Here is a 57,021-nt window from a genome sequence, read left to right on the forward strand (position 1 = left end):
AAGGCCGGCAAGGGCTTCGGCGACCTGTCGACCGTCGAGCTGAACGAGGCGTTCGCCGCGCAGGTGCTCGGCTGCCTGGCCGAGCTGCCCGAGCTCGACCCCGCCCTGGTCAACCCCGACGGCGGCGCGATCGCGATCGGCCACCCGCTCGGCGCCTCCGGGGCCCGCGTCACCGGCGCCGTGGCCCACCGGCTGGCCGCGGCCGGCTCGGGTGTCGGGCTCGCCTCCCTCTGCATCGGCGTCGGCCAGGGGCTGGCCGTCGTACTCGAAAGGTAGCGTCCATGTCCGAACCCCTCACGCAGGCCGACATCGACCGCGAGATCGCCGCGCTGAGCGAGTCCCGCGGCGAGCGGCCCGCCGACCACCCCGCGCGCGACTACGCCCCCTACCGCAGCACCCTGCTGCGCCATCCCAAGCAGCCGCTGGTCGCGCTGAAGGACCCGGAGGCGAGCGAGCTGTCCGGCCCGGTGTTCGGCGTCACGGACGTGACCGCCCTCGACTCCGACCTGACCCGGCAGCACCTCGGCGAGCCGCTGGGCGAGCGGATCACCGTGACCGGCCGGGTGCTCGACCGCCAGGGCCGGCCCGTGCGCGGCCAGCTCGTGGAGATCTGGCAGGCCAACTCCGCCGGGCGTTACCTGCACCAGCGCGACGACCACCCCGCGCCGCTCGACCCCAACTTCTCCGGCGTCGGCCGCTGCCTGACCGACGACGACGGCCGCTACCACTTCACCACGATCAAGCCCGGCCCCTACCCCTGGCGCAACCACCTCAACGCCTGGCGCCCCGCGCACATCCACTTCTCGCTGTTCGGCACGGCCTTCGCCCAGCGGCTGGTGACCCAGATGTACTTCCCCGGCGACCCGCTGTTCCCCTACGACCCGATCCTGCAGTCGGTCACCGACGACGGCGCCCGGCAGCGGCTGGTCTCCACCTACGCGCACGACCTGTCCAAGCCCGAGTGGTCGCTCGGCTACCGATGGGACATCGTGCTCGACGGGCCCGCCGCGACCTGGATGGAGGAAGGCCGATGAACCCCACCCCCTCGCAGACGGTCGGCCCGTTCTACGGCTACGCGCTGCCCTTCCCCGGCGGCGGCGACCTGGCCACCGGCGGCATCACCGTGCACGGCCGCGTCTACGACGGCGCCGGCGACCCGATCCCCGACGCGCTGCTGGAGTTCTGGCAGGCCGACCCCACGGGCGACCTGTCCGGCGCGCCCGGCTCGCTGCGCCGCGACCCGGTCAACGGCGCGGTCATCGGCCGGCACGGCGTCGACTTCACCGGCTTCGGCCGCGTCCCCACCGACGCCGACGGCCACTGGACCCTGCGCACGGTCGAGCCGGGCAACGGGTACATCAGCGTGTGCGTGTTCGCCCGCGGCCTGCTCCACCACCTGTTCACCCGCATCTACCTGCGGCCCGACGCCTTCCTCGACTCGCTGCCGCCCGAGCGGGCGCGCACGCTGGTCGCGGTCGAGGAGCGGGAGGGCGTCCACCGCTTCGACATCCACCTCCAGGGCGAGAAGGAGACGGTCTTCCTTGACTTCGGCTGAGCCCGCCGGCGGGAACCCGGGCGCGTCCTCCGTGGGCGGTCCGGGCGACTTCGGGCTGCTCGCGCCCATGCGCGGCGGGGCCGAGGCGACCGGCGACGTGGCCGTCCTGCAGGCCATGCTCGATGCGGAGGCCGCGCTCACCCGGGTGCTGGCCGCGCTCGGGCGCGCGCCGCGGGAGGCGGCCGACGCCGTGACCGCCGCGGCCCGCGCCGAGCTGTTCGACCCGGCCGGACTGGCCGCGCGGGCCCGTTCGGGCGGCAATCCGGTCATCCCGCTGGTGGAGGACCTGCGCGCCGCCGCCGGGCCGTACGCGGAGCACGTGCACGCGGGCGCGACCAGCCAGGACATCCTCGACACCGCGCTCATGCTGGTCGCCCACCGGGCGCTCGGGCCGGTCCTGGACGACCTCGACCGGGTGGCCGCCGGGCTCGCCACGCTGGCGTGGGACCATCGCGACACCGTCATGGCCGCCCGCACGCTCACCCAGCAGGCCGTGCCCACCACGTTCGGGCTCAAGGCGGCGGGCTGGCGGAAGCTGGCCATCGACGCCCGCGACCGCCTCCGGGCCGCCCGCGAGGCCCTGCCCGCCCAGCTCGGCGGCCCCGCCGGCACCCTCGACCGGTTCACCGCCCCCGGCCTGGACGACGGAGGCACGGGGGCGCTGGAGGTGGCCGGCCGGTTCGCCGCCGAGCTGGGGCTGGCCGCGCCCACGCTGCCCTGGCACGTGCTGCGCACCCCCGTCGCCGACCTGGCCGGGGCGCTGGCGTTCACCGCGGGCGCGCTGGGCAAGCCGGCCGCCGACGTGCTGGTGATGTCGCGGACCGAGATCGGCGAGGTGTCCGAGGGCGTCGGCGGCGGCTCGTCGTCCATGCCGCACAAGCACAACCCCGTGCGGGCCACGATGATCGCCGCGGCGGCCCGCCAGGTGCCCGCCCTGGCCGCCGTCCTGTACGCCTCGCTCGCCGCCGAGGACGAGCGTCCGCCCGGCGCCTGGCACGCCGAATGGCAGCCGCTGCGCGAGGCGCTGCGCCTGGTCGCCGGCGCCGCCCGCGACGCCGCGGAACTGGTCGCCGGCCTGCGGGTGCACCCCGGGCGCATGCGCGCCGCCCTGACCGTCGCCGGACCGCCCGGCGCCGCCGCCGCCCTGGTCAAGCGGGCGCTGGAGGAGAAGTGACGTTGTTGCAGCACCGGGTGGACGGCCCGGAACACGCGGAGCCGATCGTCCTCGGCCCGTCGGTCGGCACCTCGGCCCGGGTGTGGGAGCCGCAGGTCGCCGCGCTGGCCCGCAGATTCCGCGTGGTCCGCTTCGACCTGCCGGGACACGGCGGCTCCCCGTCCCTCGGCGTGTCCACCATCGACGGCCTGGCCGGGCTCGTCCTGGACCTGGCCGACGACCTGGGCCTGGACGCCTTCCACTACGCCGGCATCTCCATCGGCGGCGCGATCGGCGCCACCCTGGCCCTGCGCCACCCCGGACGCCTGCGGTCCCTGGCGATGATCTGCTCCTCGGCCCGCTTCGGCGAGCCGGACGGCTGGCGCGAGCGGGCCGCGCTGGTCCGCGAGCGCGGCACCGCGCCGCTGCTGGAGTCCACGGCCGAGCGCTGGTTCGCCGGGCCGGGCGACCCGGCGCTGCTCGACGACCTCGCCGCCGCCGACCCGGCCGGCTACGCGGCCTGCTGCGACGCCCTGGCCGGCTACGACCTGCGCGCCGAGCTGCCCGGCATCGCCGTCCCCACGCTGGTCCTGGGCGGCCGCGACGACCCGGCCACGCCGCCCGCGCACGCCAGGGAGCTGGCCGACGGCATCCCCGGCGCGACGCTCGTGGAGGTGCCGGGAGCGGCCCACCTGGCCGGCGTCGACCAGCCGGAACGGGTCACCGCCGCGCTGCTCGCCCACCTGCCCGCCGCCCCCGGCATGCGGGTGCGCCGGGAAGTGCTCGGGGACGCCCACGTCGACCGGGCCGTCGCCCGCACCACCGCCTTCACCAGGGACTTCCAGGACCTCATCACGCGCTACGCCTGGGGGGAGATCTGGACCAGGCCCGGCCTCGACCGGCGCACCAGGAGCTGCGTCACCCTCACCGCGCTGGTCGCGCACGGGCACCTCGACGAGCTGGCCATGCACGTCCGCGCCGCCGTGCGCAACGGGCTGACGGCCGACGAGATCGGCGAGGTGCTGCTGCAGAGCGCGATCTACTGCGGGGTGCCGGCCGCCAACGCGGCGTTCGCCGTCGCCCAGCGCGTCCTTACCGAGATATCAGGGGAGTCCGCATGACCATCACCCGTGACCTGCTGATCGGCGGCAAGAACGTCCCCGCCCTGAGCGGCCGTACGACGTCCGACCTGGCCCCCTACACCGGCGAGGTGTACGCGACCGTGGCCGCCGCGGGCGTCGAGGACGTCACCTCGGCGGTGGACGCGGCGCAGGCCGCCTTCGACGGCTGGGCCGCCACCAGCCCGTTCGCCCGCCGGGCGATCTTCCTCAAGGCCGCCGACCTGCTCCAGGAGCGCGGCGAGCAGGCCGTGGCACTGATGGCCGCCGAGGTCGGCGGCACCCGCCCATGGGCGCTGTTCAACGTCGGGCTGGCCGCGAACATGCTGCGCGAGGCCGCCGCCGCGATCACCGCGCCGCGCGGCGAGGTGCTCACCGCGCAGGAGGAGGGCGTGCTCGGCCTGGCCGTGCGCGAGCCGCTCGGCGTGGTCGCCGCCTTCTCGCCGTGGAACGCGCCGATCATCCTCGGCGTGCGCTCGGTGGCCGCCGCCCTGGCCGCGGGCAACACCGTCGTCATGAAGCCCAGCGAGGACGCCCCCATCGCGTGCGGCCTGTTCGTCGCCGACCTGCTGCACGAGGCCGGGCTGCCCGCGGGCGTGCTCAACGTGGTCACCAACGACCCGGCCGACGCCGCCGTGGTCGCCGAGGCGCTCATCGCCGACCCCCGCGTCCGCGCGGTCAACTTCACCGGCTCCACCGAGGTCGGCCGGATCATCGGCACCCACGCGGCCCGCCATCTCAAGCCCGCCCTGCTGGAGCTGGGCGGCAAGAACGCCATCATCGTCCTGGACGACGCCGACCTCGGCCACGCCGTCGATGCCGCCGCGTTCGGCGTCTACATGAACGCGGGCCAGATCTGCATGTCGGGCGACCGCGTGCTGGTGCACGAGTCGCTGGCCGAGGAGTTCGGCCGCCGGTTCGCCGACAAGGTGCGCGCGCTGCCCGCGGGCGACCCGTCCCGGCCGGAGACCGTGATCGGGCCGCTGGTCAGCGCGGACGCCGCCCGCCGGGTGGCCGCGCTGGTCGCCGACGCGGTCGCCAAGGGCGCGACGGTGCTGGCCGGCGGCGGCGAGCCCGAGGGCGCGGTGCACCCGGCCACGGTGCTGGCCGATGTGCCGAAGCATGCTGATCTGTACTACGGCGAGGCGTTCGGCCCGGTGTGCGTGGTCGGCACCTTCGCCACCGACGACGAGGCCGTGGCCCTGGCCAACGACACCGAGCACGGCCTGACCGCCGGGATCATCACCGAGAACGGCACCCACGGCCTGCGCGTGGCCCGCCGCCTGCGGACCGGCATCGTGCACGTCAACGACCAGTCCGTGGGCGACGAGCCGCAGGCGCCGTTCGGCGGGGCCGGCTCCTCCGGCTACGGCCGGTTCGGCGGCCGGTGGGGGCTGGAGGCGTTCAGCAACACCCGCTGGATCACCCTGGCGACCGAACAGGCCCACTACCCGTTCTGATACCTGTTCTGACCAACCGGCCCGCCCCTGGGAGCGGCGGGCCGGTCGGTCGGCCGGCCCGCCGCCGGGTCAGTGGGCGTACGCCTGGAACTCCGCCGCCCGCACCTGCTCGCGCGCCGGGCTCGCCGTGGCGCAGTCGGTCGCGGAGCCGGGGTCGGCGTCCTGCTCGCCCGCGTAGCGCGGGTTGCCGGTGCACTGGCTGCTGACCACCCGCAGCATCAGGTGGGTGGCGCTGGTCGGCGGCACCCGGAAGGAGCGCACCAGCAGGTCCGCGCCGCGCGGCCGGGGCAGCGTGGCGTCGAACGCGTCCGCCGGGCTGGTGTAGACCTTCCTGAAGCTCGCCGGGTCGGCGCAGTTCGCGGCGCAGGCCAGCACCTCGAACGCGCGCAGCGCCGAGAACCTGTTCTGCCCGCCCGGGTCGGCGGCGTCGCCGACGTCGGGCCGGAGCATCGCGCTCACCTGGACCCTGCGCACGGTGACCGGACGGTCGCCCGCCAGGTCCACGACGACCGACCGGCCGGCCGGGGCGCCGGTGCGCGAGGCCCAGTTCGTGGCCTCGGTGTCGTCGATCAGCCGGGCCTGGTTGACGCCGTCGCCGGCGGCCGTCGCGCCCGCCGCGGCCGAGGCGAGGTTGCGCGGCAGCGGCAGCGGGAGCGGCAGCCTGGCCCCGGCCACCACCGGGAACGTCAGCCGCGCGTGCCCGAACCCGGCGCCCGCCACCACGAACCGGTACGTGCCCGGCGTCATCTCGACGGTGTCGCCCAGCGGCGTGGCCGGATCGGTGTCGGCGACCGGCACCGCGCGGCCCTCGTAGTCGCCCACGTAGAGCCGCAGGGCCGCGCCCTTGGCCTCGCCGAGCGGCTTGAGCTGGAGGGAGCCGTTGCGGCCCGCCGGGTCGACGAAGCTCGGCGTCGGGTCGGGGTCGTTCGGGCCGTTGCTGGCCGCGCCCTTGCCCAGGCCGTGCTCGGCGAACGCCCGCCACAGGATGTCCTGGTTCGCGCCGTCGAAGCGGATGGCGTCGGCGGCCAGGATCGCGTCCCGGTGGTCGACGTAGCTGACCGCGCCGGAGGCCATCAGCAGCAGGGCGTCGTACGAGAGCTGCGCCCACCGCCGGTTGCCCGGGCACCGGTCCACCGGCACCTTGCCGTCGGCGCAGTCGCGCTGCCTGGCCGGCGTGCCCTTGCCGTACCGCTTGACGAACGCCTGGCGGACGCCGAACTGGGTGGCGGTCCAGATCTCGCCGTCGGCGTGCACCTGCGTGCCGACCAGGTCGTAGGCGAGGTCGCTGTAGTTCAGCGGCGACCTGGACATGTCGTAGTTGCGGATGCCGCGCGTCCGGTCGCCCGTGACGTACGGGCCGATCACGTACGGGGTCGCGCCGGAGGAGCGGAAGCCGTACTCGTCGAGGTACTCCATGGCGAACAGGTCGGAGGTGCTCTCGTTCATGGCGCCCGCCTGCCCGCCGCTCCAGCCGGCGGTCGGGCCGGCGATCATGCGGCCGGAGATGGCGTGGCTGTACTCGTGGCCGATGACCGACATGTCGTAGTCGCCGTCCACGCAGGGGGAGTAGAACGAGCCGGCGATCGGCTGCCACAGGTACATGTTGGTGATCGGGGCGACGCCGTCGGGGCCGGTGATCTGGTTGGCGTTGTCGCGTACCGACGCCACGCGCGCGCCGGCCTGGGCGTTGCCCAGCTCGGGGTCGTTGCCGAGCCCGCCGCGGTCGCCGTTGTCCACCTGCATGTTCCAGGCGGACTCGGTGAAGCCGAGCCGGTAGGACCAGTCGTGCATGCGGTTGTGCATGGCGTTGAGGTTGGCGATGGCGGCCTCCAGGTCCGCCTCGCCCGGCTGGTCGAACGTCGCCGGGTCGCACTTGGCCTGGTTCCAGGTGTTGCGCCAGGGGTAGACGTAGACGCGGTCGGGGGAGGGGGCGTTCGCGCGGGTGCCGACGGTGAACGGGTCGCCGTTCGCGCGGTTCTCGTACGTCCGGGCGGCGTTGCCCGCGCTGGTGTGGGTCGGTGCGCCGGTGGCGTGGTCCACGTCCCAGGCGCGGCCGGTCGCCGGGTCGCCGCCGGTGGCCAGGTCGCAGCCGGGCCCGGCCGCGTGGCACCAGGTCTGCCGGGTGTCGGTGGCGGAGTAGTCGCCGGGCGGGTTGACCGGGAAGGCCGCCCAGCGCGGGTTCTCCGGGTCGAAGTGGTCGACCAGGTTCTCGCGGGTGAGGATGCCGCCGCTGACCGCGTCCACGTGGGTGGTGTACGCCGCCGCCGCGCCCTTCCCGCCGCCGATCAGGACCACCTGGTACGCGCTGTGCACGCCGTCGGGCGCGGGCACGGCCACCTTCGTGACCTGCTTCGTCGTCGCCGTGGCCAGGTCCACGCCGCCGTCGCGGGCCGCGATCTCCAGGGCCCGCGCTTCGCTGATCACGGCGGCCGGGGGCGCGGCCTGCCCGCGGGCGAGCGAGGAGGTCACGTGGCGCACCTTCCCCCGCACGACGCCGACCGCGACGAGCCCGTCCACCCCGGCCGGCAGCCCGCCGAACCGCTGGCGCAGGAGCACGGCGTGACCGGCGCCGAGGGGGTTGACCGCGACCTTCTCCAGCCCGGCGACCTCCTCCGCCGACAGGCCGAACAGGGGCTCGTTGGCGGCCAGGTAGGCGCGGGCGGCCCGTTCCGGGTCCTCGCCCAGGCCCTTGGCGAGCGGCGCGGCGCCGGTGACGACGGCGGGGGTGCCGAGGGCGTTCCAGCGGATCTCCGCGCCGGCGGCCCGCGCGCCGAGCCCGGCGGGCGGCGGGACGCGGCCCTGCCGGTTGTCCAGGTCCGGTCTGCCGTGCTGCTCGGCCTGGAAGTCGTGGACGATCGGGGACTGCCCGCCGGGTTCGCCCCGGGCGGCGCCGGTCAGGGGCAGGGCAGAGGCGGTGACCGCGAGGGCGATCACGGCGCTGCGTAACCAGGGTCTGGTGGACACGGTTCCTCCTGGGCACAGAAGACGCGCGGTTGACGCCCGTCCCGCCAGAGGTAACACCGTCCCGGAGTCCTGACAAGATCGGATAAAGCCTCCAAGACTGTCCAGTTCTTGACACCGTCGCGTATTCAACCTGTAGGTTGATAAACCAATGGGTTGAACAAGGAGGAAGAGATGCTTCTCCGAGAAAAGGTCGCGGTGGTCTACGGCGGCGGCGGCTCGATCGGCGGCGCGGTGGCCCGCGCCTTCGCCCGCGAGGGCGCCCGCGTCTTCCTGGCTGGCCGCACCCGGGCCCCGCTCGACAAGGTCGCCGACGACATCCGCGCGGCCGGCGGCACGGCGCAGACCGCCCTCGTGGACGCGCTGGACGAGCAGGCCGTCGACGCGTTCACCGGCACGGTGGCCGCCCGCGAGGGCCGCATCGACGTCTCGTTCAACGCCGTCTCCGTCCAGGACGTGCAGCGCCCGCTGGCCGAGATCTCCGTCGAGGACTTCCTGCGGCCGATCCAGGTCGCCGCGCGCACCCAGTTCCTCACCATCAGGGCCGCCGTGCGGCACATGGCCGGTTCCGGCGTCGTCCTGCTGTTCGGCGGCGGCGGGCCGCAGACGCAGCCGGGGCTGGGCGGGTTCAAGGTGTCGCTGGACACCATGGAGGGCATCCGCCGCCAGTGGGCGTGCGAGGCCGGGGCGCAGGGCGTGCGCGTGGTCACCCTGATCACCGGCGGGGTGCCGGAGAGCATCCCCGACTCCTTCCCCGGCAAGGCCGCGCTGGAGGCGGAGCTGCGCGAGCCCACCCTGCTCGGCCGGCTCGCCACCCTCGCCGACGTGGGCGACGTGGCGGCGTTCGTCGCCTCCGACCGGGCCCGGACCATGACGTCGGCGACCGTGAACGTCTCCTGCGGCGCGATCGTGGACCATTAGGGTCGGGACCGCCCAGGAAGGAACGTACGCACCGATGCCCGACGACCAGCTCAGCCTCACCTTCGCCGCCCTGGCCGACCCCACCCGGCGGGCCATCCTCGCCCGCCTGGCCGACGGCGAGGCGACGGTCAACGAGCTGGCCGAGCCCTTCGAGATGAGCCTGCAGGCCGTGTCCAAGCACCTGAAGGTGCTGGAGCGGGCCGGGCTGATCAGCCGCGGACGCGACGCGCAGTGGCGGCCCTGCCGCCTGGAGACCGCGCCGCTGGAGGGCGCCTCCGCGTGGATCGACCGCTACCGCGAACGCTGGACCGGCAGCTTCGACCGGCTCGACGAGGAGATCAGGAAGCTCCGGCACAGCGAGGAAGGACGTGACCATGGGTGAGACCGAATTCGTCATCGAACCCGGCCGCCAGGACATCATCATGATCCGCGCCTTCGACGCCCCCAGGGACGTCGTCTTCCGGGTCGTGACCGACCCGGCGCTGATCCCGCGCTGGTGGGGCCCCCACTGGCTGGACACCCGGGTGGACGCCATGGAGGTCGCGCCGGGCGGCCGGTGGCGCTTCGTCAACACCGACGCCCGCGGCCGGGAGTACGCCTTCGGCGGCGTCTACCACGCGGTCGTGCCGCCGGAGCGGTACGTGCGCACGTGGGAGTTCGAGGGCACGCCGGGCGAGGTGGCCCTGGAGACCGTCCGCCTGGAGGAGGCCGGCGGCCGTACCCGGTACGTGGCCCGGTCGGTGCACCCGTCCGTCGAGGCGCGCGACGCCATCGTCCGCGCCGACGGACCCAAGGGCGGCGCCCAGTCCATGGACCGCCTCGCCGAGCTGCTGAAACCTCGCTGAGCCGCTACTTCGGGCAGGCCAGGCGGCAGCCGCCGAAGCGGGCCTCGTCCGGCTCCGGGAAGCGGGACTTCGGCGCCCCGCGCAGGGCCTCGGCCATCGAGGCGCGCCAGATCGGGCCCGGGACGGTGGCGCCGTCCACGGTGTCGTAGCGGCGTCCCCCGACGGTCAGGCCGGTGAGCGTGGGCCGATCGGGCCCGGCGGTGGGCGGGCGCCGCTGGGACCCGTCGGGGAACGTGCGGGGCTCGGACTCGTCGGGGAACCCGAGGCTGACGGCGGCGGCCAGGTCGGGGGTGTAGCCGGCGTACCAGGCCGTCCTGTAGTCGGGGATCCTGCTGGCCAGGCCCGCCGCGTCGCGGCCGAGCCCGCCGGTCCGCAGCAGGCCGGTCACCGCGTCGGCGACCGCGGGGTCGAGCGCCTGCTCGCATCCGGGGGCGAGGGCGTGCAGCACCTTGCCGGAGCCGTCGCGGACCTCCTTGACCGCCCTCGGCGCGCACCGCAGGCCGTGGGCGGCGAGCGTGGCGTAGGTGCCGGCGACGGTGACGGTGTCCACCTCGTTGGCGCCGAGCGTGAACGCCTGGTACTCCCGCAGCGGCAGGCCGGAGGGGCCGGTGAGGCCGAGCCGCACCGCCGTGCGCACGGTCGCGCAGAGGCCGATCCGCTCCTCCAGCCGCATGAAGAAGGTGTTCAGGGTGGCGCGGGCGCCCGAGCGAAGAGTGGTGAACGCGCCGCCGCTCCCGCCGACGGAGTCGGTGACGGTGTGGGTGGGATCGCCCACGGCCTGGCCCTTGCAGTCGGTGAAGGAGCCGGGGCCCGCGGCCTGGTAGGACAGTGAGCCGGGGAAGCCGTCGTCGTGGCGGAAGCCGCCGGACAGCGCCGCCGCCAGCGTGTACGCCATCGCCGTGGAGCCCTGCGACAGGGCGTGCGCGCCGTCGCCGCGGCTGGCGGCCAGCGCCCTGATCTCGCCGCTGCCCGGCGCCACCATGGCCTCGACGGCGACGGGCCCGTCACCCGGGCGGACCCGCGCCTCGACGGCCCGCTGCGCCGCCTGCTGCGCCCGCGGATCGAGCGTGGTCGCCACGACCAGGCCGCCCCGGGTGAGCAGTCGCGGATCGATCGCGGTCAGCTCGTCGTGCACCCGGCGGCAGAAGGCGGGGTGGCGGCTGGCCGCGCAGTCGGGGGCGAGCTTCTCGACGACCTGGCCGCCGCCGTCGATGATCACGCTGTCGCGCACCACCGGCGGAGCGACGGCCAAGCGCTGCCTGGCCGGCGCCGGACCGGCCGTCGCGGCCAGCACCAGGACGGCGCCCCAGACGGCCGCCGCCACCCCGGCGACGACGCCGAGGACGAGGAGAAGTCGCTTCATCGGCGTCCTTCCGGAAGGGGGGTGCGGCCGGCCCGTCCATCGTGGCCGACCGCACCGCCCCCGTGCACCGGAGCTAGACGATCACACCCGTTGCCACAGGGCGGGCACGTTCGGCGGCTCCCAGCCGGGCAGCGCCGTGTGCGGCTGGAGGCAGCGGTAGGTGACGTTGTTGTAGACCACCTGGTCACCCGACTTGTACGCGGTGCCCGCCGTCCAGTTGCCGGTCGGGCCCTGGGTCGGGGTCACCGTGGGGGTCACCGTTGGGGTCGGGGTGGGCGTGGGGGTCGGCGTCGGGGTGGCGGTGGGGGTCGGCGTCGGGCCGCCGGGACCCACCTGGAGGTCGACGCAGTTGTAGAAGGCGTTCTCCGTGTCGGCGATGTTCCAGATGGCCAGCAGCTTGATGCGCCCGGTCCGGCCGCCCAGGCTCACCGAGTGGGTCACCGTGGAGCCCGGTTGCCTGCCGTGGTCGTCGAAGACCGCGATCCGGGTGCCGCCGACGTAGTACTCCCACGTGCTGGTGGCGTGCCGGGCCTCGATGAGCCACTTGAAGTTGACCGTGTCGCCGACGGACGCGGCGGGCCAGGCCTTGCTGTCGTCGTCCAGCGGGGCCCACCGGGGGTCGCCGCCGCTGCAGTTGCGCAGGCCCTTGGGGCCCTCGACGCTCTGCGGCTCCCAGATGATCTGGCCGCAGTTCTTGACCTTGCCGGCCGCGCAGTTGGCCTGGCGGCTGGGCGGGTCGGAGATGTAACCGTGCGCCGAGGCCGGCGGGGAGAGGGCGACGACGGTGGCGACGGAGACCGCCGCCATGGCTAAGAAGGTCCATACTCTGCGCATGTCACCGTTCCTTCATGCTGGGGGATGCTCCCAAATATAAAGGAAAGTTTCCTAACGGTAAATGGCACAGTCAGCGCTTTTCCGCCCGCCAGTCAGGCTCTCGTCACCTTCCGCCGGTGGCGAGGGCCCTGCGCCTGGTGGCGGGCAGCGCGCAGATAGGCCGGCCAACAGGTGGTGACATGTCGTGACTTCGCCTAGGCTGAGGGTGCCGAGGGGAGTACTTCGCAAGCGCCGGCCCGGTCAGTACGGACGTCCCAGACGTCCCCGGGCGGCCGCCCGCGCGATCGGCGCACGGGCGAAGGAGACCTCGAACGATGACGCGCGTTCGAGGAGGACCCATGCCCCCGGGCACATTGCAGGCTGCCCCCGCCCTGACCACCATCGCCACGCCCACCCTCTGGCTGGTCGCGATCGCCGGGCTCGTGCTGCTGCTGGCGCTGGATCTTGTGTTGACCAGGCGTCCGCACGAGGTCCGCATGCGCGAGGCGGCCGGCTGGTCGGCGTTCTACCTGGTGCTGCCGGTGATCTTCGGCTGCTACCTGTGGGCGGACCACGGCGGCGGCGTCGCCGTGGAGTTCTTCACCGGGTTCGTGGTGGAGAAGTCGTTGTCGGTGGACAACCTGTTCGTGTTCATGCTGCTGCTGGCGGCCTTCGCGGTCCCGCCCGCGCTGGCCAGGCAGGTGCTGCTGTACGGGATCGTCGGCGCGCTCGTCCTGCGCGGCGTCTTCATCTGGCTCGGCGCCGCCGCCCTGCAGAGCGGCACGTGGGCGTTCCTGCTGTTCGGCGCGATCCTCATCGTCACCGCCGGGAAGATCCTCAAGGACGTGCTCGGCGGCCACGAGCAGCAGGTGGACATCTCGTCCATGCGCAGCGTCCGGCTGGTGCGCCGGTTCGTGCCGGTCACCGACGACTACCGCGGCTCCCGGCTGGCCGTGCGCGAGGGCGGACGGCTGGCGCTGACGCCGCTGGCCCTGGCCGCCGTCGCCGTCCTCGGCACGGACATCGTCTTCGCCGTGGACTCCGTGCCGGCCGTGTACGGCGTGACCGAGGACCCGTTCCTGGTCTTCGCCACCAACGCCTTCGCGCTGATGGGCCTGCGGGCGCTGTACTTCGTGCTGCAGGGCGTCCTGACCAAGCTGCGCCACCTCAACCACGGGCTGAGCGTCATCCTGGCCTTCATCGGGGTCAAGCTCGTCCTGCACTGGGCGCACGGCGTCTGGGACTGGATGCCGCAGATCCCGACGCTCGCCTCGCTCGGCGTGATCGTCGCCGTCCTGACCACGGTGACCCTGACCAGCCTGTACGCCAACCGCCGCGACCGCGAGAAGGAGGCCGCGAGCTAGTTCACCGCTCCGACGCCTGGGTGCCCCCGACGCGAGAGCCGGCCGTCATGTCGGCATGACGACATGGTCGCGAGACGCTTTCAGGGAAGGACCCCGCGCCCATGACGATCTCTCTTGACACGAGCCGGTACACGGTCGGCATGGCCACGAGCCCCGCCGACCTCCAGGCGGCCCAGCGGCTGCGGTACGAGGTCTTCGCCGAGGAGATGGGGGCGCGGCTCGACAGCCCGCTCTCCGGCCTCGACGTGGACCGGTTCGACGCCTACTGCGACCACCTCCTGGTGCGGGAGGGGCGGCGGGTGGTGGGGACGTACCGGCTGCTGCCGCCGGGGCGGTCGGACCGGCTCTACTCCGACGGCGAGTTCGACCTGCGCGCCCTCGCCCCCATCCGCAACAACCTGGTCGAAGCAGGACGTACCACCGTGCACCCCGACCACCGGGACGGCGCGGTGGTCGCGCTGATGTGGGCCGGGATCGCCCGGTACATGGTGAACGGCGGCCACCGGTGGCTGGCGGGCTGCTGCTCGGTGCCGCTCGACGACGGCGGCGCGCTGGCCGCCGGGGTGGCCGGGCGGGTGCCGCTCGGCCCCGAGGAGCACCGGGTCACGCCGCACGTGCCCTGGGCGGCCGACGGCGCGCCGCGCTCCGACCGGTTCGTGCCGCCCGCGCTGCTCCGCGGCTACCTGCGGCTGGGCGCGTGGGTGTGCGGGCCGCCCGCGCACGACCGGGACTTCGGCACGGCCGACTTCTTCGTGCTGCTCTCGATGGCCCAGGCGAACACCCGCTACCTGCGTCACTTCCTGGGCGGGACGCCGTGACCGGCCCCTGGCTGCGCACGGGCCCGTGCACGCCGGACATGTGCGTGGGGGCGGCGGTCGCCGGCGCGGGGGCGGCCCGCCGGGCGCTGCGGCTGCTCGCGGCGGCCCTGGTGGTGCTGGCGGGGGTGTCGGTGGCGCCGGCGTTCCGCCACGCCCGCCCCGACGTGCGGGCGCGCGCCACCGGGACGTGGGCCCGGCTGCTGCTGCGCGCCCTGGGCATCCACCTGGAGGTCATCCCCGGGGAGCCGGACGAGCGGGCCGGAGACCCGCACGAGCGGGCCGGGGAGCCGGACGAGCGGGCCGGGGAACGCGCGGCAGCGGGCGAGCTGGTCGTGGCCAATCACGTGTCGTGGCTGGACCCGCTGGTCGTCGCGGCCGCGGTGCCCGCGCGCCCGCTGGCCAAGCGGGAGATCGCCGCCTGGCCGGTCGTCCGTACGCTGGCCGCGGGCGCGGGCGCGCTGTTCATCGACAGGGAACGCCTGTCCGCGCTGCCGTCGGCGGTCGCCGCCGTGGCCGCGGCGCTGCGGGCGGGCGACACCGTCGTGGCCTTCCCCGAGGGCACCACGTGGTGCGGGCTCGGCATGGGCGACTTCCGGCCGGCGGTGTTCCAGGCGGCGATCGACGCGGGCGCCGCCGTACGGCCCGCCGCGCTGCGCTACCGCGAGGACGGCCGGCCCTCGACCCGCGCCTGCTACGTGGGCGAGGACTCGCTGCTCGCCTCGGTGCTGCGGGTGGTCGCGACCCGGCGGCTGGCCGTCGAGGTGCGGCTGCTGGCCCCGCTGCGCGCGGCGCCGCCGGTCCGCCGTCCGCGGGCGCGGGCCGTCCTGGCCAGGGACGCCGAGGCCCGGGTACGTGCCGCGACGGACGGTCCTCCCGCGCGGGGGAGGACCGTCGCTCACTTGCCGAAGCCCGCGGTCAGCCCGCTGAGCAGCTGACGGCGGCCCACCACGTAGAGGATCAGGATGGGCAGCGTGGTCAGGACGACCGAGGCGAGCACGGCGGGCACGTTCACGCTGTACTGGCCCTGGAACGTCCACAACGCCAGCGGCAGCGTGCGCTTGTCCGGGCTCTGGGTCAGGATCAGCGGCAGCAGGAAGCCGTTCCAGATCGTCAGCGCGTTGTAGATGGTCACCGTCACGACGGCCGGACGGGTCAGCGGGAAGGTCAGCCGCCAGAGCATGCCCCAGTCGGTGGCGCCGTCCAGCCGCATCGACTCGAACAGCTCCTTGGGCACGTCCCTGATGAAGTTGGACAGCACCAGCACCGACAGCGGGATCGCGAACGCGATGGAGGGCAGGATCATGCCCAGCAGCGAGTCGTACAGGTGCAGCCGGATGATGATCAGGTAGATCGGGATGATCGTGGCCTGGAGCGGGATCGCCAGCCCCATCAGGAACAGCGAGTTCACCCCGCGCAGGAACCGCCCGCCGCCGCGCACGATCGCGTACGCCGCCATGAACGACACCCCGACGGCCGGGATCACCGCGCCGAGGGTGACGAGGAGGCTGTTGAGGAAGTACAGCGCGAAGTCCGACTCCAGCACCAGCTTGTAGGCCCCGAGCGTCGGCTCGGCCGGCGGCGCGAGCGGGTTGGAGGCGTAGTAGGAGCTCTGCTCCTTGAAGCTGGTGATGACGATCCAGTAGATCGGCACCACCACGATCGCCAGCCAGATCCACCCGGCCACCCCGGCCACCCAGTTGCGGCGGCGGGTGGCCGGACCGCCCGCCCGCCCGGACGCCCCGGCGGCCCGCCGCGCCGGCTTCGTCAGCGTCGTCGCCATGTCAGGCCCCTTCCAGCTGGCTCGCCGAGGCGTCGCGGCCGCCCAGTCGGCGCAGCAGCAGCGCCAGCGCCAGGCCCACGAGGACGAGGATGACCGCGATCGCGCTGGCCGGGCCCATCAAGTTGGCCTGGAACCCCCGCTTGTACATGTCCAGGGCGAGCACCCGGGTGGCGTCGCCGGGGCCGCCCGCGGTCAGCACGAAGATCAGGTCGAAGAACGTCAGTGATCCGACCACCATCAGCGTCGAGGACGTGATGATCGTGTACTTGAGCTGCGGCAGCGTGATGCTGAAGAACGTGCGCACCCGGCCCGCGCCGTCGAGCTGGGCGGCCTCGTACATCGAGCGCGGGATCTGCCGCACGCCGCCCTGGTAGATCAGCGAGTGGAACGGGATGAACTGCCACGACACCACGAAGATCACCACGCTGAAGGCGAGGACGGGCTCGCCCAGCCAGTCCTGGGCCAGCAGGTCGAGGCCGAGCCCGGCGCCGAGCCCGAAGTTCGGGTCGAGCAGCGCCTTGTAGGTGATGGCGATGGCGGCCGAGCTGAGCAGCAGCGGGATGAAGTAGAACACCGACAGCACGGCCCGGTAGCGCTGCTGACCGGCCAGGAACACCCCGAGCAGGATGCTGGCCGGCGTCTGCACCGCCCAGGACGCGGCCATCACCAGGAACGTCACCCACAGCGCGTGCGGCAGCCCGGGATCGGCCAGCACGGCCTGCCAGCTCGACAGGCCGGCGAAGCCGATGTCGCCGAGCCCGTCCCAGGAGGTGAAGCTGAGGACGAGGACCCCGATCAGCGGGATCACGCCGAAGGCGACGAAGAGCAGCAACGCCGGGACGGCCAGCCAGGCGAGGGAGCCGCGGCCCTCTCGCCCGGCCGCCGCCGGCGCCCGCCGCCCGGCGGGGATCGGGATCACGCTCACTTGCCGATGACCGCGTTCATGTTCGTCTGGAACTGCTGCGGCGAGATGGACAGCTGGAACAGCTTGGCGATGTTGTCCAGTAGCACCTCGGCGGCGGTCGGGCTGAGCGCCTGGTCCCACGACTGGGCGAAGGTCTTGGCGTTGCTGGCGATGCCGTAGACGAACTTCAGGAACTCGGCGTCGGGGGAGGAGGCGAAGGCGGCGTCGGCGCCCTTGACGATCGGCACGGCGCCCGTGTCCGCCCACTCCTTGACCTCGGTCTGGTCGAGCACGCCGCTGGTGAAGAACTTCTTGGCGATCTCCTTCTGCTCGGGGGTGGCCTTGGCGGAGATCGACAGGTACTGGCCGGGGTTGCCGACGGTGTTGCTCGGGTCGCCCTTGCCGCCGTCCACGGGCGGGAAGTTCATGTAGCCGAGGTGGCCGCCGGGGACGAAGTCGCCGCCGTCGTTCTTCATGCCGCCGTACGTCCAGCCGCCGTGCAGCATCATCGCGGCCTTGCCGGTGTAGAGCAGCGCCTGGTCGGCGTTGGAGTCGGCGGTGATGGAGGAGAAGCCCTTGATGAAGCCGTTCGCCTTGATCAGGTCCTGCATCTTGGTCAGGGCGTCGAGGGCGGCGGGGTGGGACCAGGCGTCCTTCTGGCCCTCGAACACCGCCTGGAACACCTCGGGGCCGCCGATCCGGTCGAACAGGAACTCCAGCCACATCATGTTGGTCCAGCGCGACTGGCCGCCGAGCGAGAACGGCGCGATGCCCTTGGCGTTGATCTTGGGCACGATGTCCATGATCTCGCCCCAGGTCGTCGGCGGCTGCACGCCGACCTTCTCCAGGACCTCCTTGTTGTAGTACAGGACGATCGGCTGCACGGTCTCGCACGGCATCGCGTAGATCTTGCCGTCCACGGTGGCCGCGCCGAAGGAGGAGGGGAACAGCCGGTCCTTGACGGCGGCGTTCTCGGAGAACCAGGACGTGAGGTCCTCGACCTGGCCCGCCTGCACGTAGCTGCGCAGGGTGCCGCCGCCCCAGCCCCAGATCAGCGTGGGGGCCTGGCCGGCGCCGATGGCCGTCTTGATCTTGGTCTTGTAGGCGTCGTTCTGGAACGCCGTGCCCTCGATCTGGGTGGTGGGGTTGGCCTTGTTGAAGCGCTCGATCGCCCGGCGGCGCACGCCTTCCTGCGGCTCGACCGACAGGTACCAGTAGGTGGCCTTGGCGCCGCCGCCGCCACCGCCGGTCGGGCCGCCGCCACCCGCGCGGGTGGGGCCCGACGTGCCGCAGGCGGCGAGCGCGGCTCCCAGGGGCAGCCCCATCGAGAGGCTGAGGAAGGTGCGGCGAGAGGTTGTCCTGGTCTCCACGCTGATCTCCGTACTCGAATGCCGTGGCCTGGCCGCGGCTCGGTTGTCCTTCGGACGCGTTGGCCGGCGGTCGGATCGGCAAACCCCCCAATGCCGCTCGTCCGCTCGCCGTTGAGTGAACTAGTCGAAACATTTGCGACATGACCGCGCGGCACGTCAATCTAGATTTCGACCATTACCCTGTCAAGACCTCTGTCGCGGAAACGGAGCTGGGCGGCGGCCGGGCCTGTGTAGTAATCTCGCGCGGGCATCTAGCTGGCTATTCTGCGTCAGTTGCGGCATTGTGCAGGTGGCAGACCCAGCTCCGAAATGTTTCGAAACTTTGCGGCAGAACTCTTGAAGGAGTGCAGTTCATGACGGCTCTAGATCGGACCCCGGCGGATCGGGTCCTCGGTCCGTGGCTGGACCCGGCGCTTCCCGTGGCCGAGCGCGTCGAGGCCCTCCTTCAGGAGTTGACGCTGGAGGAGAAGGTCGCCCAGCTCGGCAGCCGGTGGGTGGGCAACGACATGGCGCACGAGGAGGCGGCCCCCGCCCCCGACCCGGACGGCACGGGCACCCACAACGTGGCCCCCATGCAGGACGTTTTCGCCGCCTCCGGCACCGTGCCCCTGGGCGAGGCCGCCCGGCACGGGCTCGGCCACCTGACCCGGGTGTTCGGCAGCGTCCCGGTGACGGTGGCCGAGGGCGCCGCCGAGGTGGTGCGGCTGCAACGCGAGGTCGTCGGGCTGTCCAGGCTCGGCATCCCCGCCCTCGTGCACGAGGAATGCCTGACCGGTTTCACCACCTACGGCGCCACCGTCTACCCGGCGGCCATCGCCTGGGCCGCCACCTTCGACCCCGGTCTGGTCGAGCGCATGGCCGCGGCCATCGGCCGGGACATGCGCGCCGTGGGCGCCCACCAGGGCCTGTCCCCGGTGCTCGACGTGGTCCGCGACTACCGGTGGGGCCGGGTCGAGGAGACGATGGGCGAGGACCCGTACCTCGTCTCGATGCTCGGCGCGGCGTACGTGCGCGGCCTGGAGAGCGCCGGCGTGATCGCCACGCTCAAGCACTTCGCCGGGTACTCGGCCTCGCGGGCCGCCCGCAACCACGGCCCGGTCCCGATGGGCCGCCGCGAGCTGATGGACATGATCCTGCCGCCGTTCGAGGCGGCGATCACCCTGGGCGGCGCCCGTTCGGTGATGAACTCCTACTCCGACGTGGACGGCGTGCCCGCCGCCGTCGACTCCTGGCTGCTGACCGAGCTGCTGCGCGAGGAGTGGGGGTTCACCGGCACCGTCGTGTCCGACTACTGGGCGGTCCCGTTCCTGGCGACCATGCACCAGGTGGCCGCCGATCCGGCGGACGCGGGGGCGCAGGCGCTGGCCGCCGGCGTGGACGTCGAGCTGCCCGACACCCTAGGCTTCGGCGCCCACCTGGTCGAGCGGGTGCGCCGCGGCGAGCTGCCCGAGTCGCTGATCGACCGCGCCGCGCGCCGGCTGCTCACCCAGAAGGTGCAGCTCGGCCTGCTCGACCCCGGCTGGACGCCGGAGGGCTCGGTCGCCGCCGCGCCGGACGTCGAGCTGGACTCGCCCGCCAACCGCGCCCTCGCCCGCGAGCTGGCCGAACGCTCGATCGTGCTGCTCGACCCCGGGACCGCGCTGCCGCTGCGCGCGGGCCTCGGCCGGGTCGCCGTCGTCGGCCCGTGCGCCGACGACCCGCGCACGTTCATGGGCTGCTACGCCTTCCCCAACCACGTGCTGCCCCGCTACCCCGGGCTCGGGCTCGGCGTCGAGGCCCCGACCGTGCTGGACGCGCTGCGCGCCGAGCTGCCCGCCGCCGAGATCGTGCACGAGCCGGGCTGCGCCGTCCAGGGCGGCGACCGGTCCGGGTTCGCCGCGGCGGCCGCCGCCGTCCGCGCGGCCGATCTGTGCGTCGCGGTCGTGGGCGACCTGGCCGGGCTGTTCGGCCAGGGCACGTCGGGCGAGGGCTGCGACGCCGAGGACCTGCGCCTGCCCGGCCTCCAGGCCGACCTGCTGGCCGAGCTGTTCGCGACGGGCACGCCGGTCGTCGTGGTGGTCGTCTCCGGCCGCCCGTACGCGCTGGGCGAGGTGCACGCGGAAGCCGCCGGGCTGGTCCAGGCGTTCATGCCGGGAGAGGAGGGCGGCGGGGCGATCGCCGGTATACTGAGCGGTCGTGTCCAGCCTGGAGGCAAGCTTCCCGTGCAGATACCCCGCCATCCTGGCGGGCAGCCGGGCACCTACCTGCAGCCCCCGCTCGGAGCCGACAGCAAGGGCATCAGCAACCTCGATCCCACCCCGCTGTTCCCCTTCGGGCACGGCCGCTCCTACACCTCCTTCGAGGTCGGCGACCTGCGGATCAGCGCCGCCGAGGTCCCGACCGACGGCGAGTTCACCGTCTCGGTCCGCGTCGCCAACACCGGCGGCCGGGCGGGCGACGAGGTCGTGCAGCTCTACCTGCACGACGTCCTCGCCCAGGTCACCAGGCCGGTGAAGCAGCTCACCGGCTTCGCCAGGGTGCGCCTCGAACCGGGTGAGAGCAGGCGGGTCTCCTTCCTCGTCCACACCGACAGGACCGCCTTCACCGGGCGCGACCTGCGGCGCGTCGTGGAGCCCGGAGACGTCGAGGTGCTCGTCGGCACGTCCGCCGCCGACCTGCCGTGCCGCGGCGTGGTCCGGCTGACCGGGCCGATGCGGCCCGCCGGCGCGGGCAGGCGGCTGGTCACACCCGTGGAGATCCGAGGAGGAACAGATGCCGGCTCCTAGGCGCGCCACGCTGGCCACCGTCGCGGCCTCGGCCGGCGTGTCCGTCGCCACCGTCTCCAAGGTGCTCAACGGCCGCAGCGACGTGGCCCCGGCGACCCGGTCGCTGGTGCAGTCGCTGCTCCGGCAGCACGACTACGTGCCCGCCACGCCGCGCCGCGGCGAGGCGGGCGGCCCCGCCACGGTCGAGGTGCAGTTCGACGACGACCTCAACGCCTACTCCACCGAGCTCATCCACGGCGCGATCGAGGCCGGCGACGAGCTGGAGACGTCGGTCGTCGTCAGCATCAGGAAGAGCCACCAGCGCACCGGCGGCTGGGCGCGCGACCTGGTCGCCGCCGGGCGGCGGGCGCTCATCGTGGTGACCAGCGAGCTGACCGGCGCGCAGCTCGGGGCGCTGACGCGGGCCCGGCTGCCGCTGGTCGTGATCGACCCGCTCAACCTGCCGACCACCAGCGTGACCAGCGTCGGCTCGACGAACTTCGCCGGCGGCCTGACCGCCACCCAGCACCTGCTGTCGCTGGGCCACCGCCGCATCGCCTACATCGGCGGCCCGCCGACCTCGGCCTGCAACCAGGCCCGCCTGCACGGCTACCGCGCGGCGCTGGAGGCGGCCGGCGTGCCCGAGCCGCCCGGCTACGTCCGCACCGCCCACTTCCACTACCAGGACGGCCTGGTCAACGGCGCGAGCGTGCTCGACCTGCCGGAGCCCCCGACCGCGATCTTCGCCGGCTGCGACGAGATCGCGCTCGGGGTCATGGAGGCCGCCAGGTCACGCGGCCTGCGCATCCCGGAGGACCTGAGCATCGTCGGCTTCGACGACACCCAGATCGCCCGGATGGCCTCGCCGCAGCTCACCACCGTGCGCCAGCCGCTGCGCGAGATGGGCCGGGCGGCCCTGCGCACCGCGCTGCGGCTGGCGGCCGGCGAGCGGATCGACTCCCATCACGTCGAGCTGGCGACCGAGCTGGTGGTGCGCGGCTCGACCGCCCCGGCGGCGCCTACGGAAGGCTGAAGGCCAGGAACACCGACCCGTACGGGTTCGGGTACGGCGTGAAGGAGTACCCGGACTGGACGAACAGCATGCCGTGCGACACCACGGCCCCGCCGCCGCCCGAGACGGCCCCGCCGCGCCCGGTCAGGCCGTTGACCCCCTGCACCTCCTGCATGGTGTCGTAGGCCCACACGACCTCGCCGGTGCGCGCCGAGTAGGCCCGCATCTTGCCGTCCATGCTGCCCTCCCAGACCAGGCCGGGCGTGCTGGAGACGGCCGGGGTGTGGCCGAGCCGGCAGACCTGCGGGTACTGGGCCGCGCCGCCGGTGGCGCAGCCGTCGGCCGGGTTGGGCGTCTCCCACAGCAGGTGCCCGGTGGCCGGGTCGAGGGCGAACAGGGTGCCGGGCTGGGCCATGTACGTGGCCACGTACAGGCGCTGCCCGTCGAAGGAGGTGCCCCACTGGACGCCGGACAGGCCGCCGCCGGGCATCGGCTTCGACAGCTGCCGCTGCCAGACGATCTTCCCGGTACGGGCGTCGAGCACGTGGTACACGCCCGCCTTCTGCCCGATGCCGACCAGGGGCCGCCCGCCCGCGCGGAACAGGTTGGGCGCGGCCCCGAGGTCGAAGTCGAGCGCGGTGCCGTCGGGGAGGTTGGGGCAGTACTCGCGGTCCTCGGGGGTGGGCAGCGAGCACTCCAGCCGCCAGGTGTCCACGTCGGTCATCCGCCGGGTCCAGCGCGGCCGGCCGGTGTCGATGTCCAGCGCCAGCACCGAGTCGTAGTGGCCGGCGCTGCCGGTGTAGTTCTGGCCGGTGCCGACGTACAGGGTGCGGGTGACCGGGTCGAGGGCGGGGGAGCTCCACACGCCGCCGCCCGAGGGGGCGTACCGGGGGACGCCGTTGGGCCAGGTGCCGTCCTGGCGGGCCTTCGGGACGGTGTGGAAGCGCCAGACCGGGCGGCCGGTGTCGGCGTCCATGGCGTCGAGGTGGCCACGGAAGGTGCAGCAGGCGTGCTCCTTGCCGATGATGTTCTCGCCGCTGGAGACGCCGACGTAGACGCGGTCGCCGAAGACCAGGGGCGAGCTGGTCACGATCGCCGTGACGGTGTCGTCGAGCCGGCGCGCCCAGGCCAGGCGGCCGGTGCGCTGGTCGACGGCGTAGAACCAGCCGCGCACGTCGCCGAAGTACACCTTGCCCCTGGCCACGGCCGGGCCGTCCTGCACCTGGGTGCGGCCGGTGCCGACGGTGGCCAGGTCGAACTCCCAGCGGGCGGCGCCGGTGGCGGCGTCCCTGGCGTACAGCTTGCCTTCGGGGGAGCCGAAGTACACGGTGTCGCCCACGACGGCGGGCTGGCTGCGCGGCGTGCCGGCCTCCTTGGGGTAGGCGAAGGCCCACTTCAGCGCGAGGCCGCCGACCGTGCGCGGGTTGATCGCGCGTTCGGCGGCGTTGTGCCGCCAGCCCAGCGGGCCCTGCTGCCACATGGGCCAGTCGCCGCCGGTCGCCGCCTGCGCGGGCGCCGGGCCCTGCAGCAGTGCGAGGCAGAGCGCGGTCACCAGCCGGATCATGAGGTCGCCTCCTTGTTCCAGAACGCGCACTGGTGCTGCCTGGCGATCTCCCGCGTCACCTGGCTGTCACCGGCCGGGGCCAGGGACATGACGGCGGGGTCGGTGCGGGTGTGACGGGGCCACAGCGGGGTGCCCTCCGCGGTCGGGTCGCCGGTACGGGCGAAGCCCGTCCACTGGGCGACGAGCTGGGCGCCGAAGGAGCGCTGGTTGGCGTCCAGGTCCTTGACGTCGGAGTACAGGAAGGGCGCCTCGCTGATGTGGAAGGCGCCGTTCGGCTTGGTCCGGTCGAGGAAGAACAGCGGCGGCGCGTCGGTGTTGTCCACCTGAAAGGCGTACACCGGGATGTGCGCAGCCAGGCGTTCGTCGTTGAGCAGCGCCGGGCAGACCGAGTTGCTGTCGGCCACGATCGTCCGGTACGCGATGAACGCCGCCGGAGCGGGGAACCTGGCCAGCGGGTAGCGGGCGAGCACCTCGGGGGCGAGGGGGCCGTACTGCTGCCGGACCAGGGTCTCGTACTCGGCCGGGGTGTTCGCGGCGGGGAGCTGGACCTCGTCGCGGCCCACGCCGTGCATGAGGGCGACCTTGTTGACCTTGCCCCTGGCGAACGCCCGGGACGGCGACATGGTCAGGATGCGGCCGTCCACGATGGGGGCGATCGTCCCGCGGTCCGGGCCGAGCCCGTCGCCGGACTGGTCGAGCAGCGCCTTGACCGGCTCGGCCCGCAGGCACGCGGCCGGGTCGGCGGCCTGCTCGCAGCCCAGCGCGGCGGCGAACCGGCCGCCCTGGGCCTGCGCCTCGGCCTGCGTGGGCAGCTCGGCCTTGCAGTCCTGCGGCTGCCAGAAGGTGTTCACGCCGCGCAGCGAGTTGTACTCGCCGCTCTGCACGATCCCCTTCTCGAACAGGCCCTTCGCGGTCGGCGACGCCGTGTGCGCGCAGACGCTCGACCCGCCGGCGCTGGCCCCGAAGATCGTCACGTTGCCGGGGTCGCCGCCGAAGCGGGCGATGTTGCGCCGCACCCAGCGCAGCGCCTCCTGCTGGTCGGACAGGGCGTAGTTGCCGGCGTTCGGGCCGAAGGCCCGGTGGGACAGGAAGCCCAGGACGCCCAGCCGGTAGCCGACGCCGACGTGCACGACGCCGCCGGCCTTCGCCAGGTAGGAGCCGTCGGAGGGGGCGCCGTACCGGAAGCCGCCGCCGTGGAACTCCACCATGACGGGCAGGTCGCGCGCCCCCTCGGGGGCGGCGACGTTGAGCTTGAGGCAGTCCTCGTCCTCGGAGGGGGAGCCGAGCAGCTCCGCCTGCGGGCACGGGCTGCCCCGCCCGGTGCCGGAGAACACGCCGGGCCAGGGCGTGGCCCGGCGCGCGGGCGTCCAGCGCAGGTCGCCGACGGGCGGGGCGGCGTAGGGGATGCCGAGCCAGGAGCGCAGGCCCTCGCCCGCGATCCCGCACACCTGGCCCGAGTCGGTGGTGACGGTCGTGCCGGGCGCGCAGGCGGGCGCGCCGCGCGGGGCCGCCTGCGAGGGCGGCGTCGTCAGGCTGAGCGACGCGATCACGACGAGCGCGCTCAGCCCTGGTCGGAGCTTCAACATGCGCAAGTTCCCTCGATGGATTTACACGGGATCTTGCGCATCGTGTCAAGGCGAGTCAGCCGGATCAATGGCGGCCGTCATACCGGACCGCCATCTCGCCCGTGTCATCACTGCCGCGCCGGCCGCGGCTAGCGGTCGCTCCACTTGATCTCGTACGGCTTGAGCGTCAGCTCCTTGCCGTCGACCGTCGTGGTGACCTGCTTGCCCGTGGTGTTGACCGCGAGGAGCTGCCGTGGCTGGGCCAGCACCCGCACCCGCGGGTCGGAGGAGGTGACCGGCTCCAGCTCGGCGCCCGCCGGGAACCAGCGGGTGAAGTCGCCGACCAGCTTGCCGGTGGGCATCAGCGCGCCCGTGCGCGGCTCCCACATGCAGGCCCGGCACTCGCCGTCCTTGGCCTGCGGGTTCCAGTACAGGGCCGTGCTCGCGCCGCTCCGGGCGAACTCCATCATCGAGACGGCCTGCACGGCCAGCCGCATGGGCTCGTCCCAGACGGTGCCGTCCTCGGGCACGAAGTACCACTCCGACCACCACACCGGCAGGTCGCCGGTCTTCTCGCGCAGCCACTTGGTGATCGCGCCGAACTTGCCCAGGGCGCCGAACGCGTCCGGCAGCAGCTCGTGGGTCTCGGTGGGGGAGGCGCCGTCCACGACGACGAAGTCGGCGCCCTTCTTGTGCTTGAACCAGTACTCGAAGGCGTCGAGGGCGTGCTGGTTGACCGACCCCCACGGGCCGCGCAGCTCGGTGTCGCCCTTGCTGTCGCTGTCGAAGCCCAGGTACGGCCCGCCGATCTTGGCGTCCGGACGAACCGCCTTCACCGCGTCGTACACCTTGTTGTACAGCTCGGTGTAGCCCTTGTAGTCCGCGGGCTTCCGGTGGTCCCGCCAGAAGCCCTTGAACTCGTTCCAGACCATGAAGTACTTCACGTCCCGGTAGCGCTCGGCCACGGTCGCCGCCAGCTTGGCGAAGTCGTCGAAGTGCTCCGGGTACGGCGCGTCCTCCAGGTGCTCCTTCCAGGCCGACTCCTCGGTCGGGCCCTCGGGGCCGCCCTTCATCCAGTCGGGGGCGCAGCACAGCGTGATCACGCCGGTGCCGCCGGACTCCCGCATGAAGTTCGTCCGGCTGTCGAGGTCCTCCCAGAAGTACTCGCCCCGCCGCGGCTCGGGGTTGAGCGCCCCGAAGCCCATGATGTGCTGGTTCTGCAGCATCGGCGTCTCGGACAGCGCGCGGGCGACGTCCTGCTCCAGGCGCGGGGTGATGTTGTTGGCGCTGACGCCGGTGTGGGTCAGGCCCCAGCGCGGCCAGTCGGCGTCCACGGGCGGCGGCTTCAGCGCCTCGGCGGTGGCGGCGGGCGGGGACGCCTGCGGCGGCTGGGCGCCGGTGGTCTCCTGGTCGGCGGTGGCGCCGAGGGAGCAGCCGGCCGCGAGCAGCGCCATGGCGGCGAGCCCCATGACGCAGGTGGCCAACCGGCCAGAACGCCGCGCCGCCGTTCCCCCGCTTACTGTTGACACCTGAATCCCCACCTGGTCCTCGGCGCTTTTTGCCTAGAGCGTTCCATGCCCCCGCAAACGCGGCAAACCAGTGGGCCGGATTCACAGCCAAGCGTTATCTCGCGGACACGGCGGCGCTTCCGGCGCCCCTGGCGCGCCGGAAGGCCGCCGCGTCCTGTCCCTAGCGGCCCTGCAGGCCCTTGACGTTGTCCCCGAACGTCCAGCCCTTCGAGCCGTCCCAGTTGATCGACCAGGTCATCAGGCCCTTGAGCTGGCCGTTGAAGGCGTTCCAGCCCTGCGAGACCAGCGAGGGGGCCATGTACCCGCCGCCGGCGCCCGGCTGCGCGGGCAGGCCCGGCACCTGCTTGTCATAGGGCACGGTGATCGTCGTGCCCTGGATGGTCAGGCCGTTGTTCAGGCAGGTGGTCTGCACGGTGAAGCCCTGCACGGTGCCGGCGGAGTAGGAGTCGCCGGAGCAGCCGTACATGCTGCCGTTGTAGTACTGCATGTTCAGCCACCACAGGCGGCCGTTGTCGGCGTACTTCTTGATGATCGGCAGGTACGCGCCCCAGATCGACCCGTACGTCACGCTGCCGCCCGTCACGTACGCCGTCTCCGGCGCCATGGTCAGCCCGAACCCGGCCGGCATCTGGGCGAGCACGCCGTCGATGATCCGGATGAGGTTCGACTGCGAGGCGGAGAGCTGGGTGATGCTGCCGCCGCCGGTCAGGCCGGTCTCGATGTCGATGTCGATGCCGTCGAAGTTGTACTTCTTCAGGATCGGCACGACGGTCGCCACGAACCGGTCGGCGACGGCGCTGGAGCCGAGGTCGATGCCGGCCGCCGCGCCGCCGATGGACATGAGGATCGTCGCGCCCGCGGCCTTGGCCTGGCACATCTCGGCCGGGGTGGCGACCTTGACGGTGGCGTCCATGCCGTCCTCCCACAGCACGGTGCCGTCGGAGCGGATGACGGGGAACGCGGCGTTGATCACGTTGTAGCCGTGCGCCTTGATGCGCGGGTCGGTGATCGGGATCCAGCCGAGCGGCGGGTGCACGCCGTTGATCGCGCCGTCCCAGTTCTCCCAGTAGCCCTGGATCACCTTGCCGGCCGGCCGCGGCTTGGTCGGGCAGGTGGTGTCGGTCGGCGTCACCGTGGGGGTCACGGTCGGGGTGACGGTGGGGGTCACCGTGGGCGTCACGGTGGGGGTCACGGTCGGGGTCACCGTGGGCGTGACGGTCGGCGTCACGGTCGGGGTGACCGTCGGCGTGATCGTGGGGGAGGCGGTGCCGCCGGGGCCGTCGAAGCTGACGTCGTCGGCGTAGTAGGTGCCCTGCCCGTACCAGCCGTGCAGGAAGATGACCGCGGTGCTCTGGCTCGCGGTGGTCGTGAACGACACGGTGAGCTGCGTGTACGCCCCCGCCGACGACGTCCAGGAGGAGGAGCCGCCGGTCACGCCGAGGTAGACGTAGCTGCCGCGCACCCACGCGCTCAGCGTGTACGTCGTGCTCGGCCGCACCGACACCGACTGGGTGCACTGCGCGGTGTCGGACCCGCTGGCCGCCGCGGCCAGCGCCTTGGTGCCGGAGTGGACCGGGGTGGAGACCACCGACCCCAGCCCGCCGGTGCACGACCACGGCGACAGGGATCCGGTCTCGAAGTCCGGGTTGGTGAGGAGGTTGGCCGCCTGGGCGGAGGTCTGGACGACGAGGACGCCCAGTGCCGCCAGGACGGAGGCCAGCAGCACGACGAGGAGACGGCGCGTTCGCTTCATGGTGGACAACCCTTTCGTCGCCCGAGCGCGGGCCCGCGACCAGCGGGTTCATCGGATTATGTAAAGAAACTTTAAAGTTGTCCACGGAGCTTGCATACCATTTAGGTCATATCGCGGACGTGCCGTCCGGGCCCCCGCGGACCCGGACGGCACCTCAGGGCGGGCTCAGTTCACGTTGAGCGTGAACGTGCTCGTCGTGTTGCGGATGTTCGTCGCGTTGTCGCTCAGCCGCAGATTGCCGAACGTCGCCGAGCCGACCGCCGGGCCCTGCCCCGGCTCGGGCAGCTCGTTGACCCAGATGCCGAAGCCCGACTTGGCGTCGAAGGCGTCGCCGCTGCGGTGCGCGCCCGAGATCGACACGTTCGTGAACACGGTGTCGGTGACCGGGTTCAGCGGCGTGCTCGGACTGGAGTAGCCGGTCTGGAACATGATCCCGCTGTAGGTCGGGTCCACGATGTCCACGTCGGTGACCCGGATGGCGGTGAACTTCTTGGAGGCGGAGAAGATCCACATCGCCGGGAACGTCTGCTGCCCCCAGAAGTGCCCGCCGGCGCGGACGAGCGAGATGTTCTCGAACTTCGTCTGGCCCGGCCCGAAGTCCCGCATCGGGATGCCGAAGTCCAGCGAGCTGATCGTGATGCCCGAGTAGACCAGGGTGTCGGCGATGTAGGCGTTGCGCACGACGTTGTTCTGGCCGCCGTACACCGCGACGCCCGCGGCCCGCCAGGTCAGCAGCGAGGTGATGTTCTCGAAGACGTTGCCCGACTGGTCGGCGTTGACGTTGTCGATCGCCGCGAACAGCGCGAAGCTGTCGTCGCCGGTGGCCCGGGTCTCGACGTTGGTGATCAGGTTGTCCGTGCTGCCGTTGGTGAAGTTGGCACCGTCGGCGAAGGTGTTCCTGATGCGCGAGTTCCTGATCGTGACGTGGTCGACGTTCGTGCCCCAGAACATGCAGACCTGGTGCTCGACCCAGATGTCGTCGATCGTGATGTTCGAGACCTTCGACAGGTCGAAGATCTTGCCGGGGCCGTCGATGCGCGAGGTGTAGTTGCCGAAGTGGGCGAACCCGGCGAACGTCGAGCCGTTCGACGACGCCTCGGTGCGCCAGCCGACGTCGGTGCCGTCCTGGCCCGAGGGCGAGACGAACCTGGTGTACCAGGGGCCGGCGCCGACCACCTTGACGGCCTTGCCGTACACCTGGAACTTGCCCGTCGTCTGGTACGTGCCCGCGGGCAGGTAGACGCCGGTCAGGTTGGCGTCCTGGCGCGCCTTGTCCAGCGCGTTCTGCACGTCCTGCTGGGAGAACCCGGCCGGTACGGCGTAGTGCGCGGGGTCGGGGTTGGCGGCCGGCGAGACCTGCTCCAGGCTGACGAAGTCGATGGCGTAGGTCGTGCTGTTGGCCGGGTCCTTCTGCAGCCTGATCCTGCTGCCCTTCGGGACCGTGGCGTTCAGCATGACGTTGGCCTCGTCGTAGATGTGCCGGGCCGGGCCGGCGCCGGGGGAGTTGCCGGGGCTCGCCTCCGCGCCGTACAGCCAGGCGTACTTCGAGGTCAGGTCGATGGCCTTGTGGAAGGCGCCGTTGACGTAGATGTTCAGGGTCGAGCTCGTGCCGCCGCCGCCCGGGGCGTCCGGGATGGAGAAGCGGGTGACCAGGGTGTTGGTGTCGGCCTTGGTGGTCCACTCGACGTAGGAGCCGGTCTGGTTCAGCGTCACCGCGCGGCGGCCCGACGCCTCGCCGGCCACCGTGCCGACGTCCCTGCTCGGGCCGACGACCTGCGCGCCGCCGCCGGTCACGCCGTCCTCGGCCTCGTAGGTGTCGTACGGCATGTTCGCGCCGCGGCCGACGAAGAGCTGCTGGACGCTGGTGTTGTTGGCCTGCTTGACCGGCAGCTCGTTGGCGTCGTTCGCGATGACGGTCTTCACCGTGTACCTGCCGTTGGCGGCCGTCCAGGTGCCCAGGGACACGGGGGCGGTGGTGGCGCCGGCCGCGATCGCGCCGCTGTGGGCGCCGGTCAGGGTCCTGACGACCGTGCCCGCCTCGTTCGCGACGGTCAGCGTGACGCCGTGCGCGCCGGCGGCGGAGGCCACCGTGCCCTGGTTCCTGATCGCGACCGAGAAGGTCACCGTGCTGCCGGCGGCCGGGTTGCCCGGCGTCCAGGAGACCGGCGCGGCGACCAGGTCGGAGGTGTCCACCGGCTTGACGACCAGCGGGGACGGGCCGGTGAGGGAGTTGTTGGACTCGTTCTGCTCGATGACGGTCCCGGCGTCGTCGGCCTTGGCGGTGACCGGGTAGCTGCCGGCGTCCCGGGCGCCGATGTTCGCGGTCACCGTCGCCGAGGCGCCCGCGGCCAGCGCGCCCACGTTCGCGGTGGCGACCTTGCCGGCGCCGAGGGAGAAGGCGACGTCGGTCGCGGCCGACGCCGCGTTGCCGGCGTTCCTGACCACGGCCGACAGTGTGACCGCGTCGGTCTCCACCGGCGCCTGCGGCGACCAGGACAGCGAGGTCACGGTCAGGTCGGGGTTCGGCGCGGGCACGCCCATGACCTGCAGCTCGGCCACCTGCCCCGCCGGGGCCCCGGTGTTGGCCGTGAACGAGAGCCGCACGTCGGCCACCCGCGCGCCGACCGGCACCGTCACCGTGTTGCCCGAGCCCGGGTCGAACGTGTACGCCGCCGAGGAGACCAGGTTCGTGAACCCCGAGGCGCCCTGCTCCCTGCCGAGCACCTGGAACGTCTGGGTGCGGGTGCTCCACACGGTGGCCGGGTCCAGCCTGACCACGACCGAGGAGACGTCGGCGTTCGCGCCGAGCTGCACGGTCAGCGTGTTCGGATAGCTGCCGCCCGCGCCCTCCCAGTACGTCGTCACGCTGTTGTCGTTGGCGTTGGCGGCGACGTAGGTGTGCACGTAGGAGGAGGCGGTGATCGGCTTGCCGGCGGCCAGGTTCGAGCCGCCGCCCCCGCTGCCGGTGCGGGTGACGGTGTTGCTCGCCGGGGACTGGTTGCCCGCCGCGTCCCTGGCCTTGACCTGGTAGGAGACCGTCAGCGTGCCGGGCTGGGTGTCGGTGTAGGTCAGCACGTTCCCGGCGACGCTGCCGCGCAGCGCGTTGTTGGCGTAGACGTCGTAGCCGGTCACGCCCACGTTGTCGGTGGCGGCGGTCCAGGTCAGCCTGATCTGCCCGGCGACCGGCTCGGTGTAGGCCAGGCCGCCGGGCGCGGACGGGGCCTGGGTGTCGCCCGAGCCGGGGCCGCGCACCTCGAACTCCGAGACCTGGGCGGCGGGCCAGCCGGTGTTGGCGGTGACGGTCACCCGGACGTACCGGACGGTCGCCGCGGTGAAGGTGATCGTCGCCGCCGGGGCGAACGTGCGCACGGCCGAGGCCGAGAGCGTGGTGAGCGGCGAGCCTTCGGTGCCGCCCTGCACCGTCAGCGTCTGCGTCCTGGACTCCCACGTGGAGGGCAGCTTCAGGACCACCTCGTTCACGCTGACGGCCGAGCCGAGGTCCACCTGGATCCACTGGGGGAAGGCGTTGTTGGCGCTCTCCCAGTAGGTGGCCTGGTCGCCGTCGGTGGCGTTGCCGCCGCCGTAGACGTCGGTGGTGCTGCTCACCGTGACCGGTTTCCCGGCGGCCAGGTTGGGGCCCGCGGCCGCGGCCGGTGGGGCCGTCCAGCCGATCAGGGCCACGGCGACGGTCACGGCGACGGCCACGGCCGCCGCGAGGGGGCGTAAGAGGGAGGGCTTGCGTCTCATGGGGGGTGTCACCTCTCGTCGGGCTGGGAGGGTTGCCCGCACCTTAAGTTGACTCATAGAAATCCGCAATGTTTCTACTTCGTTTCGCAAATATTCGACTACGACGTGATTTCGCGGGCCCGTCGAACGAAGCAGGTCGTGACCCCTGCGGAAGCGGTGGAAATCATGTACCTCGCCCGCAAGGATGGGCGCAAGCTGTTGCAAGTCTTTGCGGGATTGGCCGTATAGTTTGCGCATGACCCGACGACTCGGAGACGTGGCCAAGAAGGTCGGCATGAGCGAGGCGACCGTGAGCCGGGTGCTCAACGGCAAGCCCGGCGTGTCGGAGGCCACCAGGGAGGCCGTGCTCACGGCCCTCGACGTGCTCGGGTACGAGCGCCCCACCCGGCTCCGCGGCGACCGCGCCCGGCTGGTCGGCCTGGTGCTGCCCGAGCTGCAGAACCCGATCTTCCCGGCGTTCGCCGAGGTCGTCGGCGGCGCCCTGGCCCAGCAGGGCTTCACCTCCGTGCTGTGCACCCGCACGGTCGGCGGGGTGAGCGAGGCCGACTACGTCAGCCTTCTGCTCTCCCAGCAGGTCAGCGGCGTCGTCTTCGCCGGCGGCCACTACGCCCAGGCCGACGCCTCGCACGAGCACTACGAGCTGCTCTACGAGCGCAAGCTGCCGACCGTCCTGGTCAACGCCGCCGTCGAGCACCTGGGGTTCCCGCAGGTGTCGGCCGACGACGTGGTGGCCGCCGAGATCGCGCTCGGCCACCTGCGCAGCCTCGGCCACGAGCGGGTGGGCCTGGTGCTCGGGCCGCGCGACCACGTGCCGTCCCGGCGCAAGCTCGCCGCCGTGGCAGGCCAGGTCGATCCCGCGCTGGTCGAGCACAGCATGTACTCGCTGGAGGGCGGCCACGCGGCGGCCGCCAGGCTGGTCGCGAGGGGCGTGACCGGCATCGTGTGCGCCAGCGACATGCTCGCGCTCGGCGCGGTGCGGGCCGTGCGCCGGGCCGGCCTGTCGGTGCCGGCGGACGTCTCGGTCGTCGGGTTCGACGACTCGGCGCTGATGAACTGCACCGACCCGCCGCTGACCACCGTGCGGCAACCGATCGACGCCATGGGCCGGGCCGCCGTCGATCTGCTCATCGCGCAGATCGACAAGCACGTGGTGCCCGCCGACGAGCTGCTCTTCGACCCGGAGCTGGTGGTCAGGGGCTCGACGGGACGGGTTCGCGGCTCGTCCTGAGAGCGTCTTCCGGTGACCTAGTCGTTATCTTGCAATCCCATGTCGAAACATTGCGGACATCTGGGGGATCTGCCATTGTGAGCGCACAGCGGGGCGCCTCACCGTCCCCCGGCTTCGTCAAGCTTCGGAAGGGTCAGATCGATGAAGAGATCGGACTATCGCAGGACTGTGGGGCTGCTCGTGGCGGCAGGCCTGAGCATGAGCGCCGTGGCCTGCGGCAGTGGCGACGACACCAAGCCCGAGGCGCAGGGCAGCGCCTCCGGCGCCGCGCAGGTGAGCATCACCGTCGCCTGCCAGCCCGCGAAGTCCGCCCCCAAGGAGCGGCAGGCATGGGACGACGACGTGGCCGCGTTCATGAAGGCCAACCCCGGCGTGACGGTCAAGAGCACCGACCAGCAGCCCTGCTTCGACCCCAAGACCTTCGGCCCGAAGCTGGCCGGCGGCCAGATGGAGACCGTGTTCGTGGTGCCGGTCACCAACTACGGCGACGTGATCGCCAAGGGGCAGGGCCTGGACATCACGCCGTACACCGGTGAGATCAAGAACTGGGACGACCTGCGCCAGGACGTCCGCGACCTGGTCACCAAGGACGGCAAGGTCTACGGCGTCCCCAACGTCCACTACAGCGTCGGCCTGGTCTACAACCGGGCGCTGTTCACCAAGGCCGGGCTCGACCCCAGCAGCCCGCCCAAGACCTGGGCCGAGGTCCGCGAGGCGGCCAAGAAGATCGCCGCGCTCGGCGGCGGCGTCATCGGCTACGGCGAGTACTCCGGCGGCAACACCGGCGGCTGGCACTTCAACCAGGCCCTGTACGGCCGCGGCGGCGACATGGTCTCGGCCGACGGCAAGACCGCCGCGTTCAACTCGCCCGAGGGCAAGGCCGTGCTGCAGTTCCTCAAGGACCTGCGCTGGGTGGACAAGAGCACCGGCGCCAAGCTGTTCAACGCCTGGGAGCCGCTCATGCAGGCCATGGGCTCGGGCAAGGTCGGCATGATGCTCGGCGCCCCCGACGTCGTCACCGACGTGGTCAACAAGTTCAAGGGCGCCGCCACCGACTACGGCATCACCGGCTTCCCCGAGGCCAAGGCGTCGCTGAGCGGCGGCGAGGCGTTCTTCGTCAACCCCAAGGCCACGCCCGAGCAGGCCAAGGCCGGTCTGGCCTGGGTGAACTTCCGCTTCAACACCGTCGGCAAGGGCCGCTTCGACTTCGCCCGCGGCAAGTCGCTCGGCAACCCGGTCGGCGTGCCCGACAACGACGTCTACGGCGCCTCGCCCACCGGCAAGGCCATCCAGGACGCCCGCAAGGCCAACGCCACCCTGCCGGTGGAGAACTACCAGCCGTACGTGGACGCCTCGGCCACCATCCCGCCCAAGATGGAGCCGCCGCACGCCCAGGAGCTCTACGCCATCCTCGACGTCGCCATGTCGGCCGTGCTGAGCCGCGAGGACGCCGATGTCGACCAGCTCCTCGCGGACGCCGAGACCAAGGCGAACGCCATGCTCGGCAAGAGCTGAGCGGAACGTGAGACCGGGGCGCCGCACCCGCCGGCGCCCCGGTACGTCGAGTCGGTGATCGGAGACACACCCATGAGCATTGCGACCGCCGGAGCCGCGCGACGGCCGAGGCCGCCCTCGCCGTTGCGCCGGGCGTTGCGGAGGAACCTGACGGCCTACGGGTTCATGGTCGGGGCGCTGTTCTGCTTCGTCCTGTTCTCCTGGTATCCCATCGTCCAGGAGTTCATCCTCAGCTTCCAGAAGACCGACCTGGTCAACGAGCCGGAGTGGGTCGGGCTGGACAACTTCAGGGCCGCCTTCGCCGACCCCGCCTTCGGGCCCGCGTGGCTGAACACGCTCATGTTCACCGTCCTCGCGCTGGTGCTCGGCTACGGGCTGCCGTTCGCGGTGGCGATCCTGCTCAACGAGCTCCGCCACTGCCGGGCGTACCTGCGGTTCGTGGTGTACCTGCCGGTCATGCTGCCCCCGGCCGTCGCGGTGCTGCTCTTCCGCTGGTTCTACGACCCCGACGTCGGCCTGTTCAACCAGATCCTCGACTTCTTCTCGCTGCCCGGACTCAACTGGATCTACTCGACCGACACCGCCCTGCTCTGCCTGGTGCTCGTCTCGACCTGGATGAACATGGGCTCGGCGACCCTGATCTACCTCGCCGCGCTGCAGAACATCCCGCCCGACCTCTACGAGGCCGCCGAGCTCGACGGCGCCGGCGTGTGGAAGCGGATCAGGCACATCACGATCCCGCAGACCCGGCTGATCCTGCTGCTCATGCTGATGTTGCAGATCGTCGCGACCATGCAGGTCTTCATCGAGCCGTACCTGCTCACCGGCGGCGGCCCCGAGAACGCCACCGCCACCGTCGTCTTCCTGATGTTCCAGCAGGCGTTCACCTACAGCGACTACGGCGCGGGCGGCGCGCTCGGGATGATGCTCATGGTCGTCCTGCTCGCCTTCGCCGCCGTGCAGCTCCGGCTGACCCGCGAGGAGAAGGGCTGACCATGTCGAACGCCACCCTGCGACGCCCCGCCGCGCCGCCCTCGCCGGGACGCCGGGCCAGGAGACGGCCGCCCAGACGCATCGAGGTGCAGTTCCGCACGATTATCTCCCCGCACCAGCTCAACAGCCGGTGGGGACGGCGCGTCTACTGGACGGTCCTGGTCGCGACGGTCGTCACGTTCACGGTCGTGTTCCTCCTGCCGATGTACTGGATGATCACCGGCGCGCTGAAGTCGGCCGAGGAGTTCGCCCAGGTGCCGCCCACGCTCTTCCCGAAGGAGCTGAACTTCGGCAAGTTCCTGGAGTCGTGGGAGCTGTTCGACATCGGCACGCTGCTGCGGAACACCGTCCTGTACGCCGGCGGCGGCTGGCTGATCACCATGTCGGTAGACGTCGCCGCCGCGTACGCGCTGTCGAAGCTGCGCCCGGCGTTCGGCAACGTCATCCTCGGCGCCATGCTGGCCACGCTGATGATCCCGCCGATGGTCGTGCTCATCCCCACCTATCTCGCCATCCACGACGTGCCGATCCTCGGCTGGGACCTGCTGAACAACCCGTGGGGCCTGTGGCTGCCCGCCGCGGCCAACGGCTTCAACATCTTCCTGCTCAAGAGGTTCTTCGACTCCATCCCCCGCGAGCTGCTCGAAGCCGCCCAGATCGACGGCGGCGGCCCGTTCCGCATCCTGTGGTCGGTGGTGCTGCCGGTCTCCCGCCCGATCCTCGGCGTGACGTCGATCTTCACGATCGTCACCTCGTTCAAGGACTTCATCTGGCCGCTGCTCGTCATGAGCGACAGCGAGAAGATGACGCTCAGCGTGGGCCTGGCCCAGACCGCCGGAGCCGTGTCGCAGGACCAGGTCATGGGCGGCCTGGTGATCGCCAGCATCCCGACCGTCATCGTCTTCTTCATCTTCCAGCGGCACATCATGGCGGGACTCACCGCCGGCAGCCTCAAGGGCTGAGTGCCTCCACCTATGGCAAGGAGTTGTCTTCAGCATGTCCGAAACGTGGTGGCGGGGAGCCGCGATCTATCAGGTCTACCTGCGCAGCTTCGCCGACGGCAACGGTGACGGCGTGGGCGACCTGGCGGGGCTGCGGGCACGTTTGCCGTACCTGTCGGCGCTCGGGGTGAACGCGATCTGGCTCAACCCCTGGTACCCCTCGCCGCTGGCCGACGGCGGGTACGACGTGGCCGACTACCGGGACATCGATCCCGTCTTCGGCACCCTGGCCGAGGCGGAGGAGTTCATCGCCGAGGCGCACGCCCTGAACATCAGGATCATCATCGACGTGGTGCCGAACCACAGCTCGACCGCGAGCGCGTGGTTCCAGGAGGCGCTGCGCGACCCGTCCGTGCGCGACCGGTTCTGGTTCCGGGACGAGCCCGGCGAATGGCAGTCGATCTTCGGCGGCCCCGCCTGGACCCAGGTGCCCGACGGCCAGTGGTACCTGCACCTGTTCGACCCCGGCCAGCCCGACCTCAACTGGACCAACCCCGACGTCCACCGCGAGTTCCACGACGTGCTGCGCTTCTGGTACGACCGCGGCGTGGACGGCATCCGCATCGACTCGGCCGCCCTGCTCGCCAAGCCCGACGGCCTGACCGGCTCGTACGAGGACCTGGACGAGGTCCACGACGTCTACCGGAGCTGGCGCCTGATCAGCGACGAGTACGACGGCCGCGTCCTGGTCGGCGAGGTCTGGCTGCCCGACCAGCAGCGCCTGGCCCGCTACCTGCGCTCCGACGAGCTGCACACCGTCTTCAACTTCCCGTTCCTGGCCTGCCCCTGGGAGCCCGCCGGCCTGCGCCAGGTGATCGAGCAGACCCTCGCCACCCATGCCCCGCTCGGCGCCCCGCCCACCTGGGTGCTGTCCAACCACGACGTCGCCCGCGTCGTCACCCGGTACGGCCGCGCCGACACCTCCTGGGACCACGGCGACCGCAGGGACGGCGCCCCCTCCGACCTGGAGCTCGGCTACCGCCGGGCGCGCGCGGCGGCGCTGCTGGCCATGGCGCTGCCCGGCGGCATCTACATCTACCAGGGCGAGGAGCTGGGCCTGCCGGAGGTGGACGACATCCCCGACGAGCTGCGCCAGGACCCGATGTGGCGGCGCTCGAACCACACGGTGAAGGGCCGCGACGGGTGCCGGGTGCCGCTGCCGTGGTCGGGCGACGAGCCGCCGTTCGGCTTCGGCACGGCCACGCCGTGGCTGCCGCAGCCGGACGCCTGGAACAAGCTCACCGTCGAGGCCCAGACCGCCGACCTGGGCTCGATGCTCAACCTCTACCGGGACGGGCTGCGCATCCGTGCCGAGCGGCTCGGCGACGGCACGCTCACCTGGCTCGACCTCGGGTCCGACGTGCTCGCCTTCACCCGGGACTCCGGTCTGACCTGCGTGGTCAACCTGGGCGCCGATCCGGTGCCGCTGCCCGCCCACGACACGGTCCTGCTGGCCAGCGGCGCCCTGGACGGCGACCGCCTGCCCACCGACACGGCGGCCTGGCTGGCCTGACAACGCCCCGGCCCGTGCCCGGCCTGCCCACGGGCGCGGCCTGTCCGGGGGCGTGCCCGGTCTGTCGCCGGGCGCGGGGCGTCCGGCGGGTCAGCTCCGGACGCGGAGGTCGGCGAAGAGCGCGCGGTGGTCGGAGCCGGGCAGGTCGAGGACGCGCACGTCCACCGCCCGCGCCCGCCCGTCCGTGAGCACGTGGTCGATCGCCACCAGCGGCGGGATCCGGCGCATCGGCCACGTGGGGACCAGCCCCTTGCCGGTGGCCGCCGCCGCGTCGGTGTAGCCGGTGCCCAGCAGCCGCCGGAACACGGCGTGGTCCAGCGTGGCGTTGAAGTCCCCGGCCAGGATGCGCGGCGCGCCCGTGGACGGCGCGGGCGGCAGCGTCCCGACCCCCGCCTGCCACTCCGGCACCGTCGAGGGCACCGGCGCCACCGGATGCACCACCACCACCTCCACCGCGCCGCCGGGCAGCGCCGCCTCCACGACCGGCATGTGGTGCCCGACCGGCTGGAACAGGCCCGTGCGCTCGCGCAGCGGGTGGCGCGCGTAGACGCCGCTGCCCACCGGCCCCCACGTCTCCGGCCTGGTGACCTGGTACGGCAGCAGCGTCTCCAGCCCGGCCGCCGCCAGCCGGTCGCGTTCGGCCCAGGTCAGCTCCTGGAGGCTGAGCACGTCCACGTTCAGCGTGCGGACCAGGTCGACGATCGTGCGGGCGTCGCCGCGGCCGCCGTTGAGGTTGGCGGTCAGCACGCGCAACGGGCGGCCGGTCGCGGCGTCCGTGCCGCCGGGCAGGGCGCGCGGGAGCACCAGCCAGGCCAGGCACACGCACACCGCCAGCATGACGGCGACCGCCGCCCTGCTGCGGGCCAGCGCCGCCGCCCCCAGCATCAGCAGCGCCGCCACCCCGAAGTACGGCGTGAAGGACACCAGCGGGACCAGCAGGACGCCCGACTCCAGGCCGCCGAGCCGGACCGCCGTCCCCGCCGCGAACAGCACCGCGACCGCCGTCGCCAGCCGCCGCCGCCAGACCCGGCGCGGACGCGTCCGCACGGGCTCCTTCACCACTTCGTCCGTGAGCACAGCCCGAACCCTAGGCCGCGATTCTTAAACCTGGATGAGCGTCAGGCGGGACCGAGGCTCCACGCGCTCAGCAGGGCGTCGCCGCCGCTGCCCACGACCACGGGACGGCCCTCCAGCTCGGCCAGCGCCAGGGCCCGCACCTCGGCGCCCGGCCCCGGGCCCAGCTCCCCGACGACCTTGCCGTCGGTCAGGCTCCAGACGCGGACCACCGTCTCGCCGCCGCCCGGCGTGTGCGCGACGACCGCGACGGGCCTGCCGCCGAGCGCGCCCACGACCAGCGCGGACGTCCCCCGGTCGTCGGGGCTGCGGCGGCTGAAGTCCCACTTCTTCCTGCGTCTGCCGGTCGCCAGGTCGTAGACGCGCAGGGTGGCGTCGAGGTGGGTGGAGACCAGGACGGGACGGCCGTCCAGTTCGCCGCAGGCGAGCAGCTCGATGCCGCCGATCTCGCCGGTCTTGTAGGTATGTGTCACCTTTCCGTCTGACAGGCGGCGTACCCGGACGCGGTTGGCGCCGTCGCCGGTGACCAGCACCTCGTCGTCGCCGAGGCGGCCGAACGCCAGGCCGTTGACGCCCTGGAAGTGGTCGGTGACGGCGGGACCGATCTGGCGGCCGGTGGCCAGGTCCCACAGGCGGACGACGCTGTGCAGGTCCTTCAGGCTGTCGTACTTCTGGGTGACGGCGACGGCGCGTCCTGCGGTGGTGACGGCGATGACCGGGTCGGCCGCCTTCTTCGTGTTGAGGGCGCCGCCCGCCGGGTTCCACAGCCGCATCGCGCCGTCGCCGTGTCCGGACGCGGCCTTGCCGTCGGCGCAGGCCACGGCGGTCGCGGCGGCGCCGCCGTCGCCGAGCCTGCGCACGGGCGCGGACGCCGGGCCGAGGTCCCAGACGAGCACCGCGCCCTTGGACGTGCCGCAGACGACGGTGGTGCCGGCGGCGGCCAGGACGGCCGGCGTCCCGCTGCCCGCAGGCAGCGCCACGGGCTCCCTGACGGGCGCGCCGAACGGCTCGGCCGCGGGGGAGTGTGTGGTGGACACCGTGGGGGATCCGGTGGGCGACCCTGTGGGCGACCCTGTGGGGGACGTGCTGGGCGCTGGGCTCGTCGCGGCTGTCGTGGGCGTGCCTGTTGCCGTGCCCGTCGCCGGGGGGCCGGTCGGGTCGCCGGTGGGGCGGGGGGACGGGTCGTCGGCGAGGCCGTTCGCGGGGCGCAGCAGCAGGAAGGCGGACGCCGCCGCGGCCACCGCGGCCGTCGCCCCGCCGACCACCACGGCCCGCCGGCTCACCCGCCGATCCGCACCCGGCCTGGTCGCCTCCCCGCGAAACGCCGGCCCCGTCGCCCCAGCCAGACCCGGAGGAACCGTCGCCCCAGCTCCGCCCCCGGCAGGCAGAACCGTCGCCCCAGGCCCGCGCGGGGGAACCGGCGCCCCGGCTCCTGGTCCGGTCGGATGGGCCGTTGCTCCGGGTCCGTGCGGGGGGACCGGCGCGGCGGGCCCTGCGGGGCCGGGTGGGTACGGCGTCGGCGGGCCCGGGGCGGCGGGCGTCGATGCGGAGTCGGGCGCCGGTGCAGGGGGCGGGGAGGTCGGGTGGGGGGAGCCGGGGGCGCTGATGAGGTGGCGGAGGAGGGCGGCGGGGGTGGGACGGGCGGCGGGGTCCTTGGCGAGGCAGGACCGGATCGGGTCCACCAGGCGGGCCGGCACGTCCGTGAGGTCGGGCGTCCCGCTCATGACCTTGTGCAGGATGGCGGCGACCGTCTCACCCGCGTACGGCGGATGACCGGTGGCCGCGAACACCATCGTCCCCGCCCAGCTGAACACGTCGGACGCCGGCCCGATCCGCTCGCCCGCGAACTGCTCGGGCGACATGTACGCAGGCGTCCCCATCGGCGCCGAGGCCTGCGTCGTCGCCCCCAGGGCCTTGGCGATGCCGAAGTCGATGACGATCGGCCCCTCGGGCCCCATCAGCACGTTGCCCGGCTTGAAGTCCCGGTGCACGATCCCGGCCTCGTGGATGGCGGCCAGCGCGGTCAGCGTGGAGATCGCCAGCCGGTCCAGCGCGCCCCCCGTGCGCGGCCCCGACTCCCGGACGAGCCTCTGCAGAGTGTCGCCCGCGACGTACTCGCTCACGATGTACGGCCGCCCGTCGGACACCCCCACGTCCAGCACGGCGGCCGTGCAGAACGCGGCCACCCGGCGCGCCGCCTCGGCCTCGCGCAGCAGGCCCCGGGTGACGTCGTCGTCCTGGGTGAGGTGGCTGTGCAGCAGCTTGATCGCGACCTCGCGGCCCGCGCCGTCGACGCCCTTGTAGACGACCCCCTGGCCGCCCGAGCCGAGCACGCCGAGCAGCCGGTGGTCGCCGATCCGGTCGGGATCGCCCGGCCGGAGCGGACGGACTTCCGGCATTCCGCTCCTCCCCTCGGGCACGTACCGGCATATGCCGGCGAACCACACCATAGGGCCGCCTGGGCGAGCCCCGGAAGCCGGGGGCGGCGCCGGATGGCAGGATCGAAGCCGGCACCGCACAGGAAAGGCGTCCCGTATGGCTCCCAGGATCGCGACCGCCCGCCGCGTCGACCTGCCCGAACTTCTCGACTTCCTCCGCCCCCGGCACCACGGCCTGCTCGCGACGACCCGCGCCGACGGGCGTCCCCAGCTCTCGCCGGTCTCGTGCGGCGTCGACGACGAGGGCCGGATCGTGGTCTCCACCTACCCCGGGCGCGCCAAGGCCGCGAACGCCCGGCGCGACGAGCGCGTCTCGATGTGCGTCCTGTCCGACGACTGGGACGGCCCCTACGTCCAGATGGACGGGCGAGGCGAGGTGCTGGACATGCCCGAGGCCCTCGACGCCCTGGTGGACTACTACCGGTGCATCGCCGGCGAGCACCCCGACTGGGAGGAGTACCGGCAGGCCATGCGCCGCCAGAACAAGTCGCTGATCCGGATCACGATCGACCGCTGGGGGCCGATCGCGACCGGCGGCTTCCCGGCGAACCTGACCCCCGGCGGCTGAGCGCCCGACCAGGAGCACCCAACCAGGGGCCCGCCAGCAGAAGCGCGCCGCATCAGCGGGCCAGCACCTCGCGCAGCACGTCGGCGAACTCCTTCGGACGGTCCACGAAGCCGCCGTGCTCGCCGGGGAACACCACCGGCGGCGCGCCGAGCAGGTCGGCCAGCGCCTGCGCGGTGCGGTACGTGAGCAGGCCGCCCGACTCGGCCCCGACGCCCACCACGACCCGGGCCGGCCCGGCCTTCAGCGCCGCGACGTCGGGCACGTACCGGGTGGTGCCGCGCAGCTCGTGCAGGAAGAAGTGGGCGGCGTCGGCCAGGTCCTGCTCGGGCGACTCGCTCGGCGGCGGGGCCGGGGCGTCCTCGCCGGTCTGGAAGCCCGCGGTGGCCATGAACTTCCCGAACGCCGCCCCCGGGCCCTCCCGGCGGAACGTCTCGATCATGTCGTCCACCTCGGCGCGGCGCCGGGCCACGTCGGGCAGCAGCTCCAGCAGGGGCGGCTCGTGCGCGACGAGGGTGCGCACGCGGGTGGGGTGGCGGGTGACCAGGGCGAGGCCGGTGACCGCGCCGCCGCTGCTGCCGAGCACGTCGGCCGACTCGGCGCCGAGCGCGTCGATGATCGCGAGCGCGTCGCCGGCCCGCAGGTCGGGGGTGGAGTCCTGGCCGGGGTCGTCGAGCGTGCTGCCGGCCACGCCGCGCGGGTCGTGCGTGACGACGGTGTGCTCGCCGGCCAGCTCCTCGGCCAGCGGGGCGAAGGGGGCGGCGTCCATCGGCGCGCCCACGAGCAGCAGCAGCGGGCCGCTGCCGCGGACGTGGTAGCGCAGGCGCCCGCCCGGTATGTCGAGAATGTGCGTGGTGCTCATCGGTGTGGGTCCTTCCGCGGAGTCGGGTGGCACCAGGTTGGACCACCGGGGACGGGAGAACTCATCGGTCCGCGGACTCCCTGTGGCAATGCGCCGATCAGAGCTCCTTGACCTCGTCGAACAGCTCCTCGACGGCCGCGACGATCCGCCGGGTGGCCAGGGAGGCGGTGTCCGGGCCGTCGAACGGGTGCGCCACGCCCTCGGCGACGCCCTCGACGGTGGCGAGGTGGGCCCCCGGATGGCAGACGACGTCCGGCTCGGGCAGGTTGGCCAGCAGGAACTCGCCCTGGCTCGCCCGCGCCTGCGACGGGTGCGCCCCCCGCCGCACCCACCGCAGGCTCCCCGACCGGTCCAGACGGTAGACGCCGGGGCCGTGGGCGGCCGACACGCGTACGGGCGTGTCGCGGGCCAGGCGGACCCGGACGTGGAACGGCCCGCCCGGCCGGGCCGAGCGCAGCAGCGTGCGCTGGTTGAACTCCTGCGCGTCCCCCAGCCAGGTCACCGGCCCGCCGAGCATCACCGACAGGTGGGCCAGCACGAACGGGGGCAGCCCGGCGGCCTGCTGGTTGACCGACGCCACCTCGGTGCCCTCCTGGTGCCGCCACTTGATCGCCGTCAGGTGGACCCGTTCGCCCGGGGTGAGGATGGCCTCCACGCTGAACAGGCCGGCCGCGCCGTACCTGCGCCAGGCCCAGGACGCGATGCGCTCGGCGCACTCGATGAGCAGCGCGGCGGCGGACGCCGGCCAGGGGCGCGACCAGTCGTCGCCCGTGCTGCGCATCGGCCCGGCGCCCAGCTCGGCGATCCCGGCCGAGGTGTGGGCGGGGCGGTCGGCGTACACCCGGACGCCGCCGTCGCGGTCGGGCACGCTGAGCACCGCGATCGTGCACGGCCAGCCCGGCACGTACGCCGCCACCCGGTACGGCCCGAGCAGCCGGGCCGCGCGCGGCATGTCCTCCTCGCCCGCGACGACCACCGTGCCGTGCCGGTCCGCCCGCCGGCCCGCCTGCACCACGACCCGCTCGGTGCCCACCGCGCGCCGCAGCTCGGCCAGTCCGGGCAGCCGCTCGACGTGCACGCAGGGGACGCGGGCCACCGCCGGCACGCCGGCCGCCCGCAGCAGGTCGTCCAGCAGGTGCTTGGCCTCGATCGCGGCCCGCACGTCGGCGTCGATGGCCGCGACGACCCCGCCGGGTCCGGCCAGCTCGCGCAGGCGGGCGTTGTCGTACCAGGTGAAGACGACCGGCGGACGGTCCAGCTTGAGCAGGTGCCGGGCGGCCTCGTGCCGGACGCGGGGCAGCCAGGCGTGCCGCTCGGCGACCGACCGGGTCCTGGTGCGCTCCTCGGCGGCGACGACCATGCCAGGCAGCGCCGGGTCCCACGCCGAGTAGCAGCCGATGCTCAGCGCCGGGCGCAGCACCTCGATCGGGGCCGGGCCGGTGTAGCCGGTGCGCAGCGCGGTGCTGAACCGTTCGACGCAGACCAGCGGGCGGCCCGCCAGCGCGGCCGTCAGCTCCTCCTGCGCCGCCTCCTCCAGGCCGGTATCGTGCCGGCCCGCGCCGTGCAGCCCGTCCATCAGCCCCTCCCTCGCCGTCCTCCGTACCAGGCCGTCCCATGAGGAGCACGGCCCGCACTCTTGACGGTGCGCCACGTCCGGCGCACCGTCGAGGCCACAGTGATGTGAAGCGATGTGAAGACGAGATGCCGCCCCGCCGTACCCACCCAGTCGTCAACCGGGCGCTGGCGGCGTTGATCGAGCAGGCGGGCTGGACCCACGCGGCCACCGCGCGGCACGTCAACGCCGTCGCCGCCGAGAGTGGCGAGCGCGTGCACTACGACCGCTCGGCGGTCGGCCACTGGCTGACCGGCACCATCCCGCGCCCCGAGGCGGTGCGCGCGGCGGTCGAGGCGTTCCGCCGCCGCCTGGGCAGGCCCGGCCTGCGCCCGGCGCATCTGGGCTGGCCGGAGCCGGGCGGGCCGCCGTCCGCCGACGACCCCTGGCGCGGCGACCCGGTCGCCCGGCTCGCCGTCCTGGGCGAGGACGACCTGCTCAACCGGCGCACGTTCACCCTGGCCGCGTTGTCCGGCTTATCGGTCCTGGCCACGCGGCGGACGGGCGGCCGCGCGGCGGTCCGCCGGGCCGGCGCGGGCGACGTCCAGCGGATCCGCGCCACCACCCGCGCCTTCGCCGACCTGGACGACCGCTACGGCGGCGGCCACGCCCGCGCCGCGGTCGCCGCATACCTGTCCCGCGAGGTCACGCCCCTGCTGCACGGCACGACCGGCCGCCGCAGGCCCGACCTGTTCGCCGCCGCCGCCGAGCTGAGCTACCTGGCCGCCTACATGGCCATGGACGCCGGCGCCCACGCCTTGGCCCAGCGCTACTACATCAGCAGCGTGCGCCTCGCCGACGAGGCCGCCGACCTGCTGCTGCGCGCCACCGCCCTGCGCAGCATGGCCGTCCAGGCGGCCGAGCTGGGCCACGACGGCGAGGCGCTGGCCCTGGCCGAGGCGGCCGCGTCCGCGCTGGCCGGGCACGGTCCCGCCCGCACCCAGGCGTGGATCACCGGCATGCGCGCCGAGACCCACGCCGCCGCCGGCACCCGCTGGGACGCGCTCATGCTGCTCAGCCGTACCGAGACCCAGCTCGAACGGGCCGACTCCGTCCCCGAGTCGGAGTGGACGGGCAACTACCGGCGCGAGTCCCTGGAGCACCAGATCGGCCTGACCCTCACCCAGCTCGGCGACCACGCCACCGCCGCCCGCCACTTCGCCGCGTCCATGCGGGCCAGACGGCCGGTCGAGCTGCGCACCCGCGCCCTGATCGGGCTGCGGGCCGCCCACTCCCTCCTGCGCGCCGGGGAGGTGGACCAGGCGGCGGCCACCGTCCTCGACCTGAGCGACGACCTCCGGCTGATCTCCTCGGCCCGGGTCCGGGAGGAGCTGCGCGGCCTGCGCGCCGCCTGGCAACCCCACCGCGGCAACCCCCTGGTCAGCCGCGCGGACCGCTCGGTCGCGGGCTGACCCGCGGCACCGCCGTCCGGCCCGGTGCGTTCATCGGGCCGGGCTCTAGGATCGCGGCGTGATCAGGAACGCGTACTGCTCCTTCTGCGGCGCCGCCTTCGCCTCCGGCCAGCCCTGGCCCCGCACCTGCGCGGCCTGCGGCAACACCAGCTACCTCAACCCGCTGCCGGTCGCGGTGACGCTGCTGCCCGTGGACGACGGCCTGCTCGTCGTACGCCGGGACGTCGAGCCGCGCCGCGGCCGGCTGGCCCTGCCCGGCGGGTTCATCGACGTGGGGGAGTCCTGGCAGCAGGCGGCCGTGCGCGAGCTGCGCGAGGAGACGGGCGTGGTGGCCGAGGCCGCCGACGTCACGCTCTTCGACGTGGTCAGCGCCCCGGACGGAACCGTGCTGATCTTCGGGCTCGGCCCGCGCGTCACCGCGTCCGCGCTGCCGCCGATGGAGGCCACGGACGAGACGAGCGAGTGGCTGGTCATCGACGGGCCCGCCGAGCTGGCCTTCCCCGCCCACACCCGGATGGCCGCCGCCTACTTCACGGGACAGGCCCGCCGCGGGCCGGAGTGAGCGGGGTGGGCGTCGGCGGGTCAGCCCAGGTCGAGGCCCGGGTAGAGCGGATGGGCGGCCAGCAGCTCGGCCGCCGCGGCGCGGGTCTTCTCGGCGGTGCTCTGCGGCAGGTCGTACTTCGCCTTGGAGGTGGCCGACGGCGTGGTGTCGGTCAGCACGCCCACGATCAGCTCGGCGACCTGGTCGAACTCCTGCGTCCCGAACCCGCGCGAGGTGAGCGCCGGGGTGCCGAGCCGGATGCCCGAGGTGTACCAGGCGCCGTTGGGGTCGCGCGGGATCGCGTTGCGGTTGGTGACGATCCCGGCGTCGAGCAGCGCCGACTCCGCCTGCCGGCCGGTCAGCCCGTACGTGGACACGTCGAGCAGCACCAGGTGGTTGTCGGTGCCGCCGGTGACCAGCCGTACGCCGCGCCGCGCCAGGCCCTCGGCCAGGGCGACCGCGTTGCCGGCCACCGCCCGCGCGTAGTCGGCGAACTCGGACTGCCGCGCCTCGGCCAGGGCGACGGCCTTGGCCGCCATCACGTTGCCGAGCGGGCCGCCCAGCACCATCGGGCAGCCCCGGTCGATCGAGTCGGCGTACTCCCGCCGGCACAGCACCAGGCCGCCGCGCGGCCCGCGCAGCGACTTGTGCGTGGTGGTCGTCGTGACGTGCGCGTACGGCACCGGGTCGTGCACGCCGGTGAACACCTTGCCCGCGACCAGCCCGGCGAAGTGCGCCATGTCCACCATCAGGACCGCGCCCACCTCGTCGGCGATCTCCCGCATGCGGGCGAAGTCGATGCGCCGCGGGTAGGCCGAGTACCCGGCGATCAGCACCAGCGGGCGGAACTCGCGGGCGGTGGCGCGCAGCGCGTCGTAGTCGAGCAGGCCGCTGTCCGGGTCGGTGCCGTAGGAGCGCTGGTGGAACATCTTGCCCGAGATGTTGGGACGGAAGCCGTGGGTGAGGTGACCGCCCGCGTCCAGCGACATGCCGAGGGCCCGCTGGTCGCCCAGGGCCTTGCGCAGGGTCTCCCAGTCGTCCTCCGACAGGTCGTTGACGTGCCGCGCGCCGGCGGCGGCCAGGGCCGGGGCCTCCACCCGGTGGGCCAGGATGCCCCAGAACGCCACCAGGTTGGCGTCGATGCCCGAGTGGGGCTGGACGTAGGCGTGCTCGGCGCCGAACAGGGCCTTGGCGTGGTCGGCCGCCAGCTGCTCGACGGTGTCGATGTTCTGGCAACCGGCGTAGAAGCGGTGGCCGATCGTGCCTTCCGCGTACTTGTCGGACAGCCACGTGCCCATCGTGAGCAGCACGGCCGGGGAGGCGTAGTTCTCGCTCGCGATGAGCTTCAGCGAGGCGCGCTGGTCGGCCAGCTCCGCGCGGATCGCGCCGGCCACGCCGGGCTCCACGGCGGCGATCACGTCGAGCGCGTTGCGGTAGGCGGCCGACACGGTGGCCGCGTCGTGGGCGCCGTAGGAATGGGGGTGCTCTTCAGCCATGACTTCTCCCGAGCCGTCGAAGTGAGGGCACCCAGGCGCGCGGCGACGTCCAGGACCGCTCCCCGGTGGTCAGTCCCACCTTACGATCACGCCGGTCACGATCCGAGGCTTGACACCACGGTCATCGGCCGGAGCCGCGCAACGAGGGAGGCGCTTGAGTCTCCACCAGGGGGAGACGCCAAGGTGGACCCATGGACGGCGGCACCCTCTACACGATCGGCGACCTGGCGCGGCGGACCGGTCTGCCGGTCAGGACCATCAGGTTCTACTCCGATCGCGGGATCGTGCCGCCGGTGGAACGCAGCCCGGCCGGCTACCGCCTCTACGACGCCGCCGCCGCGGCCCGCCTCGACCTCGTGCGCACGCTGCGCGACCTCGGGGTGGACCTGGTCACGGTCCGCAAGGTCGTGGACCGGGAGCTGACGCTCGCGCAGGTCGCGACGGCCCACGCCGAGGCCCTGGCGGTGCGGATCCGCGCGCTGCGGGTGCGGCGCGCGGTGCTGACGGCGGTGGCCCGGCGCGGCTCGGGGCCCGAGGAGATGGAGCTCATGCACAGACTCGCAGGACTGTCGGAGGACGAACGCCGCCGCCTGGTCGGCGACTTCCTGGACGCCGCCGTCCCGGACGCCGGGCCGGGAACGGCGGGGATCCGGGTCTCGCTGACCCCCGAACTGCCCGACGACGCCGAGCCGGAGCAGGTGGAGGCGTGGCTGGAACTGGCCGAACTGATGGCGGACCCGTCCTTCCGCGCGAAGCTGCACGACCTGACCACCGATCACGCCACCGACCACGCCGCGGGCCAGGGGGAGGGGGTGCGGCGGGACCCCGTGTCGCGGGGCGTGTGGGCGGCGGGGAAAGCGCTGGCGGTGGGCGTGGATCCCGCCGCGCCCGAGTCCGCGCCGGTCGTGGCGGCGGTCGCCGGCGAGTACGCACGCCTCCTGGGCCGTCCCGACGACGCCGGGCTCCGGCGGCGGCTGCTGGCCAGGCTGACGGCGGTGAACGACCCCCGCAGGGAGCGCTACCTCCGCCTGCTCGCCGTGATCAACGCCTGGCCGCCCCCGGACCCGTCGGCCCCGGCCCTCGACTGGCTCGTCACGGCCCTGCGCACCCACCCGGCCCCCTGAACCCGGGCCCGGAGACACCACCGGACGGGGCTCAGCCGCGGGCGGGGGCCTCGGCGGTGGCAGGGCCGGTCTCGGGCAGGCCCCGGGTCAGCAGGCGGGCGCCGACGCCGAGCAGCGCGCTGACGACCAGCGTGACGCCCATCGGCAGCCCGGTGTCCGCGCCGCCCAGGCCGACCAGCGGCGAGACCAGCGCCCCGAGCGCGAACTGCAACGCGCCCATCACGGCCGCCGCCGTGCCGGTCGCGTACGGCGCCCGCCCCACCGTCAGCGCCGCCGCGTTCCCCATGATCAGGGTGACCGAGCTGACCAGCACGAACAGCACCGGCAGCACCACCACCGCGGCCATCCCCGCCCCCAGCAGCACCAGCAGGACGGCCGACAGCCCCAGCACGACGCCCTGCCCGGTCCGCAGCAGCCCCTCCGGGCTGAACCGGCGCACCAGGCGCGCCCCGGCCAGGCCGGTCAGCGTCATGCCCAGCGCGTTGGCCGCGAACGTCACGGTGTAGGCGGGCGTGGACAGGCCCAGGACGTTCTGCACGACGAAGGGCGAGGCCGAGATGTACCCCATCAGCCCCGCGAAGCCGAACGCGAAGGAGAAGGCGTAACCGAGATAGCCCCGGTCGGCGAACAGCCGCCGCACGGTCCGCCCGGTGGCGGCCAGGCCGCCCGCGTGCCGGCGTCCGGGCGGCAGTGTCTCGGGCACGACGAGCGCCGAACCGAGCAGCATCACCGCGGAGATCCCGGCCATCACCCAGAACTCCGCGCGCCACCCGGCGGGCGACAGCGCGCCGCCGATCAGCGGGGCCACGACGGGCGCGACGCCGACCACCGAGGCCAGCAGCGAGAAGATGCGCGCCGCCGCCCGGCCGGAGGTCAGGTCGGCCGCCACCGCGCGGCCGATGACGATGCCCGCCGACCCGGCGAACCCGTGCACGAAACGCAGGGCGACGAGCGTCCTGATGTCCGGCGCGAGCGCGCACAGGACGCAGGCGGCCAGGGCCGCGGTGGTGGCCAGCAGGATCGGCCGGCGGCGGCCGAACCGGTCGGACAGCGGCCCGATGACGAGCTGCCCCAGCGCCAGCCCGGTGAGGAACGCGGTCAGCGTGAGCTGCACGCCGGCCGCCCCCGTCCCCAGGTCGGCCGCCAGGTCGGTGAACACGGGCAGGTACATGTCGGTGGCCAGCGGCGCCACCGCCGACAGCAGGCCGAGCACGACCAGCAGCGGCCCGGACACCCCGGTCCTGGTCACGAGACACGCCCCGGCGGGCGGTGACGGTGGCGGTGGGGAGTGGCGAACTCCATGGTCATGATCTCCAAGACGGCCGCGCGGCTAGAGACCTAGGATGTTCCGTGATCCGGCCACGGCTAACCGTGCCACCGCCGGCCGAGGGCGAGACGTCACCGCAGGTCACCCGCCGGCGGAGCCCGGGTGGCCCGCGTCGTCGAGACAGGAGCACCGCATGACCGCCCGGCTGCCCGCCCTTCCCCCGGAGGACCTGGACGACGCCCAGGCCGAGGTCTACCGCGCCATCACCGGCGGCCCTCGGGCGGCGGGCCCCCAGGTCTTCCCCCTCGCCGACGAGCGGGGACGGCTGCGCGGCCCGTTCAACGCCATGCTGCTGAGCCCGCCGGTCGGCGGCGCGCTCCAGGCGCTGGGCGCGGCGGTGCGCTACGGCTCGGTGCTGCCCGGCCGGGCCAGGGAGCTGGCGATCCTCGTGGTCGCCGCCCACTGGGGCAGCGACTTCGAACGCGACGCGCACGAGGCGGTGGGCCGGTCCTGCGGCCTGACCGAGGCCGAGCTGACCGCGGTGCGCGAGGGACGTCCGCCCGGCCTGGCCGACCCGGCCGAACGCGCCGCCGTGCGCGCCGCCCGCGAGCTGACCCGGACGGGGACGCTGGGCGAGGAGGACTACCGGGCGGTCACGGCGGCGCTCGGCGAGCGCGGCCTGTTCGAGCTGACCACCCTGGTCGGCTACTACGCCACGCTGGCCCTCCAGCTACGCGTCTTCGCCGGCGAGCTCCCCCCGGAGCGCCGCGAGCGCTGAACGGCGGCTCCCCCCGGAGCGCCGCGGGCGTTGAACGGCGGCTCACGCCGGGAGGCGTCCGGCGGGTCTGGTGGACAGGGCGACCAGGGCCGTTCTCGGGACCTCCGCCACGTACTGCCCGTCGCGCCGGTGGACGACGGGACGGGACGGCGCGGCGGGCTCCGGCGGCCGGCGCCGCTCGCTCCCGGCCCGGACGATCAGCGGGTCGTACAGGTCGAGCACCCGTACGGGCAGGCCCGCGTCGGCGAACAGGGCGGACAGGCCGGGCCGGGTGAAGTGCCGGTAGGCGTGCCCGCCCGCCGCGTGCGGATGCACGACCTGCGCGAAGAAGCCCGCCATGGGGCCGGAGTCGTCGAAGTCGTGCAGCACGATCCGGCCGCCCGGCCGCGTCACCCGCGCCGCCTCGGCCACCGCGCCCGGCCGGTCCGCCGGAGGGATGTGATGGGTCCCGTACGCCAGCAGCACCCCGTCGACCGACCCCTCCCGCAGGAACAGGAACTGGGCGGCCTGGCGCACCGCGGGCAGCCCGTGCGCGAGGGCCCGGTCGACCATCTGGCCGGACAGGTCGCCGGTGACGATCGCCGGTTTGACGTCCAGGCTGCCGAGCCGCCCGGCGGCGGCCCGCGCGACCGTCCCGTCCCCGCCGAGGACGTCCAGCAGCAGCGGCGGGCCGGACGCCGGATCGGGGGCGAGCAGCCCGAGCAGCGCCCGGATGCCGGTCCAGCGCACCAGCGCGTCCTGCTGCGCCCGGCGGTAGGAGTCGCCCCGCCCGTCGCGGTCGGAGTCGAACTCGCTGCTGGTCGCGGCGAGCACGCCGAGCGCCCGCGCCGCGCCCGGCCGGTCGAAGTCCAGCACGGCGTGCAACTGCGGATGGACGGTCGCGACCAGGCGCAGGTACTCGTCCAGGGTCAGCGAAGGGAGATAGGAGGCGCGCACCGGCCCTCGTCCTTTCCGGGTCACGTGCTGGCTGGCGGGGACGGGAGCTGCGGCGGGTCGAGACGGTGGCCCAGCCCGCCGACGAGCCGGGTGACCGTCGCGCTGCGGGCGGCGAACAACCGGCTGCGCGGCTCCAGCCGCACCCCGAACTGCTTCTTCGTCTCGTACGCCGCGCCGCCGAGCCGCAGCCGGCGCGCGCCCGAGCCGACGGCGGCCCGTACGCACGCCGCGAGCAGCGCGTGGTAGACGGCGGTGCCCTCGGTGAGCGCGTAGTCGCGCCCGATCCACCGGGCGACCAGCTCGTCGCCGTCGCGCAGCAGGGCGACGCAGCCGGCCGGCGCGCCGTCCCGGCGGGCGGCCAGGACGGTCAGGTCCGCGCCCAGCGCGCCGGCCGCCTCGGCGAACAGGGCCGGCCGGTAGAAGACGTGCGGCCCGTGGCGGAGGTCCACCGCGGCCACCATCGGGCCCAGCCGGTCCAGCAGCCGCTCCGGCTCCCCGCCCGGCCCGGCCGTCAGCGGCCGGACCTCGATGCCCTCCCGCGCGGCCCGGCGCTGCGTGCGCCGGATCTCGGCCCGCCTCTTGCGCGGCAGATGGTCCAGGTACGCCTCGTACGACGGCCACGTCAGGTCCAGCAGCGTCTCCGGCAACCAGCCCAGGCGGCTGTAGCCCGGCTGCCCGGCGGCGTACGGCAGGTGGTCGACGACGCAGAACAGCAGCCGCTCGCGCCTGACCAGCGACCGCACCGCCCGCAGCAGCACCCGCCGCTGCGGCCCCTCGCCGCCCAGCAGCCCGGACGTCGCCGTCATCGGCGCCTGGACCTGGAGGAACGGCCACCTCCTGGTCAGCCGCCCGAACCGGGACTCCAGCACCGGGTTGTGCAGCCGGTGCTCCAGCGCGCACACCGCCGCGGCCACAAGCCCGCCGTCCTTGCGGACCAGCAGGTAGCGCGGCCGGTGCCCGGACAGCACGCGTTCGGCCAGGGCCAGCCAGTGATGCCGCACGAAAGGCACGCCGTCGGCGAGCGCGTCCCACTCCCCGGCCCCGACCTCGCCGATGGAGGCCGCCACCTCAACGCGGTACATCGCCCGCCTCGCCGGCCGGGCGGGACACCTCAGCGCCGTCCATCGCCGCGCACCTCGAAGCGCAGCTCCCGGGTCACGGCGGCGGCGGCCGCGTCCAGCTCCGCCGGGCCGGACGCGTGCACGACGAACCAGCCGAGCCGGTCGGAGACGTCGCGGTAGGGCCGCACCCGCTGCCCGGGGCGGGCCAGCAGGACCAGCTCGGCCACCCCCGGCAGCGCCCTGGCCGCCGCCACGCCGGACACCGACACCAGCTCGCCCGCCCGCCCGGCGGTCAGCACCTGCCACAGGACCGGCCGGGGCGGGTGCGGGCGCAGCTCGATCGGCAGGCCGACCGCGGCCTGCACGGCGGCCCGCACCGGATCGACGCCGTAGCAGGACCGCACCATGTCGTCGGTGCCGTTGCCGCCCGTGCGCAGCCCGAGCTCGATGACGTACGGCCGGCCGTCAGGGGTGACGATCAGGTCGAGGTTGAGCGGGCCACGCCGGTAGTCCAGGCGCTCGCAGACCTTGTCCATGATCGAACGCGTGGTGTCCAGGACGCCGCCGGGCAGCCCGGCCGGCATCCGGCGGCTCATGGTCAGCACCAGCGGCGGCGGGCTCACCGTCTGCAGGCTGGTCGCGACGAACGCCACCCGCCCGTCGTCCACGACGCACTCGCAGTTGCACAGGACCCCGCGGATCTCCTCCTCGACCATCACCAGCCCGCCGTACGAGCTGCGCCGGGCCTCCTCGGCGGCGGCGCGCACGTCGCCGGGGGAGGCGCACCTGCTCACCCCGCGCCCGCTCTGGGCGTCGGCGGGCTTGACCACCACGGGGAACGGCAGCCCGCGCGCCCGGACCGCCAGGTCGGCCGGGTCGTCGCCGACGATCCACGGGTAGGAGGACACGCCCAGGTCGTCGAGGATGCCGCGCAGCACCCATTTGTCCACCGAGGCCCGCGCCGCCGTCTCCGACAACCGGCCCGGCAGCCCGAACGCGTCGGCCACCGCGCGCAGCGCGGGCACCGCGACGTCGCTGGAGGGGGCCACCACGCCCGCCAGGTCGGCCCGTCCGGCGAGCGCGGCCGTGACGGCGGCCGGGTCGTGCGTGCTGACCGGCAGGTACTCGTCGGCGAGGGCGACGCCGGGCGCGGCGGCCGAACGGTCGACGGCGATCGTCCGCAGGCCCATGCCGGCCGCCGCCCGGTAGGTGGACAGCGAGCCGTCGGCGGCCCCGAGCACCACCAGGGACCTCGCGCCGCTCACCGGCCCGCCTCCTGCCGGCCCCGGTCGTCCGCCCGGCGTTTGCGGGCCCAGAACGGGCCGAGGGCCAGCGCGTCCGCGCCGGTCCTGAGGTAGCAGGCGACGGCGTCCTCAGGGGTGCACACGATCGGCTCGTCGTCGTCCCGGAAGGAGGCGCCGGCCAGCATCGGCACGCCGGTCAGCGCCTCGAAGCGGGCGATCAGGGAGTGGAAGAGCGGGTTGGCGGCCCGGCTCACCGTCTGCACGCGGGCGCTGCCGTCCACGTGCGTGATCGCCGGCACCTCGCCGCGGCGGTGGTCCAGCACGTCGAAGCCGAGCAGCATGACCGGCGAGGGATGTCCCCCGGCGAAGTAGTCCGCGGACCGCTCGGCCAGGCACGACGGCGCGAGCGCCAGGAACGGCTCCCGGCGCCTGACCCGTTCGTTCATGCGCGCGGCGGACGTGGGGTCGCGCGGGTCGGCCAGCAGCGAGCGGTTGCCCAGGCCGCGCGGCCCGCACTCCGTCCGGCCCTGGAACCAGCCCACGATCAGGCCGTCGGCGATGCGGGCGGCGGCGTGCCCGGCGATGTCGGCCGGCCGCCGGTAGTCCACGCCCGCGTCGCGCAGCGCCTTCTCCATGCGTTCCTCGGTGAAGCCGGGCCCGGCGAAGACGTGGCCGCCCGCCGGGCGAGGCCGGCCGTACCGGCCGACGCTCACCTCCAGCGCCGCGCCGAGCGAGGCGGCGGCGGGCTGGGCGAACAGCTCCTCGAAGCCGGACTCGGCCAGCAGACGGCCGTTCAGCATGGGGTTCATCGCGGTCTCGCCGGCCACCGCGAGCCGGGTCGCCCCGGTCGTCTCGCGCAGCCATCGGGCCAGGTGCAGCCCGGCGTGCTCAAGGGTGGCCTGGAGGGCGAAGGCGATGTCCACGGCGTGCTGGGTGAGCATCTTCCCGGCGGGCGGGGGCGGCGGGCCGAAGGCGTCGATGAACCTCGCCGAGACGGTGTGCCGCCCGCCGCCCGCGTGCGGCTCGAACCAGCTCAGGTCCAGCTCGTGGCCGCCGTACGGGGTCAGGCGCAGCAGGTCGGCGAAGGGCTGGACGTAGGTGTCGCCGCCGTAGGCCGCCAGCGCCATCACCTTGTCCTCGTCCAGGCCGGGACGGAAGCCGAGGTAGCCGGTGACCGCCGCGTACAGGGCGCCCAGCGCGTGGGGGTGACCGACGTGCCGCAGGTGCCTGATCCGGTCCCCTTCGGCGATGGCCAGGCAGGTGCCGGTCCCGTCCATCGTGAGCACGGCGGCCGAGTCGAACGGGCTCACGTGGTAGGCGCCGGCCGCGTACGCGCGGTGGTGTTCCACCAGGTGCACCCCGAACCCGGCCGGCCCGGTGTGCCCGGCGGCCTCCCTGACCTCCCAGCAGGGCGGGGAGCCCGTCCGCCGCCCGTGGAAGGCCACGTGGTCCACCTCGTCCAGCCCGATGCCCGCCTGTTCCAGGCAGTACGCGACCGCCCGGCGCGGGAACCGGCCGTCGTGCCGGACGCGGGTGAGCCGCTCCTCCTCGGCGAACGCCACGATCTCGCCGTCGCGCACCAGCGCCGCCGCGGAGTCGTGCGCCCGGGAGATGCCCATTACGTACATGTCGTCACTCCGAGTTCCGCGAGATCAGCATCCGGCGCATCACATGGGCCTTCACGGGCACCCCGAGGGCCAGCGCCACCAGGCCCCCGGCCGCCCCCGACCACGGCACGACGACGACCGCCAGCGAGGCGGTGGCCACCAGCCCGGCGAACGCGCCCGCCGACGTCACGGCGAGCACGTCGTTGTTCGTGTTCTCCACCAGGTAGGTCGCGTACATCACGGTCAGGAACAGGGCGAGCACGACGAGGACCAGCCCGGCCAGGACCACCGGCGACGCAGCGGGCCCGTCCGGCGCCCACCGGAGCAGGGCCGCGCAGGCGACGGCGGCGGCGGCCCCCGCCCACCCGGCCCGGCCCAGGAGACGGACCGCCCGCGCCCGTCCGGCCCGTCCGGC

46 protein-coding genes and 1 riboswitch (2 of these 47 only partly in view) are annotated in these 57,021 nt (G+C 73.7%); of the genes, 24 read left to right on the forward strand and 22 right to left on the reverse strand.

Going from position 1 to position 57,021, the window contains the following annotated elements:
* The 6 genes in view from ABT158_RS11515 to ABT158_RS11540 are tightly spaced (at most 5 nt apart) and all read left to right on the forward strand, a layout consistent with a single transcriptional unit that may run on beyond the window.
* Window positions 1-276 carry the 3' end of a thiolase family protein gene (locus ABT158_RS11515; protein WP_352352681.1) on the forward strand. It extends 873 nt beyond the left edge of the window, so only the last 276 of its 1,149 coding nucleotides appear in the window; the start codon falls outside the window, past its left edge; its stop codon occupies window positions 274-276.
* Between the two features lie 5 nt (window positions 277-281).
* The gene (pcaH, locus tag ABT158_RS11520) at window positions 282-1,034 is read left to right on the forward strand and encodes a protocatechuate 3,4-dioxygenase subunit beta (RefSeq protein ID WP_352328074.1); all 753 of its coding nucleotides are present in this window, start codon (window positions 282-284) and stop codon (window positions 1,032-1,034) included.
* A complete protein-coding gene (gene pcaG, locus ABT158_RS11525; RefSeq protein ID WP_352352682.1) occupies window positions 1,031-1,555 on the forward strand; it encodes a protocatechuate 3,4-dioxygenase subunit alpha in 525 nt (174 codons plus the stop codon). Before pcaH ends, pcaG begins: the two co-directional genes overlap by 4 nt.
* Window positions 1,542-2,729 (forward strand): 3-carboxy-cis,cis-muconate cycloisomerase, encoded by a 1,188-nt coding sequence (gene pcaB / locus ABT158_RS11530; protein WP_352352683.1) that lies wholly within the window; start codon window positions 1,542-1,544, stop codon window positions 2,727-2,729. Before pcaG ends, pcaB begins: the two co-directional genes overlap by 14 nt.
* Before the next feature lie 2 nt (window positions 2,730-2,731).
* Window positions 2,732-3,829 (forward strand): bifunctional 3-oxoadipate enol-lactonase/4-carboxymuconolactone decarboxylase PcaDC, encoded by a 1,098-nt coding sequence (pcaDC, locus tag ABT158_RS11535; protein WP_352352803.1) that lies wholly within the window; start codon window positions 2,732-2,734, stop codon window positions 3,827-3,829.
* Window positions 3,826-5,286 carry an aldehyde dehydrogenase family protein gene (locus ABT158_RS11540; RefSeq protein ID WP_352352684.1) on the forward strand — a complete coding sequence of 487 codons (1,461 nt, stop codon included), beginning with the start codon at window positions 3,826-3,828 and terminating at the stop codon, window positions 5,284-5,286. The genes pcaDC and ABT158_RS11540 overlap by 4 nt, the downstream gene beginning before the upstream one ends.
* 69 nt (window positions 5,287-5,355) lie before the next feature.
* Here the strand turns inward: ABT158_RS11540 and ABT158_RS11545 are convergent, their stop codons facing one another.
* Entirely contained in the window at window positions 5,356-8,250 is a 2,895-nt protein-coding gene (locus ABT158_RS11545) for a M36 family metallopeptidase (RefSeq protein ID WP_352352685.1), read from the reverse strand.
* 171 nt (window positions 8,251-8,421) lie between these two features.
* Between ABT158_RS11545 and ABT158_RS11550 the strand changes: the two genes are divergently transcribed.
* Genes ABT158_RS11550 through ABT158_RS11560 form a run of 3 tightly spaced genes read left to right on the forward strand, consistent with a single transcriptional unit; the run spans window position 8,422 to window position 10,013 of the window.
* Window positions 8,422-9,168, forward strand: coding sequence for an SDR family NAD(P)-dependent oxidoreductase (locus ABT158_RS11550; RefSeq protein ID WP_352352686.1), 747 nt, complete (start codon window positions 8,422-8,424; stop codon window positions 9,166-9,168).
* Window positions 9,169-9,202: 34 nt separating this feature from the next.
* Window positions 9,203-9,550 (forward strand): ArsR/SmtB family transcription factor, encoded by a 348-nt coding sequence (locus ABT158_RS11555; protein WP_352352687.1) that lies wholly within the window; start codon window positions 9,203-9,205, stop codon window positions 9,548-9,550.
* The gene (locus ABT158_RS11560) at window positions 9,543-10,013 is read left to right on the forward strand and encodes an SRPBCC family protein (RefSeq protein ID WP_352352688.1); all 471 of its coding nucleotides are present in this window, start codon (window positions 9,543-9,545) and stop codon (window positions 10,011-10,013) included. Before ABT158_RS11555 ends, ABT158_RS11560 begins: the two co-directional genes overlap by 8 nt.
* A 4-nt stretch (window positions 10,014-10,017) precedes the next feature.
* On the opposite strand, the gene ABT158_RS11565 is transcribed toward ABT158_RS11560, so the two are convergent.
* Window positions 10,018-11,376 (reverse strand): hypothetical protein, encoded by a 1,359-nt coding sequence (locus tag ABT158_RS11565; protein WP_352352689.1) that lies wholly within the window; start codon window positions 11,374-11,376, stop codon window positions 10,018-10,020.
* 81 nt (window positions 11,377-11,457) lie between these two features.
* Window positions 11,458-12,210 (reverse strand): lytic polysaccharide monooxygenase, encoded by a 753-nt coding sequence (locus ABT158_RS11570; RefSeq protein WP_352352690.1) that lies wholly within the window; start codon window positions 12,208-12,210, stop codon window positions 11,458-11,460.
* 338 nt (window positions 12,211-12,548) lie between these two features.
* Here ABT158_RS11570 and ABT158_RS11575 point away from each other — a divergent pair, with 338 nt between their 5' ends.
* The 3 genes from ABT158_RS11575 to ABT158_RS11585 all read left to right on the forward strand — a co-directional run bounded on the left by ABT158_RS11575 (window position 12,549) and on the right by ABT158_RS11585 (window position 15,306).
* On the forward strand, window positions 12,549-13,553 hold the full coding sequence (locus ABT158_RS11575; RefSeq protein WP_352352691.1) for a TerC/Alx family metal homeostasis membrane protein: 1,005 nt from the start codon (window positions 12,549-12,551) through the stop codon (window positions 13,551-13,553).
* A 101-nt stretch (window positions 13,554-13,654) separates the two neighbouring features.
* Complete coding sequence (locus tag ABT158_RS11580) at window positions 13,655-14,371, forward strand: GNAT family N-acetyltransferase (protein WP_352352692.1); 717 nt, start codon at window positions 13,655-13,657, stop codon at window positions 14,369-14,371.
* On the forward strand, window positions 14,368-15,306 hold the full coding sequence (locus ABT158_RS11585) for a lysophospholipid acyltransferase family protein (protein ID WP_352352693.1): 939 nt from the start codon (window positions 14,368-14,370) through the stop codon (window positions 15,304-15,306). The genes ABT158_RS11580 and ABT158_RS11585 overlap by 4 nt, the downstream gene beginning before the upstream one ends.
* Here the strand turns inward: ABT158_RS11585 and ABT158_RS11590 are convergent.
* The 3 genes from ABT158_RS11590 to ABT158_RS11600 are packed head-to-tail and all read right to left on the reverse strand — an operon-like array spanning window position 15,267 to window position 18,425.
* A complete protein-coding gene (locus tag ABT158_RS11590) occupies window positions 15,267-16,151 on the reverse strand; it encodes a carbohydrate ABC transporter permease (RefSeq protein ID WP_352352694.1) in 885 nt (294 codons plus the stop codon). The two genes, ABT158_RS11585 and ABT158_RS11590, sit on opposite strands and share 40 nt — an antisense overlap.
* A 1-nt stretch (window position 16,152) precedes the next feature.
* Window positions 16,153-17,076 carry a carbohydrate ABC transporter permease gene (locus tag ABT158_RS11595; protein ID WP_352352695.1) on the reverse strand — a complete coding sequence of 308 codons (924 nt, stop codon included), beginning with the start codon at window positions 17,074-17,076 and terminating at the stop codon, window positions 16,153-16,155.
* Complete coding sequence (locus ABT158_RS11600) at window positions 17,073-18,425, reverse strand: extracellular solute-binding protein (RefSeq protein ID WP_352328308.1); 1,353 nt, start codon at window positions 18,423-18,425, stop codon at window positions 17,073-17,075. The genes ABT158_RS11595 and ABT158_RS11600 overlap by 4 nt, the downstream gene beginning before the upstream one ends.
* Window positions 18,426-18,778: 353 nt before the next feature.
* Here ABT158_RS11600 and ABT158_RS11605 point away from each other — a divergent pair, with 353 nt between their 5' ends.
* Together ABT158_RS11605 and ABT158_RS11610 are read left to right on the forward strand one after the other, a co-directional pair.
* On the forward strand, window positions 18,779-21,190 hold the full coding sequence (locus ABT158_RS11605; RefSeq protein ID WP_352352696.1) for a glycoside hydrolase family 3 N-terminal domain-containing protein: 2,412 nt from the start codon (window positions 18,779-18,781) through the stop codon (window positions 21,188-21,190).
* Complete coding sequence (locus ABT158_RS11610) at window positions 21,177-22,202, forward strand: LacI family DNA-binding transcriptional regulator (protein WP_352352697.1); 1,026 nt, start codon at window positions 21,177-21,179, stop codon at window positions 22,200-22,202. The genes ABT158_RS11605 and ABT158_RS11610 overlap by 14 nt, the downstream gene beginning before the upstream one ends.
* Here ABT158_RS11610 and ABT158_RS11615 read toward each other — a convergent pair.
* From ABT158_RS11615 to ABT158_RS11635, 5 genes are all read right to left on the reverse strand, one after another.
* The gene (locus ABT158_RS11615) at window positions 22,189-23,745 is read right to left on the reverse strand and encodes an outer membrane protein assembly factor BamB family protein (RefSeq protein WP_352352698.1); all 1,557 of its coding nucleotides are present in this window, start codon (window positions 23,743-23,745) and stop codon (window positions 22,189-22,191) included. The two genes, ABT158_RS11610 and ABT158_RS11615, sit on opposite strands and share 14 nt — an antisense overlap.
* On the reverse strand, window positions 23,742-25,331 hold the full coding sequence (locus ABT158_RS11620) for a carboxylesterase/lipase family protein (RefSeq protein ID WP_352352699.1): 1,590 nt from the start codon (window positions 25,329-25,331) through the stop codon (window positions 23,742-23,744). Before ABT158_RS11620 ends, ABT158_RS11615 begins: the two co-directional genes overlap by 4 nt.
* 128 nt (window positions 25,332-25,459) lie before the next feature.
* Window positions 25,460-26,794, reverse strand: a complete 1,335-nt coding sequence (locus ABT158_RS11625) for a xylan 1,4-beta-xylosidase (protein WP_352352700.1) — start codon at window positions 26,792-26,794, stop codon at window positions 25,460-25,462.
* Window positions 26,795-26,999: 205 nt separating this feature from the next.
* Window positions 27,000-28,592 carry a carbohydrate binding domain-containing protein gene (locus ABT158_RS11630; protein ID WP_352352701.1) on the reverse strand — a complete coding sequence of 531 codons (1,593 nt, stop codon included), beginning with the start codon at window positions 28,590-28,592 and terminating at the stop codon, window positions 27,000-27,002.
* A 165-nt stretch (window positions 28,593-28,757) separates the two neighbouring features.
* Window positions 28,758-32,339, reverse strand: a complete 3,582-nt coding sequence (locus tag ABT158_RS11635) for a galactose-binding domain-containing protein (protein WP_352352702.1) — start codon at window positions 32,337-32,339, stop codon at window positions 28,758-28,760.
* 235 nt (window positions 32,340-32,574) lie between these two features.
* Between ABT158_RS11635 and ABT158_RS11640 the strand changes: the two genes are divergently transcribed.
* From ABT158_RS11640 to ABT158_RS11660, 5 genes are all read left to right on the forward strand, one after another.
* Window positions 32,575-33,567: a LacI family DNA-binding transcriptional regulator gene (locus ABT158_RS11640; RefSeq protein WP_352352703.1), complete on the forward strand. Its 993-nt coding sequence runs from the start codon at window positions 32,575-32,577 to the stop codon at window positions 33,565-33,567.
* Window positions 33,568-33,708: 141 nt separating this feature from the next.
* Window positions 33,709-35,082: an ABC transporter substrate-binding protein gene (locus ABT158_RS11645; RefSeq protein WP_352352704.1), complete on the forward strand. Its 1,374-nt coding sequence runs from the start codon at window positions 33,709-33,711 to the stop codon at window positions 35,080-35,082.
* A gap of 72 nt (window positions 35,083-35,154) precedes the next feature.
* Window positions 35,155-36,075, forward strand: a complete 921-nt coding sequence (locus ABT158_RS11650) for a carbohydrate ABC transporter permease (protein WP_352352705.1) — start codon at window positions 35,155-35,157, stop codon at window positions 36,073-36,075.
* A 2-nt stretch (window positions 36,076-36,077) separates the two neighbouring features.
* Window positions 36,078-37,037, forward strand: a complete 960-nt coding sequence (locus ABT158_RS11655; protein ID WP_352352706.1) for a carbohydrate ABC transporter permease — start codon at window positions 36,078-36,080, stop codon at window positions 37,035-37,037.
* A gap of 34 nt (window positions 37,038-37,071) precedes the next feature.
* Entirely contained in the window at window positions 37,072-38,589 is a 1,518-nt protein-coding gene (locus ABT158_RS11660) for a glycoside hydrolase family 13 protein (protein ID WP_352352707.1), read from the forward strand.
* Window positions 38,590-38,679: 90 nt separating this feature from the next.
* On the opposite strand, the gene ABT158_RS11665 is transcribed toward ABT158_RS11660, so the two are convergent.
* A complete protein-coding gene (locus ABT158_RS11665; protein WP_352352708.1) occupies window positions 38,680-39,666 on the reverse strand; it encodes an endonuclease/exonuclease/phosphatase family protein in 987 nt (328 codons plus the stop codon).
* 41 nt (window positions 39,667-39,707) lie between these two features.
* Window positions 39,708-42,062, reverse strand: coding sequence for a protein kinase domain-containing protein (locus ABT158_RS11670; RefSeq protein ID WP_352352709.1), 2,355 nt, complete (start codon window positions 42,060-42,062; stop codon window positions 39,708-39,710).
* A gap of 136 nt (window positions 42,063-42,198) precedes the next feature.
* Here ABT158_RS11670 and ABT158_RS11675 point away from each other — a divergent pair, with 136 nt between their 5' ends.
* Window positions 42,199-42,669, forward strand: coding sequence for a PPOX class F420-dependent oxidoreductase (locus ABT158_RS11675; RefSeq protein WP_352352710.1), 471 nt, complete (start codon window positions 42,199-42,201; stop codon window positions 42,667-42,669).
* A 52-nt stretch (window positions 42,670-42,721) separates the two neighbouring features.
* Here ABT158_RS11675 and ABT158_RS11680 read toward each other — a convergent pair whose 3' ends face one another.
* Window positions 42,722-43,528, reverse strand: coding sequence for an alpha/beta fold hydrolase (locus ABT158_RS11680; protein ID WP_352352711.1), 807 nt, complete (start codon window positions 43,526-43,528; stop codon window positions 42,722-42,724).
* A 97-nt stretch (window positions 43,529-43,625) separates the two neighbouring features.
* Window positions 43,626-45,104 (reverse strand): hypothetical protein, encoded by a 1,479-nt coding sequence (locus tag ABT158_RS11685; RefSeq protein WP_352352712.1) that lies wholly within the window; start codon window positions 45,102-45,104, stop codon window positions 43,626-43,628.
* 125 nt (window positions 45,105-45,229) lie between these two features.
* Here ABT158_RS11685 and ABT158_RS11690 point away from each other — a divergent pair, with 125 nt between their 5' ends.
* Window positions 45,230-46,552, forward strand: coding sequence for an NsdA family TPR-like regulatory protein (locus ABT158_RS11690; protein WP_352352713.1), 1,323 nt, complete (start codon window positions 45,230-45,232; stop codon window positions 46,550-46,552).
* Window positions 46,553-46,610: 58 nt separating this feature from the next.
* The gene (locus ABT158_RS11695; protein WP_352352714.1) at window positions 46,611-47,114 is read left to right on the forward strand and encodes an NUDIX domain-containing protein; all 504 of its coding nucleotides are present in this window, start codon (window positions 46,611-46,613) and stop codon (window positions 47,112-47,114) included.
* A gap of 20 nt (window positions 47,115-47,134) precedes the next feature.
* Here the strand turns inward: ABT158_RS11695 and ABT158_RS11700 are convergent, their stop codons facing one another.
* Window positions 47,135-48,589 (reverse strand): glycine hydroxymethyltransferase, encoded by a 1,455-nt coding sequence (locus tag ABT158_RS11700; protein ID WP_352352715.1) that lies wholly within the window; start codon window positions 48,587-48,589, stop codon window positions 47,135-47,137.
* A 22-nt stretch (window positions 48,590-48,611) separates the two neighbouring features.
* A riboswitch (ZMP/ZTP riboswitch) is annotated at window positions 48,612-48,698 on the reverse strand.
* Window positions 48,699-48,780: 82 nt separating this feature from the next.
* Between ABT158_RS11700 and ABT158_RS11705 the strand changes: the two genes are divergently transcribed.
* Window positions 48,781-49,713, forward strand: a complete 933-nt coding sequence (locus ABT158_RS11705; protein ID WP_352352716.1) for a MerR family transcriptional regulator — start codon at window positions 48,781-48,783, stop codon at window positions 49,711-49,713.
* Window positions 49,714-49,744: 31 nt separating this feature from the next.
* Here the strand turns inward: ABT158_RS11705 and ABT158_RS11710 are convergent, their stop codons facing one another.
* Window positions 49,745-50,962 carry a multidrug effflux MFS transporter gene (locus ABT158_RS11710; RefSeq protein WP_352352717.1) on the reverse strand — a complete coding sequence of 406 codons (1,218 nt, stop codon included), beginning with the start codon at window positions 50,960-50,962 and terminating at the stop codon, window positions 49,745-49,747.
* A 211-nt stretch (window positions 50,963-51,173) separates the two neighbouring features.
* On the opposite strand from ABT158_RS11710, the gene ABT158_RS11715 reads away from it, so the two are divergent.
* Window positions 51,174-51,758, forward strand: a complete 585-nt coding sequence (locus ABT158_RS11715) for a carboxymuconolactone decarboxylase family protein (protein WP_352352718.1) — start codon at window positions 51,174-51,176, stop codon at window positions 51,756-51,758.
* 42 nt (window positions 51,759-51,800) lie between these two features.
* On the opposite strand, the gene ABT158_RS11720 is transcribed toward ABT158_RS11715, so the two are convergent.
* The 5 genes in view from ABT158_RS11720 to ABT158_RS11740 are tightly spaced (at most 29 nt apart) and all read right to left on the reverse strand, a layout consistent with a single transcriptional unit that may run on beyond the window.
* A complete protein-coding gene (locus ABT158_RS11720; protein ID WP_352352719.1) occupies window positions 51,801-52,694 on the reverse strand; it encodes a class I SAM-dependent methyltransferase in 894 nt (297 codons plus the stop codon).
* Window positions 52,695-52,714: 20 nt separating this feature from the next.
* Window positions 52,715-53,776 carry a GNAT family N-acetyltransferase gene (locus tag ABT158_RS11725; RefSeq protein WP_352352720.1) on the reverse strand — a complete coding sequence of 354 codons (1,062 nt, stop codon included), beginning with the start codon at window positions 53,774-53,776 and terminating at the stop codon, window positions 52,715-52,717.
* Between the two features lie 29 nt (window positions 53,777-53,805).
* The gene (locus tag ABT158_RS11730) at window positions 53,806-55,020 is read right to left on the reverse strand and encodes an ATP-grasp domain-containing protein (RefSeq protein ID WP_352352721.1); all 1,215 of its coding nucleotides are present in this window, start codon (window positions 55,018-55,020) and stop codon (window positions 53,806-53,808) included.
* Entirely contained in the window at window positions 55,017-56,627 is a 1,611-nt protein-coding gene (locus ABT158_RS11735) for a carbamoyltransferase family protein (protein ID WP_352352722.1), read from the reverse strand. The genes ABT158_RS11730 and ABT158_RS11735 overlap by 4 nt, the downstream gene beginning before the upstream one ends.
* Before the next feature lie 4 nt (window positions 56,628-56,631).
* Window positions 56,632-57,021 carry the 3' portion of a hypothetical protein gene (locus tag ABT158_RS11740; protein WP_352352723.1) on the reverse strand. The gene runs 858 nt beyond the window's last position, so the window shows 390 of its 1,248 coding nt (coding positions 859-1,248); its start codon lies off the right edge, out of view; the stop codon is at window positions 56,632-56,634.

The sequence above is a fragment of the Nonomuraea sp. NPDC001636 genome (assembly GCF_040298265.1).
In the GTDB taxonomy this organism is placed as follows: domain Bacteria; phylum Actinomycetota; class Actinomycetes; order Streptosporangiales; family Streptosporangiaceae; genus Nonomuraea.

What these genes read in the sequence shown, in the direction of transcription:
- pcaH (WP_352328074.1), top strand. Translation starts at nt 282, where the DNA reads ATGTCCGAACCCCTCACGCAGGCCGACATCGACCGCGAGATCGCCGCG.
- pcaG (WP_352352682.1), top strand. Translation starts at nt 1,031, where the DNA reads ATGAACCCCACCCCCTCGCAGACGGTCGGCCCGTTCTACGGCTACGCG.
- ABT158_RS11540 (WP_352352684.1), top strand. Translation starts at nt 3,826, where the DNA reads ATGACCATCACCCGTGACCTGCTGATCGGCGGCAAGAACGTCCCCGCC.
- ABT158_RS11550 (WP_352352686.1), top strand. Translation starts at nt 8,422, where the DNA reads ATGCTTCTCCGAGAAAAGGTCGCGGTGGTCTACGGCGGCGGCGGCTCG.
- ABT158_RS11555 (WP_352352687.1), top strand. Translation starts at nt 9,203, where the DNA reads ATGCCCGACGACCAGCTCAGCCTCACCTTCGCCGCCCTGGCCGACCCC.
- ABT158_RS11560 (WP_352352688.1), top strand. Translation starts at nt 9,543, where the DNA reads ATGGGTGAGACCGAATTCGTCATCGAACCCGGCCGCCAGGACATCATC.
- ABT158_RS11565 (WP_352352689.1), bottom strand. Translation starts at nt 11,376, where the DNA reads ATGAAGCGACTTCTCCTCGTCCTCGGCGTCGTCGCCGGGGTGGCGGCG.
- ABT158_RS11570 (WP_352352690.1), bottom strand. Translation starts at nt 12,210, where the DNA reads ATGCGCAGAGTATGGACCTTCTTAGCCATGGCGGCGGTCTCCGTCGCC.
- ABT158_RS11575 (WP_352352691.1), top strand. Translation starts at nt 12,549, where the DNA reads ATGCCCCCGGGCACATTGCAGGCTGCCCCCGCCCTGACCACCATCGCC.
- ABT158_RS11580 (WP_352352692.1), top strand. Translation starts at nt 13,655, where the DNA reads ATGACGATCTCTCTTGACACGAGCCGGTACACGGTCGGCATGGCCACG.
- ABT158_RS11590 (WP_352352694.1), bottom strand. Translation starts at nt 16,151, where the DNA reads ATGGCGACGACGCTGACGAAGCCGGCGCGGCGGGCCGCCGGGGCGTCC.
- ABT158_RS11605 (WP_352352696.1), top strand. Translation starts at nt 18,779, where the DNA reads ATGACGGCTCTAGATCGGACCCCGGCGGATCGGGTCCTCGGTCCGTGG.
- ABT158_RS11610 (WP_352352697.1), top strand. Translation starts at nt 21,177, where the DNA reads ATGCCGGCTCCTAGGCGCGCCACGCTGGCCACCGTCGCGGCCTCGGCC.
- ABT158_RS11615 (WP_352352698.1), bottom strand. Translation starts at nt 23,745, where the DNA reads ATGATCCGGCTGGTGACCGCGCTCTGCCTCGCACTGCTGCAGGGCCCG.
- ABT158_RS11620 (WP_352352699.1), bottom strand. Translation starts at nt 25,331, where the DNA reads ATGTTGAAGCTCCGACCAGGGCTGAGCGCGCTCGTCGTGATCGCGTCG.
- ABT158_RS11630 (WP_352352701.1), bottom strand. Translation starts at nt 28,592, where the DNA reads ATGAAGCGAACGCGCCGTCTCCTCGTCGTGCTGCTGGCCTCCGTCCTG.
- ABT158_RS11635 (WP_352352702.1), bottom strand. Translation starts at nt 32,339, where the DNA reads ATGAGACGCAAGCCCTCCCTCTTACGCCCCCTCGCGGCGGCCGTGGCC.
- ABT158_RS11640 (WP_352352703.1), top strand. Translation starts at nt 32,575, where the DNA reads ATGACCCGACGACTCGGAGACGTGGCCAAGAAGGTCGGCATGAGCGAG.
- ABT158_RS11645 (WP_352352704.1), top strand. Translation starts at nt 33,709, where the DNA reads ATGAAGAGATCGGACTATCGCAGGACTGTGGGGCTGCTCGTGGCGGCA.
- ABT158_RS11650 (WP_352352705.1), top strand. Translation starts at nt 35,155, where the DNA reads ATGAGCATTGCGACCGCCGGAGCCGCGCGACGGCCGAGGCCGCCCTCG.
- ABT158_RS11655 (WP_352352706.1), top strand. Translation starts at nt 36,078, where the DNA reads ATGTCGAACGCCACCCTGCGACGCCCCGCCGCGCCGCCCTCGCCGGGA.
- ABT158_RS11660 (WP_352352707.1), top strand. Translation starts at nt 37,072, where the DNA reads ATGTCCGAAACGTGGTGGCGGGGAGCCGCGATCTATCAGGTCTACCTG.
- ABT158_RS11670 (WP_352352709.1), bottom strand. Translation starts at nt 42,062, where the DNA reads ATGCCGGAAGTCCGTCCGCTCCGGCCGGGCGATCCCGACCGGATCGGC.
- ABT158_RS11675 (WP_352352710.1), top strand. Translation starts at nt 42,199, where the DNA reads ATGGCTCCCAGGATCGCGACCGCCCGCCGCGTCGACCTGCCCGAACTT.
- ABT158_RS11680 (WP_352352711.1), bottom strand. Translation starts at nt 43,528, where the DNA reads ATGAGCACCACGCACATTCTCGACATACCGGGCGGGCGCCTGCGCTAC.
- ABT158_RS11685 (WP_352352712.1), bottom strand. Translation starts at nt 45,104, where the DNA reads ATGGACGGGCTGCACGGCGCGGGCCGGCACGATACCGGCCTGGAGGAG.
- ABT158_RS11690 (WP_352352713.1), top strand. Translation starts at nt 45,230, where the DNA reads ATGCCGCCCCGCCGTACCCACCCAGTCGTCAACCGGGCGCTGGCGGCG.
- ABT158_RS11700 (WP_352352715.1), bottom strand. Translation starts at nt 48,589, where the DNA reads ATGGCTGAAGAGCACCCCCATTCCTACGGCGCCCACGACGCGGCCACC.
- ABT158_RS11705 (WP_352352716.1), top strand. Translation starts at nt 48,781, where the DNA reads ATGGACGGCGGCACCCTCTACACGATCGGCGACCTGGCGCGGCGGACC.
- ABT158_RS11715 (WP_352352718.1), top strand. Translation starts at nt 51,174, where the DNA reads ATGACCGCCCGGCTGCCCGCCCTTCCCCCGGAGGACCTGGACGACGCC.
- ABT158_RS11725 (WP_352352720.1), bottom strand. Translation starts at nt 53,776, where the DNA reads ATGTACCGCGTTGAGGTGGCGGCCTCCATCGGCGAGGTCGGGGCCGGG.
- ABT158_RS11735 (WP_352352722.1), bottom strand. Translation starts at nt 56,627, where the DNA reads ATGTACGTAATGGGCATCTCCCGGGCGCACGACTCCGCGGCGGCGCTG.